Origin of the sequence: Caballeronia sp. BCC1704 (genome assembly GCF_902833455.1) — a bacterium.
GTDB lineage: Bacteria > Pseudomonadota > Gammaproteobacteria > Burkholderiales > Burkholderiaceae > Caballeronia.
The window spans coordinates 516042-572548 of the sequence record NZ_CADFFT010000003.1 but is presented as its reverse complement, the minus strand read 5'-3'; the positions used below and the strand labels follow the sequence as shown (position 1 = coordinate 572548).

Annotated in this window: 54 protein-coding genes and 1 pseudogene (1 of these 55 only partly in view); 36 read left to right on the top strand and 19 right to left on the bottom strand. The window is 62.6% G+C overall.

Annotated elements, in window-relative coordinates:
- Positions 1-77: 77 nt before the first annotated feature.
- Positions 78-185: pseudogene (locus HWX53_RS28055) on the top strand (AbrB/MazE/SpoVT family DNA-binding domain-containing protein); the annotation flags it as partial.
- A gap of 35 nt (positions 186-220) precedes the next feature.
- Here HWX53_RS28055 and HWX53_RS18165 read toward each other — a convergent pair.
- Positions 221-988 (bottom strand): DeoR/GlpR family DNA-binding transcription regulator, encoded by a 768-nt coding sequence (locus HWX53_RS18165; protein ID WP_175943363.1) that lies wholly within the window; start codon positions 986-988, stop codon positions 221-223.
- 177 nt (positions 989-1165) lie between these two features.
- Here HWX53_RS18165 and HWX53_RS18160 point away from each other — a divergent pair, with 177 nt between their 5' ends.
- The 11 genes from HWX53_RS18160 (at position 1166) to HWX53_RS18110 (ending at position 12467) form a co-directional block, all read left to right on the top strand.
- Positions 1166-2020, top strand: a complete 855-nt coding sequence (locus HWX53_RS18160; RefSeq protein WP_175943361.1) for a transketolase — start codon at positions 1166-1168, stop codon at positions 2018-2020.
- On the top strand, positions 2013-2957 hold the full coding sequence (locus HWX53_RS18155) for a transketolase C-terminal domain-containing protein (protein WP_175943359.1): 945 nt from the start codon (positions 2013-2015) through the stop codon (positions 2955-2957). Before HWX53_RS18160 ends, HWX53_RS18155 begins: the two co-directional genes overlap by 8 nt.
- Before the next feature lie 14 nt (positions 2958-2971).
- Positions 2972-3769, top strand: a complete 798-nt coding sequence (locus HWX53_RS18150; RefSeq protein ID WP_175943357.1) for a GolD/DthD family dehydrogenase — start codon at positions 2972-2974, stop codon at positions 3767-3769.
- 48 nt (positions 3770-3817) lie between these two features.
- Positions 3818-4762, top strand: coding sequence for a D-ribose ABC transporter substrate-binding protein (locus tag HWX53_RS18145; protein WP_175943355.1), 945 nt, complete (start codon positions 3818-3820; stop codon positions 4760-4762).
- A gap of 74 nt (positions 4763-4836) precedes the next feature.
- Positions 4837-5472 carry a DUF2291 family protein gene (locus HWX53_RS18140; RefSeq protein ID WP_175943353.1) on the top strand — a complete coding sequence of 212 codons (636 nt, stop codon included), beginning with the start codon at positions 4837-4839 and terminating at the stop codon, positions 5470-5472.
- Positions 5469-7016, top strand: a complete 1548-nt coding sequence (locus HWX53_RS18135) for a sugar ABC transporter ATP-binding protein (protein ID WP_175943351.1) — start codon at positions 5469-5471, stop codon at positions 7014-7016. The genes HWX53_RS18140 and HWX53_RS18135 overlap by 4 nt, the downstream gene beginning before the upstream one ends.
- Positions 7017-7035: 19 nt before the next feature.
- Complete coding sequence (locus HWX53_RS18130; RefSeq protein ID WP_208454800.1) at positions 7036-8118, top strand: ABC transporter permease; 1083 nt, start codon at positions 7036-7038, stop codon at positions 8116-8118.
- Positions 8119-8128: 10 nt separating this feature from the next.
- The gene (locus tag HWX53_RS18125) at positions 8129-9589 is read left to right on the top strand and encodes an FGGY family carbohydrate kinase (protein ID WP_175943349.1); all 1461 of its coding nucleotides are present in this window, start codon (positions 8129-8131) and stop codon (positions 9587-9589) included.
- A 16-nt stretch (positions 9590-9605) separates the two neighbouring features.
- Entirely contained in the window at positions 9606-10400 is a 795-nt protein-coding gene (locus HWX53_RS18120) for a glucose 1-dehydrogenase (RefSeq protein ID WP_208454799.1), read from the top strand.
- A 173-nt stretch (positions 10401-10573) separates the two neighbouring features.
- A complete protein-coding gene (soxC, locus tag HWX53_RS18115; protein ID WP_175943347.1) occupies positions 10574-11866 on the top strand; it encodes a sulfite dehydrogenase in 1293 nt (430 codons plus the stop codon).
- Positions 11859-12467 (top strand): cytochrome c, encoded by a 609-nt coding sequence (locus HWX53_RS18110; protein ID WP_244140175.1) that lies wholly within the window; start codon positions 11859-11861, stop codon positions 12465-12467. The genes soxC and HWX53_RS18110 overlap by 8 nt, the downstream gene beginning before the upstream one ends.
- Before the next feature lie 14 nt (positions 12468-12481).
- Here the strand turns inward: HWX53_RS18110 and HWX53_RS18105 are convergent, their stop codons facing one another.
- The gene (locus tag HWX53_RS18105) at positions 12482-13429 is read right to left on the bottom strand and encodes an AraC family transcriptional regulator (protein WP_175943345.1); all 948 of its coding nucleotides are present in this window, start codon (positions 13427-13429) and stop codon (positions 12482-12484) included.
- A 106-nt stretch (positions 13430-13535) separates the two neighbouring features.
- Between HWX53_RS18105 and HWX53_RS18100 the strand changes: the two genes are divergently transcribed.
- Positions 13536-14369, top strand: coding sequence for an oxidoreductase (locus HWX53_RS18100; RefSeq protein ID WP_175943343.1), 834 nt, complete (start codon positions 13536-13538; stop codon positions 14367-14369).
- Between the two features lie 14 nt (positions 14370-14383).
- Here the strand turns inward: HWX53_RS18100 and HWX53_RS18095 are convergent, their stop codons facing one another.
- Complete coding sequence (locus tag HWX53_RS18095) at positions 14384-15574, bottom strand: phytanoyl-CoA dioxygenase family protein (RefSeq protein WP_175943341.1); 1191 nt, start codon at positions 15572-15574, stop codon at positions 14384-14386.
- Between the two features lie 93 nt (positions 15575-15667).
- Here HWX53_RS18095 and HWX53_RS18090 point away from each other — a divergent pair, with 93 nt between their 5' ends.
- On the top strand, positions 15668-16708 hold the full coding sequence (locus tag HWX53_RS18090) for a LacI family DNA-binding transcriptional regulator (RefSeq protein ID WP_175943339.1): 1041 nt from the start codon (positions 15668-15670) through the stop codon (positions 16706-16708).
- Between the two features lie 69 nt (positions 16709-16777).
- On the opposite strand, the gene HWX53_RS18085 is transcribed toward HWX53_RS18090, so the two are convergent.
- From HWX53_RS18085 to HWX53_RS18055, 7 genes are all read right to left on the bottom strand, one after another.
- Positions 16778-17827, bottom strand: coding sequence for an SDR family oxidoreductase (locus tag HWX53_RS18085; protein WP_175943337.1), 1050 nt, complete (start codon positions 17825-17827; stop codon positions 16778-16780).
- A gap of 79 nt (positions 17828-17906) precedes the next feature.
- Positions 17907-18734, bottom strand: coding sequence for an ABC transporter permease (locus HWX53_RS18080; RefSeq protein WP_175943335.1), 828 nt, complete (start codon positions 18732-18734; stop codon positions 17907-17909).
- Positions 18735-18758: 24 nt separating this feature from the next.
- Positions 18759-20012, bottom strand: coding sequence for an ABC transporter permease (locus HWX53_RS18075; protein WP_175943333.1), 1254 nt, complete (start codon positions 20010-20012; stop codon positions 18759-18761).
- Positions 20013-20039: 27 nt separating this feature from the next.
- The gene (locus HWX53_RS18070) at positions 20040-21086 is read right to left on the bottom strand and encodes an ABC transporter substrate-binding protein (protein ID WP_175943331.1); all 1047 of its coding nucleotides are present in this window, start codon (positions 21084-21086) and stop codon (positions 20040-20042) included.
- A gap of 1 nt (position 21087) precedes the next feature.
- Entirely contained in the window at positions 21088-22269 is a 1182-nt protein-coding gene (locus tag HWX53_RS18065; protein ID WP_175943329.1) for an ABC transporter ATP-binding protein, read from the bottom strand.
- 21 nt (positions 22270-22290) lie between these two features.
- A complete protein-coding gene (locus HWX53_RS18060; protein WP_175943328.1) occupies positions 22291-23421 on the bottom strand; it encodes an SRPBCC family protein in 1131 nt (376 codons plus the stop codon).
- A gap of 140 nt (positions 23422-23561) precedes the next feature.
- Complete coding sequence (locus tag HWX53_RS18055; RefSeq protein ID WP_175943326.1) at positions 23562-24488, bottom strand: LysR family transcriptional regulator; 927 nt, start codon at positions 24486-24488, stop codon at positions 23562-23564.
- 176 nt (positions 24489-24664) lie between these two features.
- On the opposite strand from HWX53_RS18055, the gene HWX53_RS18050 reads away from it, so the two are divergent.
- The 8 genes from HWX53_RS18050 to HWX53_RS18015 all read left to right on the top strand — a co-directional run bounded on the left by HWX53_RS18050 (position 24665) and on the right by HWX53_RS18015 (position 30579).
- A complete protein-coding gene (locus tag HWX53_RS18050) occupies positions 24665-25972 on the top strand; it encodes an NAD(P)/FAD-dependent oxidoreductase (protein WP_175943324.1) in 1308 nt (435 codons plus the stop codon).
- 18 nt (positions 25973-25990) lie between these two features.
- A complete protein-coding gene (locus HWX53_RS18045; RefSeq protein WP_175943322.1) occupies positions 25991-26425 on the top strand; it encodes a RidA family protein in 435 nt (144 codons plus the stop codon).
- A gap of 10 nt (positions 26426-26435) precedes the next feature.
- Complete coding sequence (locus HWX53_RS18040) at positions 26436-27113, top strand: DUF1028 domain-containing protein (RefSeq protein ID WP_175943320.1); 678 nt, start codon at positions 26436-26438, stop codon at positions 27111-27113.
- The gene (gene argE, locus HWX53_RS18035) at positions 27106-28263 is read left to right on the top strand and encodes an acetylornithine deacetylase (protein WP_175943318.1); all 1158 of its coding nucleotides are present in this window, start codon (positions 27106-27108) and stop codon (positions 28261-28263) included. Before HWX53_RS18040 ends, argE begins: the two co-directional genes overlap by 8 nt.
- A 202-nt stretch (positions 28264-28465) precedes the next feature.
- Positions 28466-28741, top strand: a complete 276-nt coding sequence (locus tag HWX53_RS18030) for a hypothetical protein (protein ID WP_175943316.1) — start codon at positions 28466-28468, stop codon at positions 28739-28741.
- A 119-nt stretch (positions 28742-28860) separates the two neighbouring features.
- The gene (locus HWX53_RS18025; protein WP_175943314.1) at positions 28861-29436 is read left to right on the top strand and encodes a hypothetical protein; all 576 of its coding nucleotides are present in this window, start codon (positions 28861-28863) and stop codon (positions 29434-29436) included.
- A 24-nt stretch (positions 29437-29460) separates the two neighbouring features.
- Positions 29461-30012, top strand: coding sequence for a hypothetical protein (locus tag HWX53_RS18020; RefSeq protein WP_175943312.1), 552 nt, complete (start codon positions 29461-29463; stop codon positions 30010-30012).
- 30 nt (positions 30013-30042) lie between these two features.
- Positions 30043-30579, top strand: a complete 537-nt coding sequence (locus tag HWX53_RS18015; RefSeq protein ID WP_175943310.1) for a hypothetical protein — start codon at positions 30043-30045, stop codon at positions 30577-30579.
- Positions 30580-30657: 78 nt separating this feature from the next.
- Here the strand turns inward: HWX53_RS18015 and HWX53_RS18010 are convergent, their stop codons facing one another.
- Positions 30658-31845, bottom strand: coding sequence for an EAL domain-containing protein (locus HWX53_RS18010; RefSeq protein ID WP_175943308.1), 1188 nt, complete (start codon positions 31843-31845; stop codon positions 30658-30660).
- A 364-nt stretch (positions 31846-32209) separates the two neighbouring features.
- On the opposite strand from HWX53_RS18010, the gene HWX53_RS27945 reads away from it, so the two are divergent.
- The 3 genes from HWX53_RS27945 to HWX53_RS17990 all read left to right on the top strand — a co-directional run bounded on the left by HWX53_RS27945 (position 32210) and on the right by HWX53_RS17990 (position 37319).
- Complete coding sequence (locus HWX53_RS27945; protein WP_208454798.1) at positions 32210-33913, top strand: methyl-accepting chemotaxis protein; 1704 nt, start codon at positions 32210-32212, stop codon at positions 33911-33913.
- 857 nt (positions 33914-34770) lie between these two features.
- Positions 34771-35394 carry a DsbA family protein gene (locus tag HWX53_RS17995; protein ID WP_175943302.1) on the top strand — a complete coding sequence of 208 codons (624 nt, stop codon included), beginning with the start codon at positions 34771-34773 and terminating at the stop codon, positions 35392-35394.
- Positions 35395-35606: 212 nt separating this feature from the next.
- Positions 35607-37319 carry a dihydroxyacetone kinase family protein gene (locus HWX53_RS17990; protein ID WP_175943300.1) on the top strand — a complete coding sequence of 571 codons (1713 nt, stop codon included), beginning with the start codon at positions 35607-35609 and terminating at the stop codon, positions 37317-37319.
- Positions 37320-37383: 64 nt separating this feature from the next.
- Here the strand turns inward: HWX53_RS17990 and HWX53_RS17985 are convergent, their stop codons facing one another.
- Positions 37384-38541, bottom strand: a complete 1158-nt coding sequence (locus HWX53_RS17985) for a branched-chain amino acid ABC transporter substrate-binding protein (RefSeq protein WP_175943298.1) — start codon at positions 38539-38541, stop codon at positions 37384-37386.
- 287 nt (positions 38542-38828) lie between these two features.
- Between HWX53_RS17985 and HWX53_RS17980 the strand changes: the two genes are divergently transcribed.
- The 7 genes from HWX53_RS17980 (at position 38829) to HWX53_RS17950 (ending at position 46200) form a co-directional block, all read left to right on the top strand.
- Positions 38829-39785: a 4-hydroxyproline epimerase gene (locus HWX53_RS17980; protein ID WP_279612503.1), complete on the top strand. Its 957-nt coding sequence runs from the start codon at positions 38829-38831 to the stop codon at positions 39783-39785.
- Positions 39782-40987 carry an FAD-binding oxidoreductase gene (locus HWX53_RS17975; protein ID WP_175943985.1) on the top strand — a complete coding sequence of 402 codons (1206 nt, stop codon included), beginning with the start codon at positions 39782-39784 and terminating at the stop codon, positions 40985-40987. The genes HWX53_RS17980 and HWX53_RS17975 overlap by 4 nt, the downstream gene beginning before the upstream one ends.
- The gene (locus HWX53_RS17970; protein ID WP_175943296.1) at positions 40980-41249 is read left to right on the top strand and encodes a 2Fe-2S iron-sulfur cluster-binding protein; all 270 of its coding nucleotides are present in this window, start codon (positions 40980-40982) and stop codon (positions 41247-41249) included. The genes HWX53_RS17975 and HWX53_RS17970 overlap by 8 nt, the downstream gene beginning before the upstream one ends.
- A complete protein-coding gene (locus HWX53_RS17965; RefSeq protein WP_175943294.1) occupies positions 41246-42532 on the top strand; it encodes an FAD/NAD(P)-binding oxidoreductase in 1287 nt (428 codons plus the stop codon). Before HWX53_RS17970 ends, HWX53_RS17965 begins: the two co-directional genes overlap by 4 nt.
- 155 nt (positions 42533-42687) lie before the next feature.
- Complete coding sequence (locus tag HWX53_RS17960) at positions 42688-43632, top strand: dihydrodipicolinate synthase family protein (RefSeq protein ID WP_175943292.1); 945 nt, start codon at positions 42688-42690, stop codon at positions 43630-43632.
- 206 nt (positions 43633-43838) lie between these two features.
- On the top strand, positions 43839-44126 hold the full coding sequence (locus HWX53_RS17955) for a DUF1330 domain-containing protein (RefSeq protein ID WP_175943290.1): 288 nt from the start codon (positions 43839-43841) through the stop codon (positions 44124-44126).
- A 688-nt stretch (positions 44127-44814) separates the two neighbouring features.
- On the top strand, positions 44815-46200 hold the full coding sequence (locus HWX53_RS17950) for a right-handed parallel beta-helix repeat-containing protein (protein WP_244140174.1): 1386 nt from the start codon (positions 44815-44817) through the stop codon (positions 46198-46200).
- Between the two features lie 105 nt (positions 46201-46305).
- Here HWX53_RS17950 and HWX53_RS17945 read toward each other — a convergent pair whose 3' ends face one another.
- Entirely contained in the window at positions 46306-47373 is a 1068-nt protein-coding gene (locus HWX53_RS17945) for a tartrate dehydrogenase (RefSeq protein ID WP_175943288.1), read from the bottom strand.
- A gap of 160 nt (positions 47374-47533) precedes the next feature.
- Here HWX53_RS17945 and HWX53_RS17940 point away from each other — a divergent pair, with 160 nt between their 5' ends.
- The 3 genes from HWX53_RS17940 to HWX53_RS17930 are packed head-to-tail and all read left to right on the top strand — an operon-like array spanning position 47534 to position 51359.
- On the top strand, positions 47534-48091 hold the full coding sequence (locus HWX53_RS17940; RefSeq protein ID WP_175943286.1) for a (2Fe-2S)-binding protein: 558 nt from the start codon (positions 47534-47536) through the stop codon (positions 48089-48091).
- On the top strand, positions 48088-49098 hold the full coding sequence (locus HWX53_RS17935; RefSeq protein WP_175943284.1) for a xanthine dehydrogenase family protein subunit M: 1011 nt from the start codon (positions 48088-48090) through the stop codon (positions 49096-49098). The genes HWX53_RS17940 and HWX53_RS17935 overlap by 4 nt, the downstream gene beginning before the upstream one ends.
- On the top strand, positions 49095-51359 hold the full coding sequence (locus HWX53_RS17930) for a xanthine dehydrogenase family protein molybdopterin-binding subunit (RefSeq protein WP_175943282.1): 2265 nt from the start codon (positions 49095-49097) through the stop codon (positions 51357-51359). The genes HWX53_RS17935 and HWX53_RS17930 overlap by 4 nt, the downstream gene beginning before the upstream one ends.
- 32 nt (positions 51360-51391) lie before the next feature.
- On the opposite strand, the gene HWX53_RS17925 is transcribed toward HWX53_RS17930, so the two are convergent.
- The 5 genes from HWX53_RS17925 to HWX53_RS17905 form a co-directional block, all read right to left on the bottom strand.
- Positions 51392-52225 carry an alpha/beta hydrolase gene (locus HWX53_RS17925; RefSeq protein ID WP_244140173.1) on the bottom strand — a complete coding sequence of 278 codons (834 nt, stop codon included), beginning with the start codon at positions 52223-52225 and terminating at the stop codon, positions 51392-51394.
- Positions 52226-52363, bottom strand: coding sequence for a DUF3563 family protein (locus tag HWX53_RS17920; protein WP_175943280.1), 138 nt, complete (start codon positions 52361-52363; stop codon positions 52226-52228). It lies immediately after the preceding gene.
- Between the two features lie 76 nt (positions 52364-52439).
- Positions 52440-52616: a hypothetical protein gene (locus HWX53_RS17915; RefSeq protein ID WP_175943278.1), complete on the bottom strand. Its 177-nt coding sequence runs from the start codon at positions 52614-52616 to the stop codon at positions 52440-52442.
- On the bottom strand, positions 52613-53446 hold the full coding sequence (locus tag HWX53_RS17910) for a class I SAM-dependent methyltransferase (protein ID WP_175943276.1): 834 nt from the start codon (positions 53444-53446) through the stop codon (positions 52613-52615). Before HWX53_RS17910 ends, HWX53_RS17915 begins: the two co-directional genes overlap by 4 nt.
- Before the next feature lie 87 nt (positions 53447-53533).
- Positions 53534-53968, bottom strand: a complete 435-nt coding sequence (locus HWX53_RS17905) for a GFA family protein (protein ID WP_175943274.1) — start codon at positions 53966-53968, stop codon at positions 53534-53536.
- 162 nt (positions 53969-54130) lie between these two features.
- Between HWX53_RS17905 and HWX53_RS17900 the strand changes: the two genes are divergently transcribed.
- Entirely contained in the window at positions 54131-55252 is a 1122-nt protein-coding gene (locus HWX53_RS17900; protein ID WP_175943272.1) for an AraC family transcriptional regulator, read from the top strand.
- Positions 55253-55477: 225 nt separating this feature from the next.
- On the opposite strand, the gene atzF is transcribed toward HWX53_RS17900, so the two are convergent.
- Positions 55478-56507: the 3' portion of an allophanate hydrolase gene (gene atzF / locus HWX53_RS17895; RefSeq protein WP_175943270.1), read on the bottom strand. 776 nt of this gene lie beyond the right edge of the window; only the last 1030 of its 1806 coding nucleotides appear in the window; its start codon lies off the right edge, out of view — the gene reads right to left on this strand; it ends in the stop codon at positions 55478-55480.

Here is a 56507-nt window from a genome sequence, read left to right as displayed (position 1 = left end):
TGGAAGCGCGCCCTCGCTCAGGTGATGTCGAGAAAATGTAAAAAGAAACGAAAGACACGCGCTTCCCGGCGCCTCCAGCGCGAGAGCGCTGGGCCGAAGCCAGTAAGGCGATTGCGGAGAGCGGCGAAGGCGCCATGGCGATGGGCGAATTCTCGAACGCCGACGACGCAGAGTTGACGTGGTAGCGCGGTGAGCGCGGCGCGAGGCGCTCGCCGCCCGCTCACGCGTACAAGATCTCGATTCCGTTCGCTTTAATCCAGTCCACGAATTCCCCGCCGAGCCCTTCGTCCGTCACCAGATAATCAATCCGGTCGATCGCCCCAAAGGCGGCAAATTCGCGCTTGCCAAACTTTTTGGAATCCGCCAGCAGGTAGACGGTCTTCGCTGCATCGATCATCGCTCGCTTGACGTGCAGGTCGATGAAGTCCGGGTATGAAATGCCCGACTCCATCGACACGCCACCTGCCGCGAGAAAGAGCTTGTCGACGAACATCCCCTCGAAGAACGTCGAGGCCTTCTCGCCCGACACTGCGATCGTCTCCGGCTTGAAGATGCCGCCCGTGAGCATCACGCGGTTGGTCGGCTCCGCGCCCAGCAGAATGGCGATATTGAGCGCGTTGGTCACCACGCGCAGGTTCTGCCGGTTCAGCAGGTTTTTCGCGAGTTCCGTCGCGGTCGCGCCGCAATCCAGAATGACGGAATCGCCGTTTTCAATCAGGCTCGCTGCCTTCTTGCCTATCAACGCCTTCTCAGGACTCGTCGGCAGCACAGGCGTCTCGTAGGTGCGCCGCGTGCCATCGCTTTGCGCTGCCTTCAGCCGCACGTTGCCGTGCACGCGCTCGACGCGTCCTAGCCGCTGCAACTCGTCGATGTCCTTGCGGATCGTCGGCATCGACACGCCGAATTCGCTGGAAAGCTCCGAGAGCTTCACCAGTTTCGCGGTCTGCACGCGTTCGAAAATCTTCTCGGTCCGGGTTCGTTGATCCATTTTTTATTTTCCTGCGCAGGCGCTGCATGAACGCGCCTCTCCAGTGCGCATTGTGCCTGATCAGAAGATCGGTGGTGCTTCACTAGGTGTTTTCCCTTTTTATTTGATTTCTCTTTGACTTTCGAAAGAAACTAAAAGAAACTGCTTCCAAGCAAACAGGAAGTCTGGGAGCAGGGAATGGAAAACCCCTTCAAGCAGTCCGGCGACGCGCTTCATCGCCGGGCGCAAGAGATCCGCAAGAAGATCTGCGTGATGAACGCGACGGCCAAGAGCGGTCACACGGGCGGCGACATGTCGGAGGCCGACATTCTCGCGGCGCTCTATTTTCATGTGATGCGTTATGAAGTCGATGCCGAGCGCAAGGTGCGCTGGCATGACGAATTCATTCTGAGCAAAGGCCACGGCGTCGGCGGTCTCTATTCCTGCTTCGCGGAACTCGGCTGGCTGAGCGACGAAGAACTGCTCACGTATCTGAAAGACGATTCGCGCCTGCCGGGCCACCCGGTGCGGCAGAAGCTGCCAACCTTCGTGACCGTCAATACCGGCGGTCTCGGTCACGGCTTTCCCATCGCGGCGGGTCTCGCGATGGCGAAGCAGCGTCACGCTTCTAAGACGGAAGGCGCCACCGGCCGCGTGTTCGTGCTGACCGGCGACGGCGAACTCGAAGAAGGCTCCAATTGGGAAGCCGCGATGGCGGCGGCGCACTTCGAACTGTCGAACCTCGTCGTGATCGTCGACCGCAACCGGCTTCAGCTTGCCGACTTCACGCACAACATCATGGACCTCGACCCGCTGGACGAGAAGTTTCGCGCTTTCGGTTTCGAAGTCCACGACGTCAATGGAAACCAGCCGGACGCCATTTGGAAACTAATGGAAAGTCTCGACTACGACAATCGCAAGCCGAAAGTCGTGATCGCGCACACCATCAAGGGCCGAGGGGTGTCGTTCATGGAGAACGTGCCGGCGTGGCATCACAAGTTTCCCGACGAAGACCAACTCAAGCAGGCGCTGAAGGAGCTCGACCATGCGTGAACTCGCTGACTTGCGCGACGGCGCGGTGAACGCGATCAGCCGGCTGACTGCGGCCGGGCAAGACATCATCGTAATGGTGGCGGATTCGACGTCGACCTCGAAGATTGGGCCGTACCTCGAAAGCTACCCGGACCGCGTCATCAATGTGGGCATCGCGGAGCAGAACATGGTCGGCATGGCGGCGGGGCTCGCGCTCGGCGGACACATCGTGTTCACGGCGAACGCCGCGCCGTTTCTCGTCGGACGCGCCAACGAACAGGTGAAGAACGACGTCTGTTACAGCGCGACGAATGTGAAGATGCTTGGCTTGAACGCGGGCGTCGCATACGGGCCGCTCGCATCGACGCATCACGCTATCGACGATCTGTCGATCATGAGCGGCTTCGGCAACGTGCAGATTTTCGCGCCCTGCGATGAGGCAGAAGTCGCGCAAATGATCGACTACGCGGCATCGGTAGAAGGGCCTGTCTACATCCGCCTCGACAATGCGAAGTTTCCCGTGGTGCATGACGCCTCGTACCGCTTTCTGCCGGGGCGTCCCGACGTGCTTATCGAAGGGTCGAAAGTCGCGGTGATCGCGCTCGGATCGGTCGTCGGCGAGGCGCTCGACGCATGCGAAGCGCTTCAGAAAGAGGGCGTCGTTAATCCGACGCTGGTGAACCTTTCGTCGCTTCGGCCGCTGGATCAGGACGCGCTCGCTTCGATCATTGAGCGTCACGAGACGATCGTGACCGTCGAGGAGCATTCGCTGCACGGCGGTATCGGCGCGACGGTCGCGTTGCTGATGGCGAGGCGGCAGATCGGGCGGCCGCTCACGACGCTCGGCATCACCGAAGGCGAGTTCGCCAAGTACGGCACGCGTAAGGGCATCCGCAAACACTATGGCATCGACGCGGCCGGCATCGCGAATGCCGTACGCGCGCACTGCGCTCAATAAGAGAGGAGACGGGAATGAGCATTCAGTACGACATGTCGTTGCGCCATGGCGTGGACTTCGACTTCCGGCTCGATGGCAAGGTCGCGGTGGTGACGGGCGGTCTCGGCGGCATCGCCATGGCGACGAATGCCGCGCTGATCGCGAAGGGCGCACGCGTCGCGATTCTCTATCCGAGCTTCGAAGAACCGCGCGTGCAGGCCGCCATCGAAGAACTCGGCGCGAACAACGCAAAAGCCTTTCCGTGCGATGTCGCGAATGAGGCTGACGTCGAGAAGGCCATTGCAGCGGCTCACGACCATTTTGGCGATTTACACCTGCTCGTCAATGCCGCAGGGTGCATCACGCTGACACCCGCGGAAAACATCGGTTACGACGAATGGCAGCGGCAGATCGGCGTCAATCTCACCGGTCCCTTCCTGTGCTCGAAGCACTTCGCGCGCGTGGTGCTGGCAAGCGGCCACGGCGGCAAGATCGTGAACATCGCGTCGCAGGCTGCGACCGTCGCCATCGATCAGCATTGCGCGTATACGTCGGCGAAAGCGGGCCTTATCGGCATGACCAAGGTGCTCGCGAAGGAATGGGCGGCGCGCGGCATTACCGTCAACACGGTCTCGCCGACCGTCGTTTTGACGCCGATGGGCGCGGCCGCATGGGAAGGCGAGAAGGGCGAGAACATGAAGAAGCTGATCCCTGTGGGGCGCTTCGCCTATACCGATGAGATCGCCGCCGCGATTCTCTTCTTGCTCTCGAACGGCGCCGACATGATCACGGGCGCCGACATCATGATCGACGGAGGCTACACGATCGCCTGAGCCAGTCCAACGCTGTCGAAGAAAGACAAACAAACCGGAGACAACAACATGTGGAAGAAGCTTGCAGTTGCAGCAGCGGTGGCCGTTTCGTTCGCCGCCGCGTTGCCCGCCACCGCGAATGCAGCGGGCAAAGGCACCATCGCGATTCTCGTGAATGCGCTCGACAATCCGTATTACGCAGCCGAAGCGAAGGGCGCGGATGCAGAAGCGAAGAAGCTCGGCTACGACACCATCGTGCTTTCCCATGGCGAGGACGTGAACAAGCAAAACGAGCTGGTCAATCTCGTCATCGGCAAGGGTGTGAAGGGCATCATTCTCGATAACGCCGATTCCAACGCGAGTGTCGCGACGGTGCGCGCAGCGGCGGACAAGAAAGTGCCCGTGGTGCTGATCAACCGCGAGATTCCGAAGGACGGGATCGCCATTGCGCAGTTGAGCCATAACAATCTGCAAGCGGGTACCGAAGTGGCGCAGCGTTTCGTGGAAGCCATCGGCGAGAAGGGTGAGTACGTCGAACTAACGTGCAACCTCGCGGACAAGAACTGCGTGACGCGCTCGCAGGCGTTCCATCAGGTGCTGGACCAGTATCCCGATCTCAAGATGGTCGCGCGTCAGGACGCAAAGGGCGCGCTCTTGCCCGGCAAGCAGGCGATGGATTCCATCCTGCAAGAGCATCCGAACATCAAGGGCGTGATTTGCGGCAATGGCCCGGTTGCGCTCGGCGCGATTGCATCGCTGGACTCGGCGGGGCATAAGGACGTGGTCGTCATGGGCATCGACGGCAGCAACGACGAGCGCGACTCCGTGCTCGCGGGCAAGCTGAAGGCCACCGTCATGCTGCAGGCGCAGGGCATCGCGATTCACGGCGTCGATCTGCTCGACAAATACATCAAGACCGGCAAGACCGGCGAGCAGGAGCGTCAGCTCACGCGCGGCATTCTCATTACGAAAGACAACGCGTCGCACGTGAAGGACTTCTACTACAACAAGTAATACGCGTTGTTGCTCCATGCGGGCGCCGCAGGGCTGCGCCCGCACATGGCTTGTCATGTGAGGTCGAGGTTGTCATGGTTCATCCCGTATTCGCGCGCTGGCGGCTGGTGTCGATGCTTTGCATCGCCAGTTTGTCGGCGTGCCACGTCGTCACCGATTCCGAATTGGCCGACATCCGCGCGCAAGGGCAGCACAAGGGCCCGGACGCTGCGAAGATCCTGAACGACCAGTTGGTCCCGTACGCGGACAAGAACGCGAAGCCCGCGGCGCAGGTCATCAGCGCGCTGAACCAGAATTTCGACGATGCCTGCAAGCAATACGGCTTCCGTCAGAGCAATGCTTTCCCGTGCAACTTCTGGCTGCGCGTGCAGGGCAAGGTGACGAAGATCGATTCGACGTCGCGCGTCGGCAAGGCGTACGTGGAAGTGGCGCCCGCGAACGGCGGCGATCCCGTTCAGATCGCGCTCGAAACAGGTCCGGTGGTGATCGGCACGGGCGTGCGCGACGGCTTTCCCGGAGTCAAATACAGTGACTTCGACGACCAGACGCGCTTTGCCGCGTTCGGTCAGGAATTGAACAAGCTCGTCGTGGCGCGGGTGCAAAGTTCGCTCAAGCTGAAGGTCGGCGATCCGGTCGATGTCTCTGCCGTCTATAGCAGTTGGAGCGAGCCTGCAGGCGAGATCCGCGCGATTCCGGTGGCCTGGAAATGAACGAGAACCAGCATACCGCCCGCACGATGAACCCCATCAACGTGATCGAAACGCGCGGGCTGTCGAAGCAGTATCCGGGCACGGCGGCGCTCGTCGATGTGGACTATAAGGTGCGGCGCGGCAAGGTCAACGTGCTGATCGGCGAGAACGGCGCGGGCAAGTCTACGTTGATGAAACTGCTTGCGGGCGCGGAAACGCCGACCTCGGGCGAGATCTGGATCGACGAGAAGCTCGCGCAGATCACCGATGTGCGCAGTGCGGAGCAGCACGGCATCGGCATCATCTTTCAGGAGTTGAATCTCTTTCCGGACATGACCGTGGCGGAGAACATCTTCGCGGGCAACGAGATCACGAACTCGGGCGTGATCCGCTCGAAGATGGAGAACCACCAGGCGAAAGTGCTGCTCGACCGGCTGAACATCGCGATCGATCCGCGCACGCGGCTCGGCGATCTGTACGTCGGTCAGCAACAACTCGTCGAGATCGCGAAGGCGTTGTCGAAGCACATCAAGGTGCTCATCATGGATGAGCCGACTTCCGCGCTCTCGAAGACGGAAGTGGAGATTCTCTTCAAGATCATCGGCCAGCTCAAGGAAGAGGGCGTGACGGTGATCTATATCTCACATCGCCTCGAAGAGATCATGGCGATCGGCGATTGCATCACCGTGCTGCGCAACGGGCGGCTCGTGGCGGAGAACGATATCGCCAACATCGACATTCCGTGGATCATCGAAGCGATGGTCGGCTCTTCGAAGAAGCGTTTCGCCTTCGAGCAGCACGAAATCGGCCGCGAAGTGCTGAAGGTGAAAGACCTTGCGCTCAAGCGTTCGAACGGGATCTATGCGGTCGATCACGTGTCCTTCACCGCGCGTGCCGGCGAAGTGATCGGCATTTACGGATTGATGGGCGCGGGCCGCACCGAGTTGCTCGAATCGCTACTTGGCGCGAATCCCCTCGCGCTTGGCGAGATAGAACTCGCAGGCAAGGCCATCGAAGACTTGCCGATACCGAAGCGCATCGAGGCCGGCATCGCGCTCGTGCCGGAAGACCGCCAGAAGCAGGGCATGGTGCAACTGATGACCATACTCGAGAACATGACCCTGTCCAGCCTCGGCAAGTTCACGCGGCGCTTCGTCGGCGCGCTCACGCGCGACAAACAAGTGGAAGCGGCCAACGACATCGTGAAGAAGCTGGCCATCAAAGCTGCGTCCGTCGATGCGCCGATCACGTCGCTATCCGGCGGGAACATGCAGAAGGTCGTCATCGGCAAGGCGCTGTTGACGAAGCCCAAAGTGTTGTTGATGGACGAACCGACGCGCGGCATCGACGTGGGCGCGAAAGAAGACGTCTACAAGACGATCAGCTTGCTCGCGCGGTCGGGCATCGCCGTGATTTACGCGACATCGGAGCTGGACGAAGCGATGGCCGTGTCCAACCGCGTCTTCGTGATGGCGAGCGGCAAGCTGACCGCCGTGCTCGACCGGCCCCAATTCGACAGTGAACGCATCGTGCGCGCATCGACGCCCGCGACTGCCGTAGTGTGAGGCAACCGAGATCCGAACCATGAATACACCCAACAGCAGCAATCCGCCGGTCACGTCGGTGCATGCGAAGCACAACCGGCACGGCGCCTATGTGGCGTCGCGCGTCGCGGTCAATCTGCTCAAGCTGCGCATCTTTATCGCGCTATTCGCGATCATCATCGTGTTCTCGCTCGCCACCGAGAGCTTCCTCTCGACCGGCAACCTGCTCATCATGGCGAAGCATGTCACCGTGGTCGCGATTCTTTCTATCGGCATGACGCTCGTGATCCTGACGGGCGGTATCGACTTGTCGGTGGGCTCCATCGTCGGCATTAGCGGCATGGCGGCGGGATACCTGTTGCTCGAAGGCGTGAAGATCGGGCATCACATCGTGTTCTTCAATCCGTGGGGCGTGACGATCATCGCGTGTTTGCTGGGCGCGTTGATCGGCGCGGTGAACGGTTATCTCATCACCATGCTCAACGTCGCGCCCTTCATCGCGACGCTCGGCATGCTTTACGTGGTGCGCGGCGCGGCGCTGCTGGTCAACAACGGCAGCACCTTCGCGGACCTCGAAGGCAATCCGGCACTCGGCAACACGGGCTTTGAGTTCATCGGCAACGGCACGATTCTCGGGCTCTCAATGCCGGTGTGGATCATGCTTGTGCTCGCGGCCATTACCATCTTCGTTGCGCGAAAGACGCCGCTCGGCCGCCGCATCTATGCCATCGGCGGCAATGAGCAAGCGGCGCGATTCTCGGGAATCCGAACGAATCGCGTCAAGCTATTCGTCTACATGTTCTCGGGATTCTGCGCGGCGATTGTCGGACTCGTGATCACGGCGCAGTTGCAGACGGCGCACCCGTTGACGGGACAGACCTACGAACTGAACGCCATCGCGGCGGTCGTGCTCGGCGGCACCGCGCTCATGGGCGGGCGCGGTACCGTGTTCGGCTCGGTCGTCGGTGCGTGCGTGATCAGTATCCTGGGCGACGGCATGGTGATGTGCGGCATCAGCGATTTCTGGCAGATGGTCATTAAGGGCCTCGTCATTATCTTCGCCGTGGTCATCGACCAGTTGCAGCAGCGCCTGCAGTCGCGCATGGTTTCGCTGACCGCGTGAGGAAGAAACCATGAGCCATATTCTCGCCATCGATCAGGGCACGAGCGGCACGAAGGCCCTCGTCTTCGACCAGACCGGACAGGTTCATGCGCGCGGCTTCGCGCCGGTTACATGCACCACGCCGCGCACGGGCTTCGTCGAACAGGATGCGAATGCGTTGTACGCATCCGTGCTGAAAGCCGTGGACGAATGCCTGAGTGGATTCAAAGGCGACATCGCGGGCATCGGCATATCGAATCAGCGCGAGACGGTCGTCTTATGGAACGCGAAGGGCGAGCCGATCGCCCCAGGCGTGTCGTGGCAATGCCAGCGATCGCTCGGCATTTGCGAACGGCTCAAGCGCGACGGCTTGCAGCCGCTCATCGCGCAAAAGACGGGCTTGCTGATCGACCCGTATTTTTCAGGCACCAAACTTATCTGGCTCAACGAGAACGATGAACGCGCGCGCGCGCATATCGCGGCGGGCGACGCGTACTTCGGCACGGTCGATAGCTGGCTGCTGTATCGGCTGACGAACGGCGCGGCGTATCGCACCGACGTGACGAATGCGTCGCGCACCATGCTGCTCAATCTTCGCACGCTGGAATGGGATCGCGAACTCATCGAGACGTTCGGCCTGCAAGGACTGCGCTTGCCCGAACTTCGGCCGTCTGCGTCCGACTTCGGCATGACCGATTTCGACGGCCTGCTCGACGCGCCATTGCCTATCCTCTCGATGATCGGCGATTCACACGCCGCCGCCGTCGGCGAAGGGTGCCTGAGTCCCGGTGTCGCGAAGGCGACGATGGGCACGGGATCGTCCATCATGATGAACGTCGGCGGGAAGGCGCGCGAGCCCGAACACGGCCTCGTCTCGACGCTCTGCTTCGCTACCGACAAGCGCGTGGACTACGCGCTAGAAGGGATCATCATCAGCGCAGGATCGACGCCCGCGTTTCTGAAGGAAAAGCTCAACCTGTTCGACGATTTCGCCAAGGCCGAGCAGGCGTTCACCGAGTATGACAACGGCGGCGTATTCGTGATTCCATCGTTCTCGGGCATCGGCTGTCCGCACTGGAAGTATCCGGGCGGCGCGCAGATCGTCGGACTCAACTTTTCGACGTCGTGGCAGCATGTGGCGCGCGCGGCGTATGAATCCATCGTCTATCAGATCAAGGACGTCATCAACGTGATGGAGCAGGCTGCCGACGTGCCGCTCGCGCAGTTGTACCTCGACGGCGGCCTCACGCAGCGTCCGTTTCTTTTGCAATTTCTGTCGGACACGTTGAATCGGCCTGTCAGCACGCTCGCGGTCAGCGAGATTTCGGCGTCGGGCGCGGCGGCGCTCGCGGCGTATCAGGCGGGCCTCGCCGCATCGCTCGACGATTGGCAGACGCATCGTGTCGTGGCACGACGCGTTGAGCCCGGCAGCGGTGTCGAAGCGGCTGCGGAGAATCATGCGCAATGGCTGCGATGGATCGAGCGTCTTTAACTCCCGGAGAATCTCAGTGGCGCAACAATTGAAGCGGTTCGAGAACAAAGTCGTGGTCGTGACGGGTGGCAGTCGTGGCATCGGTCTCGCCATTGCGGAGCGGTTCGCGCAGGAAGGCGCGAAGGTGTGCGTCAGTGCGAACGAAAAGAGCGTTCACGATGCGGCCGCCCGTCTGCGTGAATCGGGCTTCGACGCGCTTTCCGTCGAAACGGACGTGACGGATAAGGCTCAGGTCGTCGCACTGTATGAGGAAGTCGCGAGCAAGCTCGGCGAAGTGGACGTGTCGGTGCAGAACGCGGGGGTCATCACCATCGCCAAGTTGCCGGACCTGACTGAAAGCGAGTGGGACAAGGTCATGGCCGTGAATACCAAGGGCGTTTTTCTGTGCTGCCAGGAAGCGGCCACCCGCATGCTGCGCGCGGGTAAAGCGGGTCGGCTCATCAACACGGCGTCGGGTCAGGCGCGGCAGGGTTTCGTCTACACGCCGCATTACGCTGCGAGCAAGTTCGGCGTGCTCGGCATCACGCAGAGTCTCGCGAAGGAACTCGCGCCGACCGGCATCACGGTGAACGCGTTCTGCCCGGGCATCATCACGACGGACATGTGGTCTTATAACGACGAAGCGTGGGGCAAACTGCTCGGCGATTACAAACCCGGCGAGCTGATGGCCGAATGGGTCGCCAATATCCCGATGAAACGTGCCGGCAATGGCGGTGACGTCGCGGGCCTGGTGACATTCCTGGCCTCGGACGACGCCGCGTACATCACCGGTCAGACGGTCAACGTGGACGGCGGCATGTTCATGTCGTGATGCGATGATGAGCATGTGTCGTTCGGGATGACTAAGTAAATGTCGACGCGCAACGTTGCGACGTGCGCTTATGACCCGGCTTCATATCGATAGGCGCAACAAGGGCTGTGCGTTCCGCAAGGCGCGTCCTATACTGGGCGCCCTGACCCGACACTCTCCCCGGCGCCCCAAGCATGCCGCGAACCCCCCGCATTTCATCGCCTTCCGCGAATTCCGACACGGCGGCATCGCCATTGCGCCGCCGGATGTTGCGCGGTCTCGCCGTCTCGGCAGTGGTGGCGCCGAGCGCCAACGCTGCGTCCTCGCTGTTGCAGCCGCTCGCGGTTCAGCCGTGGACGCGCACGCCGGGCGCGCCGATTCTCGAACATCCATATGGCGTGCCGTCGCCGCACGAAGCGAACGTCGTGCGCCGCGCGGCCCGTGCGTTTCCCGTGCCAGGCCAGGCTTCGTCGCTGACGCCGCTCGCCGATCTGCATGGCGCGATTACGCCGAACGGGCTCGTCTACGAGCGGCATCATGCGGGCGTGCCGGACATCGATCCGGAGCAGCACCGGCTCGCGATTCATGGTCTCGTGCGCGAGCCGAAGCTCTTCACGATGGACGACTTGCTGCGCCTGCCATCCGAATCGCACGTATACTTCCTTGAGTGTTCGGGCAACACCGCAAGCGAATGGAAAGGGCCGAGCGGTTTGCCGGTTCAGATGACGCACGGCTTGTTGTCGTGCTGCGAGTGGACCGGCGTGCGGCTTTCGACGCTGATCGAAGCCGCAGGCGGTCTCGCGGCCAGTGACAGTCAGTCGCCGCGCTGGATGCTCGCGGAAGGCGCCGACGCCGCCGCGATGACGCGCAGCCTGCCGCTCGATCGCATTCTCGACCGCGCGCTCATCGTATATGCGCAGAACGGCGAGCGCCTGCGGCCGGAGAACGGCTATCCGCTGCGGCTCGTGGTGCCCGGCTTCGAGGGCAATACGAACGTGAAGTGGCTGCGCAGGCTGAAGTTCGTCGACGCGCCGCTGGAAACACGCGAGGAAACGTCGAAATACACGGACCCGGTCGCGAACGGGCAGGCGCGCCAGTTCGTGTTCGAGATGGACGCGAAGTCGGTCATCACGCGGCCGTCGCCGGGGCATCGGCTCACGGTTCACGGCTATTACCCGATCATCGGGCTCGCGTGGTCGGGGCGTGGATCGATTCGCAAGGTCGAGGTGTCGACCGACGGCGGGCGCTCATGGCAGGAAGCGCAACTCGACGGCCCGCCGAAAGATCGCGCGTTGACGCGCTTTCACGCAGGCTGGGTCTGGAACGGCGAGCCTGCCGCGATTCTCTCGCGCGCCACCGATTCGACCGGCTACGTTCAGCCGACGCGCGAGGCGCTGGTCGCCGCACGCGGGCTGAACTCGTACTACCACTACAACGGCATTCAGCAATGGCGCATCGGCGCCGATGGCAGCGTGAAAAATGCATAACGCCCCGGCTCTGAAACATCGTCTGTTGCGGCCGTTGATGATCGGCGTCGCTGCGGTATCGCTCGCTGCATGCAGCACGCCCGCACGCGATGACGGCTCGCAGAACGCGCTCACGCACGACCCGACCCAGCGCGCGGCCATCGACGCCATCGGCACGCCGTTGAACGCGACGGAAATCGCCGCATGGAACATCGACGTCGCGCCCGATGGCCGTGGCCTGCCCGCGGGCAGCGGAGACGTGGCGACCGGCGCGCACATCTTCGCCGCGAAGTGCGCCGCGTGTCACGGCGCCAACGGCGAAGGCGGCCTGGGCGACCGGCTCATCGGCGGACGCGGCACGCTCGCGAGCGACAAGCCGGTACGCACGGTCGGCAGCTACTGGCCGTATGCCACGACGCTCTTCGACTACATCCGCCGCGCGATGCCTTATAACGCGCCGCAATCGTTGAGCGCAGACGAGGTGTACGCGTTGAGCGCATGGATTCTGAACCGCAACGGCATCGTGCCCGACGACGCGCGGCTGGACGCGCATTCGCTGGCTGCCATCCGCATGCCGAATCGCGACGGCTTCCTGCCGGACCCGCGGCCGGGTCATCTGTGATGTCGCGCGCTCCCCTAATGCGATGAAACGTACTCCGCGCCGGCAAACGGCGGCGGAACGGCGAAGCTTTCGCGCATGCGCTTCGTTTCCGCGGCCGGTGTCGTTCCGAAGAGGCGCTTGAATTCCCGATTGAATTGCGAGGCGCTCGCATAGCCCACCGCATGACAGGCCGCCTCCGCCGTCATGTCCTGACGCACCATCAGGAGACGCGCCTGATGCAGCCGCGTCGACTTGAGATACTGCATGGGCGACGTGTGCGTGATGGCCTTGAAATGACTGTGGAAGGTCGGCACGCTCATGCCCGCTTCGCGCGCCAGTTGCGTGAGATTGAGCGGCTGCGCGTAGGTCGCGTGAATGCGGCGCAACGCCTTGCCGATCTTGCCGAACTGCCCCTGCATCGCGAGCGCCGAGCGCATCGCATGACCTTGCGCGCCGGTCAGCACGCGAAAGTACAGCTCACGCACCAGCGCGGGACCGAGAACGGCTGCATCGAGCGGCCGGCTCAACGCTTGCAGAAAGCGCAGGACCGACATACGCAAGTCGGCATCCATCGGACTCGACATCATGCTTTGCGGTGGTTCCGCGCGCGCCGGCATGTGATGACGGTCGATCTGAATCATCAGCTCTGCCGCCACCTGAAAATCCAGATGCATGTAGATGGCCAATAGCGGATGCTCAGGCGTCGCGTCGGTTTCCATCGTGAAGGGCACCGGCACTGCCACGGCCAGATAATGCAGCTCGTCATACAGATACACCTGATCGCCGAAATAGCCGCGCTTGCGTCCCTGACAGACGATCACGATGCCCGGATCGTAGAGCACAGGCGTGCGCGACAACGCGCGGTCCGAACGCAGGATGCGCACGTCGGGTAGCGGCGTCAGGTTGTAGCCTTCATTCGGCGCCAGTGCGCGCAGCAGGTCCACGATACGCTGCCGCGATGCGGCGGTCTCTTTCGATGACATCGAGGGGGACGATAAGAATAGGCAATAAAAGCAGAATATCCGGCCTTAGAGCGCGTTGGTGCAAAGAATACTATGCACTCTCTTTCATTTCATCGTAGAGGTGCATATGTCATTCGAACGGACTCTGCTCATCACCGGCGTCAGCAGCGGCTTCGGCCGGGCACTCGCTCAGGAAGCGCTCGCGGCAGGCCATCGCGTGATCGGCACTGTGCGAAGCGAGCAGGCGAAGCAGGACTTCGAAGCCCTCGCGCCGGACAGGGCCGTGGGCCGCCTGCTCGACGTGACGGACTTCGACGCGATAGACGGCGTCGTGGCCGAAATCGAGTCGACCGTCGGTCCCATCGACGTCCTCGTCAACAACGCGGGCTACGGTCACGAAGGCGTGATGGAAGAATCGCCGCTCGCCGAGATGCGTCGACAGTTCGACGTGAACGTGTTCGGCGCGGTCGCGATGATGAAGGCGGTGCTGCCCGGCATGCGCGCGCGGCGCAAGGGTCACATTCTCAACATCACGTCGATGGGCGGTTTCATCACGATGCCCGGCATCGCCTACTATTGCGGCAGCAAGTTCGCGCTGGAAGGCATCTCCGAGACGCTCGCGAAGGAAGTGAAATCGTTCGGCATTGCCGTGACGGCAGTGGCGCCAGGTTCGTTCCGCACCGACTGGGCTGGCCGCTCGATGGCGCGCACGCCTCGTTCGATTGCCGATTACGATGCGCTCTTCGATCCCATTCGCCGGGCGCGCGAGGAAAAGAGCGGCAAGCAGCTCGGCGACCCGCTTAAGGCGGCGCGCGCGATGCTGGCCGTCATCGAGAGCGACGCGCCACCCGTGCATCTGTTGCTCGGCAGTGACGCGCTCGGTCTGGTGCGCGACAAGCTGACCGCGCTCGCTGACGAAATCAGTCAGTGGGAAACGCTCACGCGATCCACTGACGGCTAATGCGGCGACATGCGTTAGCTGAGTCGCTTCCACGCCTGATGTCGAAGGGCCTCGCGAAGCGTGGATGCGTTCCATGCTTCGTCGAGCGCCCGGCGCATCAGCGCTTGCTGGCTCTCGGGCGCGAGACCGCCCACTGGCGGATCGCGATCGAGATTGGTCGGGAACGCATAGCCTTCAGCGGTCGATGCAATCACGCAGTCGATGTCCCTCGCAGTGAACTGTCTTCTCGCCTGATAGTCCAGCAGCACGGGATAAACGGCTTCGCACATGCGCATGCGGTCGAGCGTTTCCATCGCGCGCCCGTACGCCGAAGAGATCTGCAAGAGATTCGCCATGCGCTGCACGTCTTGCGTGCGGTTCGCGCCGGCCGCATGGAATAGCGCGGGATTGAAGAAGAGCGCGTCGCCCTTCGCGAGCGGCAACTGCACGCAGTGCATTTCGAAGAAGTCGCGAAAGTCGGGACGTCGCCACGCGAGATAACCCGCTGCGTAACGCTGCGAAAACGGAAGCAGCTTCGTTGGCCCGCTTTCAATCGGCATGTCGCTGTGCGCGACGGCGCCCTGAAGCGTCAGCAACGGCGACATCGTATGAACATGCGCCGGGAAACGCTGCACTTCTTCAACCGTCTGAAAGCCGAGATGGTAGTCCCGATGCGCTTGCTGCGCCGCGCCGCCAGGACGAACGACGTTGACCTGCGTGGTCATCTGAAAGCCGGGTCCGAGCCACGCCTGCGCGACGCTCGCGATGAACGCGTTCGAGAAATATCGCGCGAAAACCGAGGGCGCCGCGAGACAGAGCTTTTCGTGCGCATTCCAGATGCGGTCGTTCGCGCCTGCTTTGGCGAAATGGTCGGCGCCGCGCGTGCCCGATTCGCGTTCCTGTCTGATGATCGAATTGAAGATATGCGTCGCGTCGTCGACGGGCGATGCATCGTGAAACGCGTGCTTGAGCACGAGCACGCCCGCGCCGTCGAGCAGCACGTCCGCCCATTCGGCCTGCAACGCCTGCTGCCCGACAGGATCGATCAACGCTTTATCAAGCGCGCGGCAATCGTAGATGGGAATATCGCGTTGCGTCTCGGCCGCGAATCGCAGGACCACATCGCTCTTTCTTCGCAGCTGGTGCGCGAATGCTTCGAGCGAGCAGTCGCTTTCGCGATACCAGTTCGTTGCTAACCTCTCGTGTCGTTCATTCGTGGCATCCATGTCTCGCTCCGATTTTTTCCCTAGCATAGACGCATCGTCGCGGCGCGCGTTACCATAAACGCATCAAAAAACCATCAAAATCCAGGCGTTTCGATGGCTCATCGGTTCCTCGTGAAGGAGATCGCCCTGCAGGCGGGCGTCGGCGTCGCCACGGTGGATCGCGTGTTGAACGGGCGCCCCAACGTGCGCGAAGGCACGCGCAGACGCGTCGAGCAGGCGATTCGCGAGCTGGAGAAGCAGGCGCTGCAACTCGCGACGACGGGACGCAAGCTCATCATCGATGTCGTGGCCGAAGCCCCGGCCCGGTTCACCACCGAGATTCAGGACGCACTCGAAGCGGAGTTGCCCGCGTTCCATCCCGTCGTGCTACGACCGCGTTTCTTCATGCGTGAAACGATGCAGACCGCCGAGGTTGTCGAAACGCTTCACGCAATCGGCAGGCGAGGCAGTCATGGCGTGGTGCTGAAAGCGCGTGACGTCCCCGAGATTTCCGAGGCGATCGGCGTGTTGAAGACAATCGGCATACCGGTCGTAACCACGTTCACGGACATTCCGCTGTCGGCACGCATCGCCTATGCGGGGCTGGACAATCGCGTGGCGGGCGCGACGGCGGCGTATCTCATCGGCCAGTGGCTACGCGGTCTTAACGGAACCGTGCTCGTCACCATGAGCGACGAAGGCTTCAGAGGAGAAGAAGAGCGCGAGTCGAGCTTTCGACGCGCGCTGCGCGTGAGTTATCCGAACCTCGATTTGCTCGACGCGAGCGGCGGACACGGCCTCAACATGCAAACCGAAGCGCGCATGCGCAAAGTCGTGACGACCCGTTCGAAGATTGCGGCGGTGTACTCGATGGGCGGCGGCAATGCAGCCGTGCTGAAAGTGCTGGAGGCGGCGAACCAGCGCCCGCTTTGCTTCATCGGGCATGATCTGGACCGCGACAACATGGGCTTGCTGCGTGAGCGGAAGGTACAAGCGATTCTTCATCACGACTTGCGTCAGGACATGCGTTCAGCTTGCCAGCACATCATGCACTATCATCGGCTTATTCCTGCTTCTGCGATTGCGCCGTCTTCTTCCGTCGTCGTGGTCACGCCCGAGAATATCCCCGAGCATATCGCGAGCCGGTTTCGCTGAACGCATGGTTATTTGTCGCCGTCAGCGTCGCGCTTCGAGCCACTCGTCCGCGCCTCCGAAGTGATCCGCTCAAGGAATCGCCTTGCGCTCGCGAAACTCATCGAAGAGACGCAGGAACATGTCGGTGCTATCGACGACATCATGAAAGCCAGCCTGCCGGATCTTGGTCGTGCTGGAGATCACGTCCCAGTCGCAGCGGAAGATGAAGTCGCCGAAGCCCCAAACGGCGACGTGCTCGTAGGGAATATCGACGAGACCGTACTTCTTCACCATGCGCTCCCACAGCGGCCCCTTGTCCGCCATGTAGTCGCGCAGGCTGATGGTCTGCGGTTCGGCGAGCGGCATGTCGAGATGATCGGCGATGGCGGGCCACAGCTGATCCCAGCGAAATACATCGCCGTTCGTGAGGTTATAGCTCTCGCCGCCGGGCGCGTCGGTCGCCGCCCACACGGACCCGCGCGCGAGCTGCGCGGCATCGGTGACTTGCGCGAGCTTGCCGTAGCACGTCGCGGTGCCCGGGAAACGCAGCGGCAGTCCGAGTTCCTTGCTGATCGCGGCATACACGGCGATGACCATCGAGAGATTCATCGGATTGCCGAGCGCAAAGCCGCACACCACATCGGGGCGAAGCACGACCGCATCCCAGTGCTTGTCCGCCGCTTCCTGTACGAGCCAGTCTTCCATGTCGTAGTAGAAGTTCGGCGGCATGTGTCGCGGATCGTCTTCGCGCGCGGGCGTTTTGAAGCGGCCGAGGTGCGCGCCGTAATACTTCGCGCCTTCGTATAACACGACGCGCTGAAGCGCCGACGAACTGTCGGATACGACGCTCACCAGATTGCGCAACATGCCGAGGTTCACGTCGATGAGCGCTTGCGGCGTGGGCTTTTCCTGATACGCCGCGTGAAAGATGTGCGTGACGTCGCCGAGCCCGCCGAGCTTCGCGCGCACGTCTTCCGGATCCAGCAGATCGACGGCAATGTGCTCGCCGGGTTGCGCTTGATCGGGCGTGCGTCGTGACAGACCGATGACGTCCCAATCCGGCAGCGACGCAAGATGATCGACGAGTTGACGTCCGATCACGCCGACGCCGCCCGCCACGAGTGCTTTATAGCGTTTCATGCCTGGCCCTGAGAGTGAAGTGCTTGGCGTGTGCACAGCAATCGCCGCACCAAGGGCCGGCTCGCCACTTCGATGCAGATCAGGTCAGCGCCTGATTCGCCGCCAACGCCCGCGCCCTCAAGCGGTTGATGCTGGCGAACAGCAGCACGGCGAAGACGATCAGCATCGTCGCGACGGCGAGAATGGAAGGATCGATGGCGTCGCGAATGCCGCTCCACATCTGACGCGGCACTGTCTTCTGATCCGGGCCGCCGATGAAGAGGATCACGATGACCTCGTCGAACGATGTTGCGAACGCGAACACGCTTCCGGTCGCGACGGCAGGCGTGATGAGCGGCAACGTGACGCGACGAAACGCGATCCAGGGCGTCGCGCCGAGGCCCGATGCGGCCCGCAACAGGCTCTGATCGAAGGACAACAACGACGCCGTCACCGTGATGACGACGAAGGGCGTACCGAGCGCGGCATGCGCGAGCACGACGCCGGGATACGAATTCACCAGCCCGAGCGGCGCGAAGATCAGATAGAAGCCTGCCGCGACCACGACGATAGGCACGATCATCGGCGAGATCAGAATGGGCATGACGACCGAGCGCAGCGGAAACTGCGAGCGCGACAAGCCGAGCGCCGCGAGCGTGCCGAGACATGTGGCAATCAAGGTAGAGGCCGCGCCGATGCCGATGCTGTTCAACAATGCGCGCTGCCAGTCGCCGCTCGTCAGCGCCTTTTCGTACCAACGAAACGAGAAGCCCTCCATCGGATACGAAAAGTAGGATCCCGAATTAAACGAGAGCGGGATGATGGCGAGAATCGGCGCGATCAGAAAGAACAGGACAAGCGCGGTGTGCAGGCGCACCCAGCCCGCAGCGATGCGTTCCGTCAGCACCGTGTTCCGTTTGTCTTGCATGAGCTTTCCTCCGGATGGGTCGAATCAACCGAAGCGCAGCCGGTCGATGCCGACGATGCGGTTGAACAGGAAATAGAACACCGCCGTGAAGATCACGAGGTAGGCCGACAGCGCGCCCGCGAGACCCCAGTTCAGTTGCGTGTTCGTCTGAATGGCGATGAGCTGGCTGATCATCTCGTCGCCAGCGCCGCCGAGCAGCGCGGGCGTGATGTAGTAACCGAGCGCGAGTACGAAAACGAGAAAGCATCCCGCGCCGACGCCGGGCAATGTCTGCGGCACATACACGCGAACGAAAGCCGTGAACGGATGCGCGCCGAGCGACTTGGCGGCGCGCATATAAACGGGCGACACGCTTTTCATCACCGAGTAGATCGCGAGGATCATGTACGGCAAGAGGACATGCGTCATGCCGATCAGCACGCCCGTGCGATTGAAGATGAGCGGTACCGGATGCGTCGCGAGTCCGAGTCCTGACAGCACGCTATTGATGACGCCGCCCGGTTGCAGCAGCACATACCACGCGGTGGTGCGCACGAGCAGCGACGTCCAGAACGGCACGATCACGAAGAGCATCAGCCGGTTGCTGGTCTTCGCGGGCAGATTTGCGAGCAGCCAGGCAACCGGATAGCCGAGCACGAGGCACAGCAGCGTGACCGTCGCGCTGATGGATACCGTGCGGACAAAGGCTTCGCGATAGACGGACGCGTTCGCCGGCATCGACGCGATCGTGCCTTGCGGCGTGACCTGCGCATCGACGGCGGCGAGCAGATAGTCGGGCGTCGGCGATTGAGCGGCACGCTTGAGCAGACGCCAGATTTCTGGCGAGTTCCAACGCTCGTCGATATCGATCAACGCGGGCTTCCATGCTTTCGGCGTGTCGTCATGCAGCTTGCGGGCGGCGCGCATCAACAAGCTGCGGAACTCGGGCTGCGCGAAGTTGAGACGCCGCGCGATGGTGCCGAGCTGACCGCTTTCCTGCGCTTCCTTCAATCCGGATGCGAGGAGGGCGAAAGTATGTTCATCCGGTACGCCCTGACCGTCCCATGCATTCAATGCGCGCGCGAGCGCGGGCATGCCGTCCGGCACTTCGTGGTTCTGCGCGCTGCGCGCAAGCAGCAGCGCAATCGGTGCGATGAACGTAGACAACAGAAATACGATCAACGGCAACGCGAGCAGAAGCGCCCGCATCGAGGCGCGTCGTTGCGCCTTGTTGTACGACGCGCGGCCTTCGGCGTTTGCGTGCGAGCCGGCGGTCGTCGCGTGAATCGATGCGGGCATGTTCGTCCTCTCTTATGCCGTGGCCGCTTATTGCGTCAGCCAGACCTGAAAGCGCTTGTTGATGGCGTCTGCGTTGTCGGCCCAGAAGTTCGCGTTGATCTGCACGGCGCGCTTGAAGTTCGCGGGCGCGGTCGGCATGTCGGCGAGACGCTGCTTGTCGACGAGCGCGACGGCTTCCTTGCGCGGCGGCGCATAGGCGATGTACTTCGACAAATCCGCCGATGCCTTCGGCTGCGCCTGCGACACGATGAACTTCGAGGCCAGGTCGGCGTTCTTCGCGCCGGTCGGAATGGCCCACCATTCGAAGTCGTAGACCTGCGCGTCCCACACGGACTTGAACGGCTTGTGGTCCTTCCTCACGGCATCGTCGATGCGGCCGTTATACGCTTGCACCATCACGACGGCGCCATCGGCGAGAAGCTGCGGCGCCTGCGCGCCCGACTCCCACCACACGATGTCCTTCTTGATGGTGTCGAGTTTCTTGAACGCGCGATCGACGCCCGCGGGCGTGCCGAGCACCTTGTACACATCCTTCGGATCCACGCCATCGGCGATCAGCGCCCACTCCAGCGTCACCTTCGGCGACTTGCGCAGGCCGCGCTTGCCAGGGAATTTCTGCGTGTCGAAGAAGTCGTTGACGGTGGAAGGCGCGCTCTTCAGCTTGCTCGTGTCATACGCATAGACCGTCGACCAGACCATGCTCGCGACCGCGCAATCGCTGAGCGATCCGGGAATGAAGTCGCTGGTATTGCCGAGAGACTTCTTGTCGAATTTCTGGAGCAGACCTTCGTCGCACCCGGTGATCGCATCGTTGGTTTCGAGGTCGATCAGGTCCCATGTCGTGTTCTTGGCCTGCTCCATCGCGGAGAGTTTGGCGAGGCCGCCATCATACGATTCGAGCGAGAACTGCGTGCCGGTGGCCTGCGTGAACGGGTCCATCCACGCCTTCTTGGCCGCGGCTTCGAAGGCGCCGCCGAACGTGACCACATGCAGCGTTTCAGCGGCGTGCGAAGTCATGGTGCCGAAGGCGAGTAGGGCGAGTGCGGCGCATTGTGCTTTGATTTGAGTGCGCATGTCAGTTGGCTCCTGCGGGTGCGGTCGTGATGAGGGAAGGGGTTGGCGAGGTGGAAGAAGGGGTCGCGCTCGCGCGAGGCGGGGCGCTCATCGCGAGAATCTTGCAGTCGTCGTGGCGCCATGCGACATCGATCATGTCGCCGGATGACGGCAGCGCGTGACGCTGCGTATTGGGCACTTTCACGACGATCGCGTCGCGCGAGCCGAGCGTCAGATGCACGCGATGATGATCGCCGCAATACACGAGTTCGTTCACGCGGGCGCGAACGACGTTGTCGTGCTCGTCGAGATGCATGCCTTCCGCGCTCGGGATGTGAGCGCGCTCGGGGCGCAGCGCGAGCATGGCTTCGTCGCCGACGCGCAGGCCGGACTCGCATCGGCCGCGAATGATGCTGCCGTCGGAAAGCGCGAACGTCGCCCATGAGCCGTCGCAGGTCATGACGCGTCCGGTCAAGCCATTGTTCTCGCCGACGAAGTTCGCGACGAACGCGTTCTGCGCGTTTTCATAGAGCTCGCTCGGCGTGGCCACTTGCTGAATGCGTCCATCGGAGAACACGGCGACGCGGTCGGACATGGTCAGCGCCTCGGCCTGATCGTGCGTTACATAGACGATGGTCAGCGCTAACTCGCGATGCAGCCGCATGATTTCGTACTGCATGGTCTCGCGAAGGCGCTTGTCGAGCGCGCCGAGCGGTTCGTCCATCAGCACGACGCTCGGCTCGAATACGAGCGCGCGCGCGAGCGCGACGCGCTGTTGTTGCCCGCCCGAAAGCTGTGCCGGCCGCCTGTTAGCCAGATGCGGCAATTCCACCATTTCGAGCGCGCGCTTCACACGTGTCTTCAGATCCGCACGGCTCACGCGCCGCACCGAGAGCGGGAACGCCACGTTCTCGGCAATCGTCAGATGCGGAAAGAGCGCGTAGTTCTGAAACACCATGCCGATATCGCGCCGATGTGGCGGCTTGTCGTCGAGGCGCTTGCCATCGAGCCGGATCTCGCCCTGCGTCGGCGATTCAAAACCGGCGAGCATCATCAGCGTGGTGGTCTTGCCCGAACCGGAGGGCCCGAGCAGCGACAGGAATTCTCCCTTGCTTACGTCGAGGTTCAAGCCGTCGACGACGTAATTCGCGCCGTCGTACGATTTGCTCACGCCCGAGAATGAGATGAAGGAAGGGTTCGACATCGTGATGGCGTCCTGTCGTTCTTACTGCGATTTCAGCTTGCCCGCGAGATATCGCGCGAAGTCATAATTGGGCCGCTCGAGATGGCTCAGATGTCCCGGCTTCGCCAACGGCGCATGCACGCCGCGAAACACGGCTTGCACGCCGCGCTTGTCTTCGGCGTTCACTTCGTCGAGCAGTTTCTTGAGCGTTGCCATGTGCGCGTTGGCTTCCGGATCGGCGATGAATTCCGGCGCGAGTCCGCCGCCGAAGCGGATATGCACGCGGCCGACGCCCTCCGGTTGAAGCACGAGATACCAGAAGTAGCCGGGAGTCAAGGTCACGAGATGCGTCGGATAAATGGCGAGCAGCGCAGTGGTCTTGCGCCAGTGCCCCGACAAGCGCGTGTTGTCCGGGTGCGCATTACCAATGGGCAACGAGGCTTCTTTCGTGATCCAGTGATAGTTGAACGCCGCATGACCCGGCGGACATTCCATCTCTTCCAAACGCGAGTGGGGGCCTACGGTCGCGCGATGCAGCATCGGCAGGTGATAGCTCTCCATGAAGTTCTCGGCGAGTATCTTCCAGTTGGTGTCCCACACGTGCTCTTCATAGAACGTTTCGATGTAGTCGGTCATGCCGTACGCTTCGATCAACGTGTCCAACTCCGCGAGTTGTTTGCCGACGGGTGGCGCGTTCGCATCCAGCGTTACATAGATCCAGCCTTGCCATTCTTCACATCGCACGGCGGGCAGCTTGTAGCTTTCCTTGCAGAAGCCTTCTTGTCGGTCCATCAGCGGCGCGCCTTTCAACGCGCCATCGAGTGAATAGTTCCACGCGTGATAAGGACACACGATACGTCGCACGTTGCCGCGTCCTTCGAGCAATATCGACATGCGATGCAGGCATACATTGGACATCGCCTTGAGCTGCATGTGGTCGTCCCGCAAGACGACCACCGGCTGCGCGGCGATGCGCGCGGTGAGATAGTCGCCCGGGGCTTTCAGCGCGCTCGCGCGCCCGACGCATTGCCATTCGCGCGAGAAGATGCGCTCTTCTTCGAGCGCGAGAAAGTCGGCCGACGTATAAACGCCGGGCGGCATCGCATGGGCGTCGCTGAACGGGCGGTCGCATCCATCGCGCAATGCGTTCATCAGCTCGTTCAGGTGCGCCATGACGATTTCCTCCTCGTTCAGTGAGCAGAAGCGCCTCTTCTTTTATAGGCACTCGACAGGCACTCAATCTATCAAGCCAATATGCCAGTCAAAATATTGTTTTCGGATACAGCGCAAAGCTTTTTCCTATACAACCGGCATCAAGTGTCGATACGCAGTCGCCGTATGTAGTTCTCGCAGAACGAGGTGAACCGGTGCACCACCTGGCGCGGCTTCATAGTGCGGGATTGCGCGACGCCGAGCATCGTCGCGTTCACGTTGTCTTTGAAACGCTTAATGACGAACTCCTCGCCGTCCACGGTGCGGTTCGATTTGAGTGGGAAATTAAGCAGGCTATAGCCGAGGCCGTTCGCCACCATGCCTCGCACCACTTCTGGCTGCGACGAGCGAAACGCGGGCACCGGCCGGTTGCCCACTGCATCGAAGAGCGCGGCGAAATATTCCCGGCTATGCGGCAGGTCCAGCATGACGTAAGGCTCGGGCAACAGATCGGCGAGCGAGATCTTGCGGGCGCGCGCGAGGCGATGCGTGCGCGGCAGAATCGCATAAGGCGGCAACGACAAGAGCGGCGTGAAGGCGATGTCCTCAGTGAGATCGAGGCTATAAGTGAGCGCGAGATCGATCGAGCCGTCATGCAGGCCGCGCAGCAGGGCGTCCTGGTGACCTTCTACCGTGCGAAATGCGATGCCCGCGTGATCGGCCGTGAAGCGGCTGATGAGGCCCGGCATCAGCGGCGGCGCGAGCGAAACGAGGCAGCCGAGCGCGATGGAACCAGTCATGCCGCCATCGAGTTCCTTGGCGGCCATTTGCAGTTCTTCCGCGATCTTCAGCAGATTGCGGGCTTGCCCAAGAAGATCGCGTCCGGCCTGCGTCAGCGACAAACCGCTCGCGTGATGCCGGATGAATAGCTGAACCCCGAAGGACACTTCGAGGTCGGCCAGCGCGGTGGAAATGGAAGGCTGCGAGATATGCAGCTTTCTGGCCGCAGCAGTAAAGGACAGCGCCTCCGCCGCGACGACGAAGTAGCGCAACTGCCGCAGCGAATAGCGTAACGGATGACTTTCCATTGCGACGATCTGACCTCTTTCAAGCCGAACTGCATTGCATTGTGCGGTGGACAAAAATCACTGCATAGGTAAATCCCATGCTATGCATTTTTTGAAAGTATTTTATTGATCCGGTCGCGGCGCGTAGATTCAATCGGCATTGGAACGGCCATACGAGCCTCTCGGAAGGACACACCATGACAGTGGAAACTACTTCGATCGACACGCTCGTGGTCGGCGCAGGCCAGGCCGGCGTCGCGATGAGTGAACATCTGAGCCGGCACGGCGTGCCGCATCTCGTGCTGGAACGCGCGCGCATCGCGGAACGCTGGCGCACGGGTCGATGGGACTCGCTCGTGGCCAACGGGCCTGCGTGGCACGATCGCTTTCCGAATCTCGAGTTCGCGCAGACGGCGCCCGACGGCTTCGCGCCGAAAGAGGAAATCGCGGACTATTTCGTCGCCTATGCGAAGAAATTTGATGCACCCATTCGCACCGGCGTCGAAGTGAAGAAGGTCGTGCGCAATACGGGGCGTCCGGGTTTCACCGTAGAGACGTCTGATGGCGTGATCGAAGCGAAGCGCGTGGTCGTCGCGACCGGGCCGTTTCAGAAGCCCGTGATCCCGCCGATCGCCCCGCAAGACGCATCGCTCACGCAGATTCATTCCGCCGATTACCGCAATCCGCAGCAATTGCCCGCGGGCGGTGTGCTGGTCGTGGGCGCAGGATCGTCGGGCGTGCAGATTGCCGATGAATTGCAGCGTGCGGGGCGCCGCGTCTATTTGTCGGTGGGCGCGCACGATCGTCCGCCGCGCGCCTATCGCGGCCGCGACTTCTGCTGGTGGCTCGGCGTGCTCGGCGAGTGGGACGCCGAAGTCATGAAGCCGGGCCGCGAACATGTGACGATTGCGGTAAGCGGCGCGCGCGGCGGGCAAACCGTCGACTTTCGCCGGCTTGCGCATCAGGGCATTACGCTCGTTGGTCTGACAAAAGCGTTCGATAACGGCGTGGCGCGCTTCAACGACGATCTCGCAGAAAACATCGCACGTGGCGATCAAAACTATCTGTCCCTGCTCGATGCCGCCGATATGTACGCCGCCCGCAATGGCCTCGATCTTCCCGCTGAACCGGAAGCGCGCATGATTCCACCCGATCCGGATTGCCTCACGAATCCGCTGCTCGAACTCGATCTGGCGCAAGCAGGCGTAAGCTCGATCATCTGGGCGACGGGCTATGCGACCGATTTCAGCTGGCTGCAGGTCGATGCCTTCGACGAGAACGGCAAGCCGAAGCACCAGCGCGGGGTATCGAAAGAGCCGGGTATTTATTTTCTCGGCTTGCCGTGGCTCTCGCGACGCGGCTCGGCATTTATCTGGGGCGTGTGGCACGACGCGAAACACGTCGCGGATCACATCGTCACGCAACGCAAATATCAGGCGTATTACGACTCGCCGTATAGCCACGCGAATAAGCCTCACAGCGAAGAAAGCGTGCAAGCCCACTGAACCGAAACAGGTGAATCGATGAGCCAACCGACGCATACGCGTATCCGCATGTTCAATACGAAGGATACGTATCCGAATCAGACACTCGACAACGATCTGTGCCAGGCCGTGCGAGCGGGCAATACCGTTTATGTTCGCGGGCAAGTGGGCACCGATTTCGAAGGCAATCTCGTCGGCTTGGGCGATGCGCGCGCGCAGGCCGAGCAGGCGATGAAGAACGTGAAGCAGTTGCTAGAAGAAGCGGGCAGCGACCTTTCGCACATCGTCAAGACGACGACCTACCTGACCGACGTGCGTTATCGCGAGCCGGTGTACAGGGAAGTCGGCAAGTGGCTCAAGGGCGTGTTTCCCATTTCGACGGGGCTGACCGTCGTCGCGTTGGGCCAGCCGCAATGGCTCATGGAGATCGACGTGATCGCCGTGATCCCCGATGGATGGACACCGGAAGCGTAAAGGACACCTAATGACTTTCTCTATCGTCGGTCGGTGTGACAAAACGGGGCAGCTCGGCATTGCGATCAGTTCGTCGAGCATCGCGGTGGGCGCGCGTTGCCCATGGTTGCGCGCGGGCGTTGGTGCTGTCGCCACGCAGAACGTCACGCTGCCCGCGCTCGGGCCGCAGGTTCTGGAGCTTCTGGAAAACAAACGGCTCGCGCCAGCGGAGGCTCTGCAACAGGCGCTTGATGCAAATGAATGGCGCGAGTACCGGCAGGTCACGGTGATCGACGCGCAAGGGCGCACGGCGTTTTTCAGCGGCAAGGAAGCGCTCGGCACCCATCACGCAGTGGCGGGCGATCAATGCGTCGCGGCGGGCAACATGCTGGCCGGCACGCATGTCATCGACGCGATGCCGCTTGCATTCGCGCAAGCCGACGGCCTGCTCGCGGATCGCTTGCTGGCGGCCATGCAAGCGGCCATGGCGGCAGGCGGCGAGGCGGGCCCTGTGCATTCGGCCGCGCTGAAGATCGTGAGCGATCTGAGCTGGCCGCTCGTCGATCTGCGCGTGGACTGGGCTGACGACGACCCCATCGGCAAGCTCCGCGACCTATGGACCGCCTACGCGCCGCAGATGAACGACTACGTGACGCGCGCACTGAATCCGACCGCCGCGCCGAGCTATGGAGTGCCGGGCGATGAATGAGATGCGAAGCCGTGTGCTACTCGAAAAGCTGATCGGCTTTGCGACGGTCAGCCGCGATTCGAATCTCGCGCTCATCGAGTTCGTTCGCGATTATCTCGCGCAGCATGGCGTCGAAAGCGAGCTCTTTCATAACGACGAGCGCACCAAGGCGAGTCTCTTTGCGACCATCGGCCCGCGCGATCGCGGGGGCATTGCGTTGTCCGGACATACGGATGTCGTGCCCGTCGATGGACAGGCCTGGACCGTCGATCCGTTCGCACTCGTCGAGAAAGATGGGCGTCTCTATGGACGCGGTACGGCGGACATGAAGGGTTACCTCGCGTCGGTGCTCGCAGCGGTGCCGACGTTTATCGAACGCGATCTCAAGATGCCCGTGCATCTTGCCTTCTCATATGACGAAGAGGTCGGATGCCTGGGCGTGCGTCCGATGCTCGCGCAACTCGCTCATCGGGAACACAAGCCGGTGTTATGTCTCATCGGCGAGCCGACGGAACTCAAGCCGGTACTCGGACACAAGGGCAAGCTCGCCATGCGTTGCTGCGTGAAGGGCGCGCCGTGTCATTCCGCGTATGCGCCTTACGGCGTCAATGCCATTCAATACGCGGCGCGCCTCATCAATCATCTCGACGAGATTGGCGAAGAACTCGCGCAACCCGAGCATCGCGACGAGCGCTTCGATCCGCCGTATTCGACAGTGCAGACCGGCGTCATCAAGGGCGGCCGCGCGCTCAACATCGTGCCGGCGGAATGCGATTTCGACTTCGAAGTGCGCGCGTTGCCCGGCTTCCATGCGAACGAGGTCGCGCAACGCCTGCAGAGCTATGCCGAATCCACGCTGCTGCCGAAGATGCGCGCGGTGAAACCCGATACCGGTATCAGCTTGCAGCCCTTGTCGGCTTATCCGGGCCTCGCCACGCCGCCTGACAGCGAAGCCGCGCGGCTTCTTGCGCTGATCGCCGGATCGACGGAATTCGGCACGGTCGCGTTCGGCACCGAGGGCGGCCTCTTCGAGCAGGCCGGCATTCCGACCGTCGTTTGCGGGCCGGGCAGCATGGATCAGGGGCATAAGCCGGACGAATTCGTCACGGTTGAGCAGTTGCGCGACTGCGATGCCATGCTGCTTCGCCTCGCCGACTACCTGTCGAATTGACAGCGGCTCGGTGGGTCGAGGGGGTATGCGGGTCCGTATATTGCTCGCGTGCTCTGCGCATGTTGGCATGGACAACGATCCGCTATTCGCGACGACTGCGAGCCATCCGTCAACACGCATCGAACGTTGAACGTTACGTAGCGTGCGAAGCCTCGCGTTGCCTACGCTCCATCTCTCTCACTCCCGAATACGAAAAGACGATATGAAATTGAAAGCAACGATGTTCATCGCCGCCGCTCTTGCTGCGGCAACCGTAGGCCAGGCGCAAGCTGCAGGATGTCTGAAGGGAGCCGCCGTGGGCGGCGTGGGCGGCCATTTCGTAGGAAAGGGTCATGCGGTGCTGGGTGCGGCCGGCGGTTGTCTTGTCGGTCGGCACATGGCGAACAAGAAGGCGAAGGAAGACGCGGCTGCTCGAAGCCAGGCGCAGGCCGCGGCGCAAGACCAGTCCAACCCGCAGGCCGCCAAGTCTCCGCAATAAGGGTCGAAGGCCGGCATCTATTCTTCGGCGCGCGGATTCTTGCTGATCCGTGCGCCTTGAAACGCACCCTTCAGCGATCTAAGCTCAGTGCATAGCGAAGGGAGACGCACATGCGTCGCGTGGCGGTCGTGATGTTTATCATCTTCTCGGGGTTGATGCGTTCGCTGGCTTGCGCCGGCGACGACGCCCATGACCACGACCGACGCCGGCATGACGATCATCGCGTTCTCAAGCTGTACGACGCACGCGGTCAGGTCGTTGGACGCCTTGCATCGTATCAAGGCGGTCCTGGCGTTTATCTCTCGATCGACGGGGCTATCGTGTTCGCCGCCGTCTACTGGTTGTCCCTGCCTTATCCCGGCACTCGGGATTCGGCGCGCTTCCAGTGGTCCGCATTCGCGCCTTATAGCTACTCGAGCACCGATTGCAGCGGATCGCCGATCATCCCGCCTCAAACAGGCCCCCGGCCCACCGTCGCGATCAGAAAGGGGCCGGACGTCACGCTCTACATCGCGGGCGACACCGCATCCGCTCCCAAACAAATTCTCTCCGTTTCCTTCGACGGAACAAGCTGCGTGCCGCCTCCCGGCGTCGATCACATGCCGCCGTCTACTGCGCCGGTGCCCGCGTTCTCGGCCGAAACGACGTATTCGCTGACGGCGCATTATCCTGAGCCGCTGACGATCGGTTATTAGCTGTCAGCGATGAAGGAACCTGCCATGTGCCGCTATCTTCTACTCTTGATCTTCATCGCCACGAGCGCTTTCGCAGGCGAGGGCGATGAGTCTCTTCATCATAGAAGCGACGGCGGGCACCTGCCTGTCGTCTTCGACGCACAGGGAAGGGAGGTGGGCCCGCTCGCGAGCTTTTCGGGCGGAAGTGGCGTATTCATCGCCATAGACGGCGAGCCTGTCTTCGTCCGCATCGATCACAAGCGCCTCGGCGCGTTTCAATATTCGGCATCCGAGTACGAGTGGGTCGGCGGATGGCCCGGCTACGCGTCGACCGACTGCAGCGGAGGCGTGCTCGTCCCGCTTTCAGATAGTCCCGTGCCGGCCATCGCGGTCCGGGACGGCGTGGACGTCACGCTCTATACCGCGGTGAAAGGCTATTCAGGCGATATAGGGGCACGGTCAATCAGGCAAACGGACGATAAGGGCGTCACATCCTGCATGACCTACCCATTCGCTTTCGGCACCGCACATTGGGCCACGAGGCGCACGTATCCGCTCACGCAACACTTTCCGGAACCGCTGCACATCGGCTATTGACCGAGGCAGTCCCGACCGCGAGGGAGTGCCATGAAACGCTATTTAGTTGGACTGATTGTCTTGCTGTGCGCGACGGCATCGCTCGGCGACGATGCATCACATCACTTCCGGCGTCGCCCCGTGAGAGTGTTCGATGCCAATGGCGCGGTGGTGGGCGATCTCACGGTATTCAACACGCAGGACGGGGTCGCCTTCACGGTCGGAGATGCCGTTACCGTCGTGCCGATACGGCGTGTACAAGACTCGAGTCATCGCTTTTCGGCGACGGACTTCCAATGGGCAACGGCCGGCGGGGCGCGATATGCGTCCGCCGATTGCAGCGGCGATCCGATTGTCGATTACAGATCGGGGCCGCGCAGTTCCGTTCCGGTCCGGCGAGGCACCGAGGCCGTCGTGTATATCGCCGTTGCCGGTCCGATGCAGCTGCTGACGGTTCGCTCGAGTTCGAATGCGGACCTTGGCACGTGCGCGGCTTTTGCGAGCCCGCAGCAGACGCTGGGTTATCCCGTGGCCGCGCAGATCGTGGTGACGCGCGACCATCCGGAGCCGTTGCATATCGGTTATTGATGCTCGACTGCACCTTACGCTCGAGGAAGCTGACTTCGCCCCACATCGCTCGAGCGCTCACGCCCAAGTTGAAGACTGTCAGTCGTCTATCGGCGAAGTGCTTTTCTCGGGCCGGCTTTCGAATCCTTCCGCGGCGCTAAGCAGTTCACCCAGTTCACCGCGGCGCTCGGCGAGAGCGTCCCTGATCGATTGCGCGAGCGGCAGTTCCTGCGCGAATTCGGCTTGCTCGCGGCCATAGATCACGTGCAGAAGAGAAAGCATGCCGGTCAGCGAAGCAGTCTGCGCGAATGCGGTTTCCGAAGGCCGTTGTCGCAGCGCGGTTTGCATCATGAAGGACGCGCGCTGCGTGGCGAGTGCGATCACCGGGTCGCGGCTGAGGTCGCCGGAATCCGGATGGTTGTAAAGCAGCAGGCTGCACCATTCGAACAGTCGCGTCGTGCCGGTGACCGCGAGCGCGTGATGCAAAGACGAGATCGCGGCTTGCTTCAGATTGGCGCTAGCGGAACAGTTCGCCAGCCGCATGAGCTGCGCCACTAGCACCGGCATGCCTGACAGCGCACTGACGATGCGCTGGTCCGATGCATCGTTGATCAGAAGGTTGAGCACTGCCAGTAGCTGCGAGACATCGGGAACGATTCGGCGCGTCCGCAGAAGTTGCGGCCGGCTGAAGTAGAAACCCTGAACGAGATCGCAACCCGCGTCCAGAGCGGCCTGCAACTGCTGGTGATCATCCACTTTCTCTGCCACGACCGTCTTGCCTCTGCGCTTGAGGTCACGGACCATCGTTTTGGCTGCGGCGGGATCGATGACGGGCCATTCCAGCTTCACGATATCGACGGCAGGCAAGAACGCTTCGATCTGCGGGGTGATCGCGACAACGTCGTCGATGGCGACGCGGAATCCGGCACGGCGCAGCGCGATGCAACGCTCCCTTAACGCGTCGTCCAACTCGCACGTCTCCAGTACCTCGAGGACGAAGTGCTTGCTCGGCAGCATTTGCGGCAACGCGGAATGCAGAAAGTCGGCCGTGCAGTTGAGATAGCCGTCGAGACCATCCAGCACTGTCGTGAGTCCGAGTGCTCCAACGGTACGCTCGACGACCTGAGCCGTACATTTGAAACCGTCGCTGATATTCGCGACGCCGCTGTCGCCGTCCCTGAACAGGAGTTCATAGGCCGCCAGGCGGCCCGCCCGGTCGACGATGGGTTGCCGCGCGACGCATGTCATTGCAAGGCTCGTGTCGCCCGTCTGCGCACTGCGGCTCATGACTGAGTCTCCTTATTGTCTCTAACTGGCGTCGGTTCGTGGCCTGGGCACACGCCGCAGTCGAACGCCGCAATCGAATGTGTTAACGGTGAGCGGCGGATTAACTTGAGCCGAAAATCTTCGTGATTCACTGCGTCACCGGTCACCGCGAGCCTCTGTACCTGTGAGCTGTGCGCGCGACTCGAAGCCACAAAAACGTCCGGTCGGTCACTTCTACCTTTCCACCAACGCAATTCCTTCTTGCGCGACTCAACCGACTGAATTGTCGGACCGCACTGCCGATAAGCATTGACGCTCTTATTCGAATAGCGGCAGCACGCGCGACTGCCGTATCGCACTTCTCACGCGCCACATTCAAAGCATGATGAAAAACCTTTCCATTCGGGCGCGGCTTGCGCTCACCATGGCTTTCCTCGGTCTGATGCTGACCTTCTCGGTCGGCTTCGGACTGTATGGCATTAGCGCGATTCACGCATCGGCGAGAGACATCGCCGAGAATTCGCTTCCAGCCGTCAACGCACTCGGCATATCGAGCAATTTCACCGCGCGGGCGCGGCTGTCGCTCGACCGTTACGCGTTGGATCCCACGGCGCCCGACGCCAGCGGACTGCGGGCACGCGCGAATGGATTCATGCGCCAGGCCGACGAGTGGTACGGCAAGTACAACGCCATTCCTCGCGGAGCCGACGAGGACGCACTGGCAAAGGACGTTGTCTCTGCTCGCGCCTCGATGCGCGAAGTCATCGAGAAGTTCGGCGCAGCAATCGAAGCGGGCGATAAGGAGAATGTCTCTCGCCTCGCGCTCAAGGATTTGCCCGCCGCCTATAACCGGTGTGTCGAAGCGTTCGACAAGCTGAAGTCTTTCCAGCTTGCCGACGCCGTCCGCCAGGAAGCTGAAAACGACGCGCATGCATCGACGTTGCGCACGCTCGGCGTGCTCGCGCTGCTCGCTGGCATTGCAGCTGCAGCGTTCGGCTGGTTCGTCTTGCGCCGCGCCATCATGACGCCACTTGCTGAAGCGCTGAAGCACTTCGAGCATATTTCGGCTGGCGATCTCACGCATGAGGTACCCATCAAGACGCACGACGAAATGGGGCAGTTGCTCGCGGGCGTCGCCACCATGAAGGATAAATTGGCCGCCACGGTCGGAACGGTTCGGTCGAGCAGCGAAGCAATCGCGAGCGCCAGCAAGCAAATCGCGACCGGCAATACGGACTTGTCGTCGCGTACCGAGGAGCAAGCGGCCTCGCTTCAGGAAACCGCCGCGAGCATGGAAGAACTGACCACGACGGTCAAGCAGAATTCAGAGAACGCCACGCAGGCGAGCAGCCTGGCCGATGATGCCAACGCTGTCGCCAACGAGGGCAGCGCCATTGTCGGTCAGGTCGTGGAGACGATGGCGGGCATCGAAGAGAGTTCAGCGAAGATCGCCGAGATCATCGGCATGATCGAGGGAATCGCGTTTCAGACCAATATCCTCGCGCTGAATGCGGCCGTCGAAGCGGCGCGGGCGGGCGAACAAGGCCGGGGCTTCGCAGTGGTGGCGAGTGAAGTGCGCAGCCTCGCGCAGCGCTCGTCGGCCGCGGCGAAGGAGATCAAGGAACTGATCGAGACGTCGGGCAGTCGTGTTCAAGCAGGAACGGAACTCGTGGCGAGGGCGGGAGACACGATGCAGCGCGTCGGCACTGCCATTCAGCGCGTGACCGACATCATGGGCGACATTGCATCCGCGTCGCATGAGCAGAGCCGCGGCATCGAGCAAGTGAATCAGGCCATCTCACAGATGGATGAGGTCACCCAGCAGAACGCTGCGCTCGTCGAGGAAGCGGCGGCAGCGGCGAGTTCGATGGAAGACCAGGCAAAGCAACTGAGCGCAGCCGTTGCGGTGTTCCGCACGTCGCACACGCTCGCCGGGGCAACGACGGCATCCATCGACCGCGATCTAAAGCCGACGATGCGACCGGCGCCGGTCAAGAAAACGCCGGTCCTCGCGCGCCCGGCGAAGCCTTTGGTCGTCACTGCGGCAGTGTCCGGCTCTTCAATGGACGGCGATTGGTCGACGTTCTGAGCTCATGCGGTATGCGAGTAAAGCGAGCACGCCGTCGACTGAAGGAAATCGAGGGCGCGTTCGCGTAATAGGGGGCTTGCGCGCCTTGCTTCGAAACAGATGAATTCACGCGATCGAATAGCTTTCGCTCGACGGCTTGCGAGCGCCGGATTTCATCGAAACGCTCGCGCGACAACCAAGTTATGGATACGGTAGACAACCATTCGGCTTTTGACGACGACTCACTCAGAGACGAGGCACGCGCGTTGAGTCTTAGCATCGAGATCATTCGTCGGGCTCGTGGACGAAGGAACCCACGCGACTGCCGCCCGGGTACCGACGAGTGGACTCGTGTCTCGCTCGAATTCGTGGGCGACTTGCGCTGGGCATTGGGCCTGGCCGACGACGAGACCTCGCACCCTCCAAGGACTGAGAATTGAACGGGCGATGGCCGTTTCGTCGCTATGCCTACGCATCCACGGGTAAAGGTTTCGACGCAGGCACCGTTAAGCGAAGCACAAGCCAGCGAGAGACCAAACCATAATGACCCGTAAGAACGACAGCGCAGACAAGCCCGGTCGAATGATAGTCCCGCATGCAACGAACCTTAGTCACTGCGGGCCATCGGACATCAATACAGCCAAGGTCGGATTTATCAAAATGCTATTGAAAGCCGGTGCCTACAGACTCGATTCCGCGGCGATAGCCAACCGGATGCTGAGTAGCATACGGCAGAGGCTGTCGACGGCATCACGCTGAACAGAGCCGACGCAAGTCGCAACGCCAACGTGTAGGCGAAGCGCCGGGAATCTGCGGATGGCAGCCTCATTCTGATCCGGCGATAATGACCATAATTCGACGACACCGGAAGCGCGACAATGGAAAAGGCCGAGTGGTTTTTCGACGTCGTATCTCCGTTTTCTTATCTAGCTTTTCAACGTCTGGACGCGTTGCGGGATCGCCTGGACATACAGCCCGTGCCCATTCTTTTCGCCGCGCTTCTCAAGCATTGGGGCACGCTCGGCCCGGCCGAGCTTCCGTCGAAGCGCATTCATACCTATCAATTCTGCGTGTGGCTTGCGGGACGCAAGGGCGTCCCGTTCGCGATGCCGCCGCGTCATCCGTTCAATCCGCTTGCCGCGCAACGCCTGCTCGTATCGCTGGGCGCGCGCACCGTCGATGTCGGTAAAGCGCTCGGCTTCGTTTTTGCGGACGGGCGCGATCCTGAATTGGAATTCGAGGCGTTCGCTGAGCGACTCGACGTCGACGATGCGGAACAGCGCATCGGCTCGGCCGATGTCAAACGCCAACTCAGGGACAACACCCAGCGCGCGATCGATCTAGGCGTCTTCGGCGTGCCGACTCTGATATTGCGCGATCGGCTGTTCTGGGGAAGCGATGCGCTCGAGTGGGCCGAGGACTTTCTCTCGCGGCCAGCGCTTTTCGATGAGCCGGCCTATGCGGCGGTGGCGCGAACCGAGGTCGGCGTGCGGCGCTCATAGACCGCCTTCGCGCCGCATGTGCGCGGACCCGCGGAAGTCATCGAAAGTCTATTCCTCCGCAGCCTTGAAACAGGGCGCTGCAACGTTCAGCGCGTGGCCGCCTCGTCGAGACACGCCGCCGGCTGATCGAATGCAAGCGCTTCGCCGACAGAGCAACGGACGGTCCGATGCGGCAAACTGTGAGCCACCGTTGACTGCCGAAAGAGAGTGCCATGAAGAAACTGATCAACACCCCGCATGACGTCGTGCGTGAAATGCTCGAAGGCGTCGCGCGGCAAGCGCCCCACGTCGCGATTCTCGGCGCTGAAAACGTGCTCGTGCGACGGGAGCAGAACGAAGCGACGGACCGCCCGGTGTCGGTGATCTCGGGCGGCGGCAGCGGCCACGAACCCGCGCATGGCGGTTACGTCGGCGCGGGCATGCTGAGCGCCGCGGTCTGTGGCGAAGTGTTCACGTCACCGTCCACAGACGCCGTGCTCGCCGCGATCCGCGCCACCGCCGGTCCGCGCGGCGCGGTACTGATCGTCAAGAACTACACGGGCGATCGCCTCAACTTCGGCCTTGCTGCGGAACTGGCGCGCGCAGAGGGCATCCCGGTCGAGGTCGTCGTCGTGGCCGACGACGTTGCCTTGCGCGATGAAACAGCGCGCGACCGTCGGCGCGGCATCGCAGGGACGGTGCTCGTGCACAAGGTCACGGGCGCGGCGGCTGCCCGTGGAATGACGCTCGAAGAAGTCGCGTCCGTCGCGCGCCTCGCGGCCGCGAATCTCGGCACCATGGGTGTGGCGCTCGATGGCTGCACCATCCCCGGCGCCGAGAAGTCGGGCTTCACGCTCGGCGATGACGAGATCGAGTTGGGACTCGGCATTCACGGCGAGAAAGGCGTCGAGCGTACCGCGATGCTGCCCGCCGATGCGCTTTGCGACGTGCTTATTTCAAGCATCGTCGATGAACTGGCGCTCGCGAGCGGCGAGCGAGTCGCGTTGCTGGTGAACGGGCTCGGAGGCACGCCGCAGATGGAGCTCGATATTGTGTTGCGAGCCGCTCACGATAATCTTGCTGCACGAGGCATTCGAATTGAGCGCGCGTGGGCGGGGACGTTCCTCTCGGCGCTGGACATGCCGGGCTGCTCTATCTCGCTGCTGCGCGTGGACGACGCAACGTTGAGCTTCTTGGATGCACCGACCGAAGCGCGCGCATGGCCCGGTGCTGGCGTGGTCAATCGCGACATTCGCATCGACGGTCCCGCGCAGCCGAGCGCGACGCAAGCAGCCGCGCAGGGCGAGCCGAGTCAATGGACGCGCGCGATGAAAGCGGCGCTGCAATCCGTAGCGGATACGTTGATTCAAAACGAACCGAGGCTCACCGAACTAGATTCCGTCGCCGGCGATGGAGACCTCGGCGCGAGCATGAAGCGCGCCGCGCACGCCCTGCTTGAAGTGAGCGAAAGCGATCTCGGCACGCCTGCGGGCGCGCTCGCAGCGTTGAGCCTGGCGCTGCGCCGCGCCATCGCGGGCAGTTCGGGGCCGTTCTATGCGACCGCGTTGATGCGCGCGTCGCGGCACTTGGCGGACATCGGCGAGGCATCCGCGCTGGATTGGGCGCATGCGTTCAGAGCGGCAGTCGAGGCTATCAGTGATCTCGGTGGTGCGAAAGCTGGCGATCGAACAATGCTGGATGCACTCTTTCCCGCCGTATCGGCTTATGAAGAGGCGCTGACTTCCGGTAGTGCCGCGCATAAGGCGTGGGAAGTCGCGGTATCGGCAGCGCAGCAGGGCGCGCAGAACACCGCGCAGATGACGCCGAGGGCGGGGCGCGCGAGCTATCTGGGCACGCGCGCCGTCGGTTCGCCGGACGCGGGCGCGGTGGCGGTCTCGCTGTGGCTCGCGGCGCTATCGCCGCATATCGGTGCCGGTCAACGCTGATCGCGCTTCTGACATTCGCTCAATGGTGGCCGCTTAACCCAAGCACGCGGCCACCGCGTTTACGTTACTTCGTGCCGACGGTTTGCAACGGCACCCACTTGCCATTGGCGACTTTGTAGACGGTCACGCCGCCGTACTTCAGGTCGCCGTAATTGTCGTACGACAGCTCGCTCGTGGTCACGCCCTTCATGTTCGTGCTCTTGAGCGCGGTCAGGAACACGCGCGGATCGGTGGAATCCGCCTTCTTCATCGCGTTGAAAACAGCCATGGTGCCGTCGTACGCATAGGGCGCGTACAACTCCACCGGCTTGCTGAAGTGCGCCTTGTAGTGCTCGGCGAACGCGTTGCCGCCCGGCATCTGCGCAAGCGGACTTCCCTCCGATGCGGCCAGCGTGCCTTCCGCCGCGCCGCCTGCGATCTTGATCAGGTTCTCGGACTGAAGCATGTCCGGGCCGATCAACACCGCCTTGATCGCGAGTGAACGCATTTGCTTCAGCATCGGCGCGGCTTGCGTATCGGCGCCGCCGTAGAAGACCGCATCGACGTCGGCGGACTTGATCTTCGTGAGAATCGCGCGAAAATCGACGGCCTTATCTGTTGTGTACTCCTGATCGACGATGGTCGCGCCTGCCGCCTTCGCCGCCTTCGCGAACTCCTCCGCGACGCCCTGGCCGTACGCGGTGCGGTCATCGACGATAGCGAGCCGCTTGTATTTGAGGCCCTTCGCGACGTATTCGCCGAGCACGCTGCCGAGTTGCGTATCGGATGTCAGCAGGCGAAACGTCGTCGGCAAGCCGAGCCGCGTGTACGAGGGCGCGGTCGCCATCGCCACTTCGGGGATGCCCGCTTTCGCATAGATGGGCGCGGCTGGAATGCTGGTGCCCGAGTTGTAGTGGCCGATGACAGCGACCACGCCATCGTCCACGAGCTTCTGAGCGACTGTGGTGCCGGTACGCGGATCTGCCTGATCGTCCTGTGCGTTGAGCACGAACTGCACGGCCTGACCGCCGATGACGGGCTTCGTCGCATTCATGTCGGCAATCGCGAGCTCGACGCCGCTTCGAAAATCGGCACCGTAGTGCGCCTGGCCGCCGGTGAGCGGCGCCGCAAAGCCGATCTGGACGTTCTGCGGCGATGCCGACGCCGCGAGCGCGTACGACGCGCTGGCAAAGGTGGAGCACGCGACCAGCGCGGCCGATACGTACGAAGTGGCGACTTTCATTGTCTCAGGCATCCTCTTTGGTTTGATCGTGTGTCGTAGTGTGGTGTTCTTTATTGGCTTCGTCGGCGCCGTCCAAGCACGGCGCGCACAAATATACGGAGCCGAAGATCGTTGCGTCTTGCGGGAAATAATCAGTCGCGATGCAGAAATCCGCATAGTCGCGCGACGTTCGGGCGGCACTCGGGGTTTGTACTCGTGCTTGCCGCACGCAAAGCTATGCCGATTTCATCACTCTCGCAGACGCGATCGGCCAAGACGCTGGCAGTGCGCACGCTTACCATTGCCTCATGAAAACACTCACTCACATCGAAGTCGTCGACTCGCATACCGGCGGAGAGCCGACGCGGCTCGTGATCGCGGGCGGCCCTGATCTCGGTCGCGGTCCGCTGTCCGAACGCCTCGACATTTTTCGCCGGGACTACGATCGCGTGCGCGCAGGCATCGTCAATGAGCCGCGCGGCTCGGACGTGATGGTTGGCGCGCTGTTGTGCGAACCGCACGACCCATCGTGCTCGGCGGGCGCGATCTTCTTCAATAACGTCGGCTTTCTCGGCATGTGCGGTCACGGCACCATCGGGCTCGTCGTTTCACTCGCGCATCTCGGACGCATCCAGCCCGGCGTGCATCGCATCGAAACGCCTGTCGGCATTGTTGAAGCCGAACTGCACAGCGATCTCAGCGTCACCGTGCACAACGTTCCGGCGTACCGTTACCGTACGCAAGTGCCGCTCGACGTGCCGAATCTCGGGCGCGTGCATGGCGATATCGCGTGGGGCGGTAACTGGTTCTTCCTCGTGTCCGATCATGGCCAGGCACTGGACTTCGCGCGCGTCGAACCGCTGACGGAAGTTGCTTGGGCAATCCGCGAGGCCCTCGAAGCAAACGGCATCACGGGCGAGGGGGGCGCGGTCATCGACCATATCGAACTGTTCGCCGATTCGCCGACGCGCGGTGTCGATAGCCGCAACTTCGTACTGTGTCCCGGCAAGGCGTACGACCGCTCGCCGTGTGGAACGGGCACAAGCGCGAAGATCGCCTGTCTCGCCGCCGATGGCTTGCTTGCGCCGGGCGCGCTGTGGCGGCAGGAGAGCATCGTCGGCAGCGTGTTCGAGGCGCGTTATGAGAGCATGAGCGATAACGCGGGACGCGTGCGGCCGAGCATTCGCGGAACCGCGCACGTGAACGCCGAAGCGAAGCTCGTCTTCTCGAGCGACGATCCGTTCGCGTGGGGCATTCGCACGTGAACGCGAGTGTTGTCTCGGCACCTGCGTGCCCCGATGTGATCGTGATCGGCGCGGGCATCGTCGGGGCGGCGTGCGCGCGCGAGCTCGCGAGCAAGGGCATGAATGTGCTCGTGCTCGATCGCGCGAGCATCGGCGGGGGCGTGACGGCGGCGGGCATGGGGCACGTCGTCGTGATGGACGATACGCCCGCTGAGTTCGCGTTGTCATCGTGGTCGCGTCAGTTATGGCTCGATCTCTCGCCGCATCTCGACGAGCGTCAGGCTTTCGTGCGTTGCGGCACGCTGTGGGTCGCCGCCGACGAGGAAGAATTCGATCTCGCGCGTGAGCGTCGGGATTCGCTCGCAAGCGAGAACATCGCATGCGACATGCTGGATGCGCAGCAGTTGCGTGGAGCGGAGCCCGAACTGCGCGAGGGTTTTAAGGGCGGCATGATCGTCCCCGATGACGCCGTTGTCTACGCGCCGGCCGCCGCTGCGTGGCTGATCGCGGACGCGTCGGGCGGAGGCCGCGTGAGTTGCAGGTTAGATGCATCGGTCGCGCGATTGACACGCGAAGGCGTCATGCTTGCGAGCGGCGAAGTCATCGCGACAGGCGCGGTGCTTGTAGCAAATGGGCTGCAGGCCATCGAGTTGATGCCTGGTTTGCCGATACAGGCGAAGAAGGGGCATCTGCTCATCACGGATCGCTATCCGGGCACCATCCGGCATCAGATTCTCGAACTCGGCTATATCAAGAGCGCGCACAACGCGAGCGGTACGTCGGTGGCGTTCAATGTGCAGCCACGTCCGACTGGGCAATTGTTGATCGGCTCGTCGCGGCAGTTCGACAACGTGGATTCCGGCGTCGAGCCCGAGATCATGGCGCGCATGCTTCGGCGCGCGAGCGAGTATCTTCCCCGGCTGCCTGCCCTCAATGCGATCCGCGCATGGACCGGATTCCGCCCCGCGACGCTCGACGGCCTGCCGCTCATCGGCCCGGCAACGCACTTCGTTAGCCACGATGCGGCGCACGTTCCGGTGTGGATTGCGACCGGCCACGAAGGACTCGGCGTGACGACGGCGCTTGCTACCGCGAAGCTGATTGCCGCGCAAATGACGGGCGCGTCGTCTCAGTTGCCGATCGACGCGACGCCGTACTTGCCCTCGCGATTTCAGACGAGCCGCGTGACAGGTGGCATCAACAACGGAGCCGTGCATGTCTGAGCAATCGTTGACGGTTCGGATCGATGGACGCGCCTTGAGCGTGGCGGGCGGCAGTTCGGTGCTGGCGGCCGTGGCGCTCGCCGCGGGCGGCGCGGGTTTCGCCACGCGGCGCTCGGTGAACGGTGACCTGCGTGGCCCGCTGTGCGGCATGGGCATCTGCCAGGAATGCAGAGTGACAATCGATGGGGTGCGGCATCGGCTTGCCTGTCAGACGTTGTGCGCACAGGGCATGTCGGTCGAGACGGGAAGCGTAGCAAGATGAAGTTCGATGTCCTTATCATCGGCGCGGGTCCCGCTGGGCTTCACGCGGCGCGTGTTGCGGCAGAAGCGGGCGTGCAGGTTGGCATCATCGACGATAACGCGCTGCCCGGCGGTCAGATCTGGCGGCAAGGGCCGCAACACGCGCCGAAAGGCTCGGCGCGCGCCGCCATCGACGCGCTTTCTCGATACAACAACATGTCGCGTCTTTGCGGTACGCGCGTGGTGCAATCGCTGCCCGGCAAGACACTGCTCGTCGAAGATGCAGAGCGCGGTTTTGGAGTCGGCTACGAGAAGCTGATCGTCGCGACAGGGGCGCGCGAGCGCTTTCTGCCGTTTGCCGGCTGGACCTTGCCGGGCGTGACGGGCGCGGGCGGTTTGCAGGCGTTGATCAAAGGCGGCATGCCGGTCGAGGGGCAGCGTATCGTTATCGCCGGCACGGGGCCGCTTTTGTGGGCTGCGGCGACCACGGCGCGTCAACATGGCGCTACGGTGGCGGCCATCGTCGAGCAGGCATCGGCAGGCCATGTTCGGCGCTTCGCCGGCGGTCTGTTGAAGACGCCTGCGAAGCTCTTGCAGGCGGCTCGCATGCGCTTCGATCTGCACGCGACGCCTTTTTTTCGCGGCGCTTATGTGGCGGAAGCCCAAGGCGAGAAGCAAGTCACGCGCGTGCGCGTGCGTCATGGCGATGGAGACATCGATATCGATTGTGATCGCCTAGCTTGCGCATATGGACTCGTGCCGAACGTTCAGATCGGCATCGCGCTTGGCTGTCAGATTGTCGAGACACCGTTCGAAACAGCGTTACGTGTGGATGAATGGCAGGCCACTTCCGTGCTTGATGTCTATGCTGCGGGCGAATGCACAGGCGTGGGCGGCATGGAGCTTGCCGCGCTAGAAGGCCGCATAGCCGCGCATGCGGCATTGGGCCATCGCGAGCAAGCGCGGGCGCTTTTCGCGGCGCGGGAAGCTTACCGGCAATTCGCGCGACGCATGCACGAGGCGTTCACGTTGAACGCTGAACTTGGCACGTTAGCCCAACCGGACACCATCTTGTGCCGATGCGAAGACGTCGCTTTCGGCGATGCCTCGAAGTATCGCTCGTGGCGCGACGCGAAGTTGCACACGCGCTGCGGCATGGGGCCTTGCCAAGGAAAGATCTGCGGTGAAGCGGCTGCATTCTGTTTCGGCTGGAAGACGGATGCGCAGCGTCCGCCCATCGTGCCGGCGCGCATAGCGACGCTACTCGAGGCGCAGTCGCCTCCTGTGACGGATCACGCGCAATGATGGATAGCGATGCGTCGTTATGCCGATTTCGTCACTCGACAACATGAATCGACGCAAGCGTTAATGGTTCTGACTTGTGATACTGCGTGCTATCGCCAGCGCTATCGGCAATACCGATTCACGACTCAAACTCACTGAAGGTCGAGGGCAATAACATGGGCAACAACATCTTCACGGGCGCTATTCCGGCGCTCATGACGCCGTGCACAGCCGAGCGCACGCCGGACTACGACGCGCTCGTCGCTAAAGCGCGCGAGCTCGTCGGTCTCGGCATGAACGCAGTGGTGTACTGCGGATCGATGGGTGACTGGCCACTTCTGAGCGAAGCGCAGCGTCAGGAAGGCGTGGCGCGGCTCGTCGATGCCGGCGTCCCGACTATCGTCGGCACCGGTGCGGTGAATTCCCGCGAAGCCGTCTCGCATGCAGCGCACGCGGCAAAGGTCGGCGCTAGCGGCCTGATGGTCATTCCGCGCGTGCTGTCCCGCGGTGCCTCGCCCGCCGCGCAGAAGGCTCATTTCTCGGCGATTCTCGAAGCGGCGCCTGCGCTTCCCGCAGTCATCTATAACAGCCCCTACTACGGCTTTGCCACGCGCGCCGACCTGTTCTTCGAACTGCGGGCCAAGTATCCGAACCTGATCGGCTTCAAAGAGTTCGGCGGTGCGGCGGACATGCGCTATGCAGCCGAGTACATCACGAGCCAGGACGAAAACGTGACGTTGATGGCGGGCGTGGACACGCAAGTCTTTCACGGCTTCGTCAACTGCGGCGCGCGAGGCGCGATTACCGGCATTGGCAATGCATTGCCGCGCGAAGTCTTGCAACTCGTCGATCTATGCCGCAAAGCCAGCGATGGGGACGTGACGGCGCGTCGCCAGGCACGTGAACTCGAAAGCGCGCTCGCCGTGCTCTCATCGTTCGACGAAGGCACGGACCTGGTGCTGTACTACAAATACCTGATGGTTCTCAACGGCGACGAGGAATACACGCTTCATTTCAATGAGACCGATGCACTCAGTGAAGCGCAGCGCCGCTATGCACAGACGCAATTCGAATTGTTCCGGCAGTGGTACGCGGGCTGGTCGAAAGAGATCAGTGCGTGACCATTCGCTGAGAAAGCGCGGCTTCGCAACCTGCCGCGCGTATCGTCGTTCGAAGTTATCCGCCGTTTCGTCACGGATTGCCGATACTCGCCATGCTTGCGTTGTCTTGAGATATCGAGCTTTCTCGGCCGTGCTCCGAGCATGAAGGTACTTGCGCGTTTCATGGCATGATCGTTCTCCCCTTCATTACTTGGAGAGCGTTCGACATGGCGACTTACATCGTTTTCACGAGAGAGAGCACGCAAGATCAGCGTGAGCTGGATGAATATCAAAGCAAGGTCGGCGAGACGCTGCAGGGTCACCCTGTCAAAGTTCTCGCCGCTTACGGACCTCAGCAAGTCCTCGAAGGCGACGCGCCCGAAGGCGTTGTGATCGTGGAGTTCCCGTCTACGGCCGCTGCGCGTGAGTGGTACGACAGCCCGGCATATCAACAGGTTGCGCAGCATCGGTTTCGAGGCGCGCGGTATCGCGCCGTTCTTGTCGAAGGCGTATAGCGGAAACCGCGATGACCGATCGCTCCGGTCCGTCCGGTCGATCGGTCGAGGCACGCGCTCGCGATAGCCTCAATCGATGTCGACATACTCGACACGCAGTCCTACACGTCTCCCATCTCCCGAACTGCTCGCAGCGGCGTTTCCCGCTCGTTCTCCGCTTTCCAAGCGTCCCGTCGCTCTTCACGTGAAAGCGCGTTTCGGCAGTCGATTGCCATCCCGGTCCTATCGGCCTCACGCGACTTGCTGCATTGAATGACCGCATCGGACCTTCATAGTCAAGGCCAAATGAGTGATTCATAAGTTAATACTGCAAACGATAGTCACATTGCACACGCACGGTCTACACACCGAGCGAACGACTGCTTCACCACTCGTCGAAACGTTGCTCCCGCGTGCCATGAAGCGTCACGCGGGCCAAGACGACCGCTTTTGAAACTAGTCGGAAATTACTACTCATTCGGAGTCCGTTGTTACAACAACTCCGAATAAGCCTATTAATTGAAGGCCATTATTCCACGCAAAAAGTCTGATCTTTCTCCGAAAGCCAACAGTTGCGACCCGTTTTTTCTCCTTACGGTATGAGAATACGGTCGTGCTTTGCTCTTTCGTACTGTTACATCGCGAAACCCATTCGGTAGATTCAGGACATTAAACTTCGGCCTCCTTGAGCAAACATGAATAATTTCCCGTGTCGTCGAATCGTCTATTCAATACGCAGGGCGAAAATTCCCTGAGCAGCATCTCCAGCAACGTCAACGCATCCCTTACGCGTAGAAAGTTCCTGTCGTACATGATGGCCGGGGCGGGAAGCGCCGCCCTGGCCGCCTGTGGCGGCGGCAGCGAAACCAGTGCCGATGGGCTCGGCGATACCGCCGCCGTGGCGAAGGCCGCCTCGGCGAGTGGCACGGCCATTCCGCCCGCAGCGTCCATCACCGATAGCTCGGGCGCCGTCTGGACGCTCGTCGGCGGCCACGCAGTGCGCAACGGCACGACCATGGCGACCGGCTCGCCCGTCGCATACACGACGCTCGTGTACATCAACGGCGCCATCTATGGCCGCAACACGGCGGGCAACTGGTTCAAGAACGGAACCACGCCGTGGCAGAACCTCGGCACCGCGGACCCCCGTGGCACCACTGCAAGCACCGGCTCGCAAGGCACGAGCAACACGAGCACGGCCGGCGTGCTGCAAGACAAGTCGTTTGGCGTGAAGGGCGATGGCTCCACCAACGACCGCGCGGCGCTTCAGGCTGCCATCGACGGCTCAGTCGGTCAGATTCTCCTCATCACGGGCAAGAGCCGCATCGACGCAACGGGCCTCACGCTGCGCTCGAACACGCATATCCGCTTCGCGCCCGGCGCGTCGATCAAGATGCTGTCGCACAACAGCAGCACGTATCAGATGATGCGCGTGTGGGACGTGAGCAACGTGAACATCGAAGCACCGTACCTCGATGGCAGCAAGGAACTGAACTCGGCCGGCTCCGGCGAGTGGGGCATGGGCATCTCGATCAACGGCTCCACCGGCGTGACGATCACGAACCCGACGACGATCAACTGCTGGGGCGACGGCATCTACATCGGCAATAGCCAGAGCGGCTCGAACAAGCCGAGCTCGAACGTAACGATCAGCGGCCACCACGCGAACGGCTGCCGCCGCCAAGGTGCGACGATCACGTCCGGCAGCGGCATTACGTTCAACAATCCGCTCTGGGAAAACATCTCGGGCACGGCGCCGGCGTATGGCCTCGACATCGAGCCGAACAACAACAACGCAGTGCTCCAGGGCATCAAGATCGTCAGCCCGACGACTCGGGGATGCTCCGGCGGCGGCATTCTCGTCTACCTCGGCGCCTTCCCCGGTCCGGTCTCGAAGAACGTCGACATCCAGATCACGAACCATACCGACACCTGCACGAGCGATTCGTTCGCGGTCGGCGGTCTGCGGCTCAATGGCTGCGTCGTGACGGGCGCGATCACCACTACCAACCCGGTGTGGAAGCGCAACTGGTATCTCAGTCAGTGGGACAGCAACGGCCCGAAGGTGTCGGTCGTGAATCCCAAGGTTGGCTAAGCTCATAGATCGAGCGACGTAGCGAACCGTTCTGAACGACCACGAACGGTTCGCTATTAAGCGTTTCGAAGTAGTTAGCAACCCGTACTAAATAGCGATACCTATTCAGCCGAGCCGTTGCGCGATAGCTTCGCCGACTTCCTTCGTGCCGGCCTTGCCGCCGAGATCGCCCGTGTGCGGCCCTTCCTTCAGCACGGCTTCGATGGCGGACAGAATCGCATCGTGCGCGGGGCGCTGGCCGAGGAAGTCGAGCATCATCGCGGCGGACCAGATCATCGCGATTGGATTGGCGATGCCTTTGCCCGCGATATCCGGCGCGGAGCCGTGCACGGGCTCGAAGAGCGACGGGAACGCGCGCTCAGGATTCATGTTGGCGGACGGCGCAATGCCGATCGTGCCGGTGCACGCGGGGCCGAGGTCCGAGAGAATGTCGCCGAAGAGATTCGTCGCGACGACGACATCGAAGCGGTCCGGGTTCAGCACGAAGCGCGCGCACAAGATGTCGATATGCTGCTTGTCCCATGCCACATCCGGATACTGCGTGGCGATTTCTGCGGCGCGGGCGTCCCACCACGGCATGCTGATGGAGATGCCGTTGCTCTTGGTCGCCACCGTGATCTTCTTCGCGCGTTGCTGCGCGAGATCGAACGCGAACTTGAGCACGCGCTCCGCACCATGGCGCGTGAAGATGGAGGTTTGCGACACGAACTCGCGCTCGGTGCCTTCGAAACTAACGCCGCCGACGGACGAGTATTCGCCTTCGGTGTTCTCACGCACGATCATGAAGTCGATGTCGCCGGCCTTGCGGTTGGCGAGCGGCGACGGCACGCCGTCGAAGAGACGCGCCGGCCGCAGGTTGATGTATTGATCGAACTCGCGGCGGAACTTGAGGAGCGATCCCCACAGCGAGACGTGATCGGGAACGCTTTGCGGCCAGCCGACGGCGCCAAAGAGAATGGCGTCGGCGGTTTCGAGCTGCGCCTTCCAGTCGTCGGGCATCATCTGGCCGTGGGCGGCGTAGTAGTCGCAGCTTGCCCATTCGATGTGTTGGTACTCCAGCGCGATGCCGAAGCGTTGGCTCACTGCATCTAGCGCGCGCAGCGCTTCGGGCATCACTTCCTTGCCGATTCCATCGCCGGGAATCACGGCTATGCGGTACTGGCTCTTTGACATTTCGGTCTGGCTCCTGTCTGTACGTTTTCTTTTCGCGGCGCGGTTTTTTGCTGCGCTTGCCTGATCGTACTCGGGTTCTCGCGGTTCTTACATTCTGAGTCAGGAACGCTGTGCAAGGCACGGCGCATGCTCCACACCGGGATTCCCGCAAGGAGATCCCATGAACACCTCATCGACCGCGACCACGTTGGACGCGGACGCGCCGCACGCGCAGCGCGTTGCCTGCACGCTGAAGATCAACGGCGAAGCGCGTAGTTTCGACATCGAGCCGTGGACCACATTGCTCGACCTGCTGCGCGAACACTGCCAGCTTACCGGCACGAAGAAGGGCTGCGACCACGGACAATGCGGCGCGTGCACCGCGCTCGTCGATGGCCAGCGCATCAATACGTGTCTCGCGCTCGCCGTTTCGTATGACGGCGCGGCCATCACCACCATCGAAGGCTTGGCTAACGGCGACACGCTGCATCCGATGCAGCAGGCGTTTATCGACTGCGACGCCTTTCAATGCGGCTACTGCACGCCGGGGCAAATCTGCTCGGCCGTCGGCATGCTCGCGGAAGGACACGCCCACGACGCCGCCGAAGTGCGCGAAGCGATGAGCGGCAACCTTTGCCGCTGCGGCGCGTATCCGAACATCGTGCAGGCCATTCTGGAGGCGTCGGGCGGGCAAGGCGTCGAAGGAAACGCCATTCAGAACGAGGAGGCGCGCCCATGAACCGCTTCTCCTACACCCGCGCGAACGACGTATCCGCGGCGCTCGAAGCGCACCGCGCGCCGTCGGCGGCGTTTCTCGCGGGCGGCACGAACCTCGTCGATCTAATCAAGGAAGGCGTCGCGCGCCCCGAACGGCTCGTCGATATCCGCCGGCTGCCGATGACCGGCATCGAGCCGAACGCGGACGGCGGCATGGACATCGGCGCGCTCGCCACGAACAGCGCCGTGGCCTACGACGAACGCATCGAGTCGCGCTATCCGCTGCTGTCGAAGGCGATACTTGCCGGCGCGTCGGCGCAGATTCGCAATGTCGCGACCGTCGGCGGCAACATGCTGCAACGCACGCGCTGCCATTATTTCTACGACACCGCCACGCCATGCAACAAGCGCCAGCCGGGCAGCGGCTGCGGCGCGATGGATGGCGTCAACCGCATCCACGCCGTTCTCGGCGCGAGCGAGCATTGCATCGCCGTTCATCCGTCTGACATGTGCGTGGCGCTCGCCGCGCTCGACGCGTCCGTGCGCGTCGCGAGCGACAACGGCGAGCGCGTCATCCCGTTCGACGCGTTTCACCGGCTTCCCGGCGATACGCCGCACATCGACACGAACCTGCGCGACGACGAGATCATCGTCGGGATCACCTTGCCCGCCGATGACTTCGCGCAGCACCACGCCTACGTGAAAGTGCGGGATCGCGCGTCGTATGCGTTCGCGCTGGTGTCGGTCGCGCTCGCGCTCAAGCTCGACGGCAATCGCATCGAAGAAGTGCGTTGCGCGCTCGGCGGCGTGGCCCATATGCCGTGGCGCAACCGCGACGCCGAAGCCGCGTTGCGCGGCAAGACGCTCGACGCCGCCACGGTGCGCGACTTCGCGAGCGCAATGGTGCGCGACGCGCGCGGCCGTCCCGGCAACGCATTCAAGATCGAACTGACCGCGCGTGCCATCGAGCGCGCTTTCGAACAGGCATCGGGTATCAGCCTCGCCAGCAGAGAGGACGACGCATCATGAATTCTCCGAACGAACTGGAACGCATCGCGCGGCAGGGCGCGCACTTCAGCGGCAAGCCCGTCAACCGCGTCGACGGCAGAAAGAAGGTGACGGGCGAGGCGCGATACGCAGGCGAATTCTTCGCGGATGACATGAGCTATGGCTTCGTTCTTCCGAGTCGCATCGCGAGCGGGCGCATCGTGTCGATCGAATCGCGGCGCGCGCTGGAATTGCCCGGCGTGCTGATGGTGCTCACGCATGAAAACCGCCCCGAGTTGCCGCTCAACGACGCCGCTTGGAAAGACCAGTCCGCGCCGGGCGGCATGCCGTTTCGGCCGCTCTGGGACGATCGCATCTGGTACAGCGGTCAGCCGGTCGCGCTCGTCGTCGCGGAAAGTTATGAGCTCGCGCGTCATGCGGCGTCGCTGATCGAAGTGACCTACGAGCGCACGAGCCACTGCACGGACCTGCGCGAAGTGGAAACAGACAGCTATCCGCCATCGACCGAAAAGGGCGGCTTCGAGCCGCCGCCACCGCCGCGCGGCGATGCAGACGGCGCGCTGGCCGCGGCCGCGTTCAAGATCGACTGCCGCTATTCGACGCCGGCCGAGTATCACAACCCGATCGAACTGCACGGCTGCACGGTCATTCCCGAGCCGTCCGGCAAGTTCACCGTCTATGAAAAGACGCAGGGCGTGCTCAACACCAAGCAGTATCTGACAAAGATCTTCGGTTTCGACGACGACATGCTCGAAGTCGTCTCGCCGTTCGTCGGCGGCGCGTTCGGCTCGGGCTTGCGTCCGCAATATCACCTGCCGCTGGCCGTCATGGCCGCGCGCGATTTGAAGCGGCCCGTGCGCGTGGTGTTGACGCGGCAGCAGATGTTCACCTTCGCGCATCGACCGATGAGTCTGCAACGCGTCGCGCTGGCCGCGAATCGCGACGGCAGGCTGGAGGCGATCATCCATGAGGCGGTGTCCGAGACGTCGCAATACGAGGACTACTGCGACGTCATGGTGAACTGGGCCGGACAGCTCTATGCGTGCGACAACGTGCGGCTCGACTACAAGGTGAGCAAGCTCGACGTGCCGACGCCCGCCGACATGCGCGCGCCCGGCGCGGCGCAAGCGCTTTTCCCGCTGGAAATGGCGATGGACGAGCTCGCCGAGGCGCTCGGCATGGACCCGCTGAAGCTGCGGCTCATCAACTATGCGGAGCGCGACGGTAACAAGAACCTGCCGTTCTCCAGCAAGGCGTTGCGCGAGTGTTTCGAAGAGGGCGCGGCACGCTTCGGCTGGGACAAGCGTCCGCTCGCGCCGCGCTCGATGCGCGAAGGGAACGAACTCGTCGGCTGGGGCGTGGCGACAGGCATCTGGGACGCGATGCAGAACGAGGCGTCCGCGCTCGCGGAGATCGGAGCGGACGGGCATGTCGTCGTGGCGAGCGCCACGGCGGACATCGGCACGGGCACTTATACGGTGATGACGCAGCTCGCCGCCGATGCGCTCGGCGTGCCGCTCGAACACGTCGATTTCCGTCTGGGCGACAGCCGTCTGCCGAAGGCGCCGCTCGAAGGCGGATCGTGGACGGTGTCGTCGGTTGGCAGCGCGGTGCATGCGGCGTGCACGCGCCTGCGCGGCAAGCTCGCGTCGATTGCGAAGGAACACGGCGGCGAGGCCTTCGCACGCGCGCAGCCGGACGCGGTGCGGCTCGACGGCGAATACGTCGTGTGCGGCGAAGGCACCGAGCAACGACTATCGCTGCGCGAACTGCTGACGCGCGCGGGCCTGGATTCGCTGAATGCCCAGGTGACCGTGACACCGCACGACAAGCAGCAGTCGTACTCGATCGGCACGCACTCGGCAGTGTTCGTCGAAGCACGCGTCGATGCGGCGCTCGGCACCGTGCGCGTGACGCGCGTGGTCAACGCGGTGGCGGCGGGTCGCATCGTGAATCCGAAGACGGCGGCAAGTCAGGTGTCGGGCGGCGTGGTGTGGGGCATCAGCATGGCGCTGCACGAGCACGGGCAATTCGATCACGAGCTCGGCCGGCAGATGAATCACAATCTGTCCGAGTATCACGTTCCGGTGAACGCCGATATACACGACATCGACGTGATCTTCGTCGACGAGCACGACGACGTCGTTAATCCGCTGGGCGCGAAGGGCGTGGGCGAGATCGGCGTGGTAGGCGTGGCGGCGGCTGTCGCCAACGCGATCTGGCACGCGACGGGCAAGCGCGTGCGGGATTTGCCGATCACCCTCGACACGCTCTTCGCGTGACGAATGCGCGGGCGTAAGTCCGCGCCGACTTGCTAGCCGTATCTGAGCGCTTGCTCGCAACGCTTCGATCCCGCTTCGAAGATATGCCGCATGATCGCGTCGTTGACCTCTTCTGCGTGCGTGATCGGCCCCATGTGACCCGCGCCCGCGACGATCGCAAGCCGCGCACGCGGCAACATGTGCGGCAAGCGCTCGGCCAATGCACGCGTGGGTAGCGGCGCGTGCTCGCCGCGCATGACGAGAACGGGCATGCGCAAGTCAGCGTAGGGCGCATCGGATGCGGGTTCATCGAGCAGCGCGCGAAAGTCGAGCGGCGCTTTCGGCACCCAGCGCGTGAGCGCGGCTTTCACCGAGGGCCGCAGCGCCTCCCATGCGCCCGGGCCGCCCCAATAGTCGACGAACGATGCCGCCGCTCCCCGATAGTCGCCGCAACTCACACCATCGGCGGTGCGCTTCGATATCGCGTTGATTTCGGCGAGCGCGTGCGCGCCATGCTGGCCCATCGTCTTCAGCAGATAAAACGCCGATGGCTCGTAGAGCGATAAGCTCGCGATACGCTGCGGCCGTTCCATTGCGGCGCGTAGCGCCACGCCGCCTCCATACGAGTGCCCGATGAGATGCACCTTGCCGCAAGTCGAATCGATGATATCAACGGTTCTTTCGGCTTCATCGGCGAGCGTGAACGCGTGCTCGCCGCTCCACGGTCCCGTGCTGTCGCAGCCGTAGTGCTCGGGCGCGATGAACGATACGCGCGAGCCAAGCGCTTCGCTCAACTTTCGCCACTGTGCTGCGCCCGCGCCCGAGCAATGCAGCGCGATGACCGTCGATGCTGGCTGGATGCCGAGACCGTTGTGCATATCGTCCATTCACGCCTCCGCTTCCATCGCACGCATGCGACGTTCAAGTTCGACGATATCCGAAGCCGATGCGAGATAAGCATCGCGACGGCTGTCCTCCGCTCGATCGAGCGCCCGTTTGAGCCACAACAAAAGATAGATGAACACGATTGCCTCCAACCACGCAGACTTGCGCGGTCCTTCGCATCGAACCTACGAGGCGAAGGACCGAACCGAGCCGCGCTCAAACCACTACGCCGATTCGCGACAGCGCAAGCCGAAGTGTGAAGAAGCACACGGACGACAACAACGGCATGCCCATGCATAAGGACTCGCGCCGCAACTCTGTAGAAGAGACGAGCACGTGCAGGCGCAACCCGAAGTCCAGCGCTTCGTCGAACATATGTTTGAGCAGGATCATTTCCTTTCCACCACGACTTCGAGGTATTCACTCGGCAAGACGAGGGTTTCGTCGCCGGAACGATTGCGGCTGTCGATGAGCGCCATCAGATCAGCGAGAAACGCGGCTTGCCGCTCGCCTTCGAGCGCGGCGAACGCCTTGTTCATCGGGCCGTAATAGCTGCGGAATACGTCGACGAAATGCTCTGCCGACCGGTAGCGGAATACGAACTCACGCTTCGCCGCGCTGATGCGCGCCGCGCCGCTTCCGAGCAATTCGGCGATGCGCGTCTCCGTGCCCCACAGCGCGGGCGACTTCACGCCAGTGGGCGGCGTGATGTATTGGCCCATCGTCTTGAACACCTGTCCGATAAAGCTCTCCGGCGTCCAGTTCGCCAGGCCGATTTTTCCGCCCGGCCGGCAGACGCGCAGCAGTTCGCTTGCCGCCTGTTGCTGATTCGGCGTGAACATGACGCCGAACGTCGATAGCACGACATCGAACGATGCATCCGGGAAAGGCAAGGCTTCGGCGTCTGCTTCCTGAAAGTGCACGGCGAGCCCTTCAGCTTGGGCGCGTGCGCGACCCGCATCGAGCAGCGAAGCGACATAGTCGGTGGACACGACGTCGCAATAGCGGCGCGCGGCGGCGAGCGTCGCATTGCCGTTGCCCGCAGCGACATCGAGCACGCGACTGCCTGAGCGCAGGTCGAGCGCCTCGCAAAGATGCTCTCCGACGATCTGCAAGGTAGTGCCGATGACTGCGTAGTTGCCCGTCGACCAGGCAGCGTGCTGACGGACCTTGACGGCGGCGAGATCGGCGGCGGGCGAGAATGCGGTAGCGACTGCGGACATGACATGGCTCCTGAGAGATCAGATGGCAGCGTCGCAAGACCACTCACGCGTGCTGCCTGTTTGCGGATTACTACGGCACGACTCCAACTATTCGGCGGCGCTCAACCCTGAGCCGCCCATTTCCTTCGGCAAGTCCTGCATCTTCGGCAGACCGTCCTTCATCGGCAGCTTCGATTCCATGTAGTGCACATGCAGGCCTGGTTCATACGGGAAGTCATCGATCACGGCGGCATAGACGTCGGTCAGCCCCCAATGCGGATGCTCGGTAAAGAGATGCCCGCCGCAATTGGTGCACCATTTTCGATAGCTGTGCTCAGTATTGTTGTAAGTGGCGATATGTTCCGCGCCACGAATGATGCGCAGCGCATCCGGCTTCCAGAGCGTGAACGCGTTGACGGGGCCCGCGGACCAGCGTCGGCACGACGCGCAATGGCAATAGCCCATGCCTTCAGGCTTCCCGTTCACCGTGAACTGCACCGCGCCGCAAAAACAACTGCCTTGGTAAGTAGCTGTGTCATTCATCGGAAGACCCCTCGTTAGTGTGGGTTGGCGAACGTTACGACTGGGCTTAACCTTGCGTCAGTGGTGTTTCGCGTGGATGCCAGTATCGGCGCGCGGACCGCTTCGTTGAATGACCGAGCGTCCAGATGTTTTGCGCGGGACGCCGAAACTTTGGGACTGGCCATGGATGCGCTTTCCGACGTTCTTCGTCTTCTGCGTCTCAGCGGAGCCGTGTATCTGAACGGCGATTTCACGGCGCCGTGGTGCGTGGTCGGGCAGGTTGCGCCCGCCATGTGCGCGACGTTCCTGCCGCGCGCCGAGCGCGTCGTGTCGTATCACCTCATTCTGGAAGGCAGCTGCAAGGCGGCGTTGACCGACGACCCCGCGTCGGCCATTCGCGTCGATGCGGGGGAACTGCTCGTGGTGCCGAGAGGCGAGGCGCATCTGATGGGCAGTTCGCTCGATCTGGAGCCGACGCCCGCCGAGGAACTCGTGGCGAGATATCTCGCGACCTCGCCCGGCGACGTGATGCGCCTAAGCGTCGGTGGAGACGGTGCGAGAAAGAAAGCGGGCAAGGAAGCGAGCTGCACACGTATCGTCTGCGGCTTTCTCGCTTGCGAGGATATGCTGGTTAATCCAGTGCTTTCTTCGTTGCCGCGTCTCTTCAAGATCGACATGCGCAACGATCCGCAATCCGCGTGGCTCGAATCGTCGCTGAGATTCGCGGTGACGGAGGCGGCCGAATGGCGTCCCGGCAGCGCGACCGTGCTTGCGCGGCTGTCGGAATTGCTCTTCGTGGAAGCGGTGCGACGCTGCATCGCCTCGATGCCTGAGGATCGCCGTGGCTGGCTCGCGGGCGTCGAAGACCGGTTCGTCGGCAAGGCGCTCGCGTTGCTGCACGCGCAACCGGGTCATGACTGGACCGTCGATGAACTCGCGCGCCGCGTCGGTCTCTCGCGTTCCGCGCTTGCGCAGCGGTTCACGCAATTGCTCGGCCAGGCGCCGATGCAATACCTCGCGTGCTGGCGCTTGCAAGTGGCCGCGCAAGATCTGCTCGCTGGGCCGCGTCCGATTGCGGCAGTGGCGGAACGCGTGGGCTACGAATCGGAGGCGGCGTTCAATCGCGCGTTCAAGCGCCAGTTCGGGATGCCGCCCGCAAGCTGGCGGCGCAGTCAGGGCCGCGCGGGTAGCGATGCCTCGTCGAGCGTCGTCGGTGCCGAAGCGGACGAGGAAGCGTGCGCGTCATTCGCCGTGCCAACGGGTGTGGGACCGCATCGCGAACATCGGATCAACGACGCTGCGTAAGGTCCGGCGCAAAACGTCGTCGCTCGCCGTTCTCCTGCTTGCCGCCGGCTTTTGCATGAGCGGCGCGCAAACGGGCCTCAATGCGTTTGCGCCGGGCCGCTCTCCGACGGCCGCGCGTGCCACCGCGTCAAACAAAGCATTCGCGGCGCATGTCTTCGCTGTGACGCAGCAGCTCGATGCCGATCCGGCCGAGGTGAACGGCTACGGTCGGCAAGACCGCCGCGGTCATCGCCGCTGTTCGGCAAGCCACGCTCGCCATCCCCCGAACGCGGAGATGTCCGTGCCCGATTGCACGCCATACGGTTCGCAGAGAAAGCCGATTACCCACGAGCCGTCCGCGAGTTCGACCTTGCCCAAGGCGAGCGGCGAGGGAACGGTCGCGATGAACGAGCCGAGTTCGGCGAACGGCATCTCCCACACTTCCACCGCGATCTCGACGCCGTTTTCCGCCACGCGCCACATGCCCGGCCGACGCGTTCCATCGGCCGACGCCGGCAGCGCGGCGAGCCGATACGATGCAGCGGTGCGCGTTGCCTGCACGAGATGCGCGCCTCGCGCCAGCAGGTCCCGGTTGAGCGGTAAGCCCTGCATATGCGCGCCGCACACCGCGATGCGAACGCGATCGTTCGTGGCGATGCTTCGCTCGCCCGCCGACATCACGTTGCCGCCGACGCATGCGATGCCGCTCGTGCGTTGCAGCAAGTCGGCGACGCCCAACAGGTACTGGTCCGTGAACGCACGGCCGAAGACGGTGACGCCCCACGGCAGACCGTTCTGCATGAAAGCGGTCGGCGTCGCGACGGCGGCGTAGTCGAGCAGATTCATGAAGTTGGTGTAGTAACCGAGCAGCGAGTTCGGTCCGATAGGATCAGCTTCCAGTTCGGCGAGCGTGACGGGACGCGGATACGTCGGCGTCAGAACGAAGTCCAGCGAATCGAGCGACGCATCGCAGATTGCCTTCAACGCCTGCAAGCGGTACTGCGCGCGGAACAGGTCGACAGCTGTCGCGCCGGGCGCCTTCGCGAGCACATCGCGAATCACGGGCAGCACCGCATCGGGCTGCGAAAGCATCAGGTCACGCACCACGCTGTAGCGCTCCGCGACCCACGGACCTTGATAAAGCAGCTGCGCCGCCTCGATGAACGGCTCGAAGTCGATTTCGACGGCCTCGCCACCGGCTGCTTCCAGCATCGCGCGAGCCTCATCGAACAATGCGGGACTTTCTGCGCATCCCGCGAATTCCAGTTGCGCTGGC

Coding starts and splice junctions, on each gene's coding strand:
- HWX53_RS18070 (WP_175943331.1), bottom strand. CDS start 21,086: ATGCGCACTCAAATCAAAGCACAATGCGCCGCACTCGCCCTACTCGCC.
- HWX53_RS17995 (WP_175943302.1), top strand. CDS start 34,771: ATGGAAAAGGCCGAGTGGTTTTTCGACGTCGTATCTCCGTTTTCTTAT.
- HWX53_RS17965 (WP_175943294.1), top strand. CDS start 41,246: ATGAAGTTCGATGTCCTTATCATCGGCGCGGGTCCCGCTGGGCTTCAC.
- HWX53_RS17955 (WP_175943290.1), top strand. CDS start 43,839: ATGGCGACTTACATCGTTTTCACGAGAGAGAGCACGCAAGATCAGCGT.
- HWX53_RS18075 (WP_175943333.1), bottom strand. CDS start 20,012: ATGCCCGCATCGATTCACGCGACGACCGCCGGCTCGCACGCAAACGCC.
- HWX53_RS17945 (WP_175943288.1), bottom strand. CDS start 47,373: ATGTCAAAGAGCCAGTACCGCATAGCCGTGATTCCCGGCGATGGAATC.
- HWX53_RS18105 (WP_175943345.1), bottom strand. CDS start 13,429: ATGTCATCGAAAGAGACCGCCGCATCGCGGCAGCGTATCGTGGACCTG.
- HWX53_RS18145 (WP_175943355.1), top strand. CDS start 3,818: ATGTGGAAGAAGCTTGCAGTTGCAGCAGCGGTGGCCGTTTCGTTCGCC.
- HWX53_RS17980 (WP_279612503.1), top strand. CDS start 38,829: ATGAAAACACTCACTCACATCGAAGTCGTCGACTCGCATACCGGCGGA.
- HWX53_RS18080 (WP_175943335.1), bottom strand. CDS start 18,734: ATGCAAGACAAACGGAACACGGTGCTGACGGAACGCATCGCTGCGGGC.
- HWX53_RS17960 (WP_175943292.1), top strand. CDS start 42,688: ATGGGCAACAACATCTTCACGGGCGCTATTCCGGCGCTCATGACGCCG.
- HWX53_RS17905 (WP_175943274.1), bottom strand. CDS start 53,968: ATGAATGACACAGCTACTTACCAAGGCAGTTGTTTTTGCGGCGCGGTG.
- HWX53_RS18065 (WP_175943329.1), bottom strand. CDS start 22,269: ATGTCGAACCCTTCCTTCATCTCATTCTCGGGCGTGAGCAAATCGTAC.
- HWX53_RS18095 (WP_175943341.1), bottom strand. CDS start 15,574: ATGGATGCCACGAATGAACGACACGAGAGGTTAGCAACGAACTGGTAT.
- HWX53_RS18160 (WP_175943361.1), top strand. CDS start 1,166: ATGGAAAACCCCTTCAAGCAGTCCGGCGACGCGCTTCATCGCCGGGCG.
- HWX53_RS17985 (WP_175943298.1), bottom strand. CDS start 38,541: ATGAAAGTCGCCACTTCGTACGTATCGGCCGCGCTGGTCGCGTGCTCC.
- HWX53_RS17940 (WP_175943286.1), top strand. CDS start 47,534: ATGAACACCTCATCGACCGCGACCACGTTGGACGCGGACGCGCCGCAC.
- HWX53_RS18165 (WP_175943363.1), bottom strand. CDS start 988: ATGGATCAACGAACCCGGACCGAGAAGATTTTCGAACGCGTGCAGACC.
- HWX53_RS18135 (WP_175943351.1), top strand. CDS start 5,469: ATGAACGAGAACCAGCATACCGCCCGCACGATGAACCCCATCAACGTG.
- HWX53_RS18125 (WP_175943349.1), top strand. CDS start 8,129: ATGAGCCATATTCTCGCCATCGATCAGGGCACGAGCGGCACGAAGGCC.
- soxC (WP_175943347.1), top strand. CDS start 10,574: ATGCCGCGAACCCCCCGCATTTCATCGCCTTCCGCGAATTCCGACACG.
- HWX53_RS17910 (WP_175943276.1), bottom strand. CDS start 53,446: ATGTCCGCAGTCGCTACCGCATTCTCGCCCGCCGCCGATCTCGCCGCC.
- HWX53_RS18140 (WP_175943353.1), top strand. CDS start 4,837: ATGGTTCATCCCGTATTCGCGCGCTGGCGGCTGGTGTCGATGCTTTGC.
- HWX53_RS18055 (WP_175943326.1), bottom strand. CDS start 24,488: ATGGAAAGTCATCCGTTACGCTATTCGCTGCGGCAGTTGCGCTACTTC.
- HWX53_RS18045 (WP_175943322.1), top strand. CDS start 25,991: ATGAGCCAACCGACGCATACGCGTATCCGCATGTTCAATACGAAGGAT.
- HWX53_RS18130 (WP_208454800.1), top strand. CDS start 7,036: ATGAATACACCCAACAGCAGCAATCCGCCGGTCACGTCGGTGCATGCG.
- HWX53_RS18020 (WP_175943312.1), top strand. CDS start 29,461: ATGTGCCGCTATCTTCTACTCTTGATCTTCATCGCCACGAGCGCTTTC.
- HWX53_RS17915 (WP_175943278.1), bottom strand. CDS start 52,616: ATGATCCTGCTCAAACATATGTTCGACGAAGCGCTGGACTTCGGGTTG.
- HWX53_RS17990 (WP_175943300.1), top strand. CDS start 35,607: ATGAAGAAACTGATCAACACCCCGCATGACGTCGTGCGTGAAATGCTC.
- HWX53_RS18085 (WP_175943337.1), bottom strand. CDS start 17,827: ATGAAACGCTATAAAGCACTCGTGGCGGGCGGCGTCGGCGTGATCGGA.
- HWX53_RS17925 (WP_244140173.1), bottom strand. CDS start 52,225: ATGGACGATATGCACAACGGTCTCGGCATCCAGCCAGCATCGACGGTC.
- HWX53_RS17935 (WP_175943284.1), top strand. CDS start 48,088: ATGAACCGCTTCTCCTACACCCGCGCGAACGACGTATCCGCGGCGCTC.
- HWX53_RS18090 (WP_175943339.1), top strand. CDS start 15,668: ATGGCTCATCGGTTCCTCGTGAAGGAGATCGCCCTGCAGGCGGGCGTC.
- HWX53_RS18150 (WP_175943357.1), top strand. CDS start 2,972: ATGAGCATTCAGTACGACATGTCGTTGCGCCATGGCGTGGACTTCGAC.
- HWX53_RS18030 (WP_175943316.1), top strand. CDS start 28,466: ATGAAATTGAAAGCAACGATGTTCATCGCCGCCGCTCTTGCTGCGGCA.
- HWX53_RS18010 (WP_175943308.1), bottom strand. CDS start 31,845: ATGAGCCGCAGTGCGCAGACGGGCGACACGAGCCTTGCAATGACATGC.
- HWX53_RS17970 (WP_175943296.1), top strand. CDS start 40,980: ATGTCTGAGCAATCGTTGACGGTTCGGATCGATGGACGCGCCTTGAGC.
- HWX53_RS18110 (WP_244140175.1), top strand. CDS start 11,859: ATGCATAACGCCCCGGCTCTGAAACATCGTCTGTTGCGGCCGTTGATG.
- HWX53_RS18155 (WP_175943359.1), top strand. CDS start 2,013: ATGCGTGAACTCGCTGACTTGCGCGACGGCGCGGTGAACGCGATCAGC.
- HWX53_RS18015 (WP_175943310.1), top strand. CDS start 30,043: ATGAAACGCTATTTAGTTGGACTGATTGTCTTGCTGTGCGCGACGGCA.
- HWX53_RS18040 (WP_175943320.1), top strand. CDS start 26,436: ATGACTTTCTCTATCGTCGGTCGGTGTGACAAAACGGGGCAGCTCGGC.
- HWX53_RS27945 (WP_208454798.1), top strand. CDS start 32,210: ATGAAAAACCTTTCCATTCGGGCGCGGCTTGCGCTCACCATGGCTTTC.
- argE (WP_175943318.1), top strand. CDS start 27,106: ATGAATGAGATGCGAAGCCGTGTGCTACTCGAAAAGCTGATCGGCTTT.
- HWX53_RS17930 (WP_175943282.1), top strand. CDS start 49,095: ATGAATTCTCCGAACGAACTGGAACGCATCGCGCGGCAGGGCGCGCAC.
- HWX53_RS18100 (WP_175943343.1), top strand. CDS start 13,536: ATGTCATTCGAACGGACTCTGCTCATCACCGGCGTCAGCAGCGGCTTC.
- HWX53_RS18050 (WP_175943324.1), top strand. CDS start 24,665: ATGACAGTGGAAACTACTTCGATCGACACGCTCGTGGTCGGCGCAGGC.
- HWX53_RS18060 (WP_175943328.1), bottom strand. CDS start 23,421: ATGGCGCACCTGAACGAGCTGATGAACGCATTGCGCGATGGATGCGAC.
- HWX53_RS17900 (WP_175943272.1), top strand. CDS start 54,131: ATGGATGCGCTTTCCGACGTTCTTCGTCTTCTGCGTCTCAGCGGAGCC.